This is a genomic window from Hafnia sp. CBA7124 (genome assembly GCF_002355555.1).
Lineage (GTDB): Bacteria > Pseudomonadota > Gammaproteobacteria > Enterobacterales > Enterobacteriaceae > Hafnia > Hafnia alvei.
On sequence record NZ_AP017469.1, the window covers coordinates 804440 to 862110 of the forward strand.

The 57671-nt window shown below is 48.8% G+C and carries 50 protein-coding genes, 5 tRNA genes and 1 other annotated feature (2 of these 56 running past the window's edge); of the genes, 36 read left to right on the forward strand and 19 right to left on the reverse strand.

Going from position 1 to position 57671, the window contains the following annotated elements:
• From CPY98_RS03765 to galR, 4 genes are all read right to left on the reverse strand, one after another.
• Window positions 1-77 carry the beginning of a proton-conducting transporter membrane subunit gene (locus tag CPY98_RS03765; protein ID WP_096386413.1) on the reverse strand. 1831 nt of this gene lie to the left of the window's left edge, so only the first 77 of its 1908 coding nucleotides appear in the window; it begins with the start codon at window positions 75-77; its stop codon lies off the left edge, out of view.
• Window positions 74-688, reverse strand: coding sequence for a 4Fe-4S dicluster domain-containing protein (locus CPY98_RS03770; RefSeq protein ID WP_025801574.1), 615 nt, complete (start codon window positions 686-688; stop codon window positions 74-76). Before CPY98_RS03770 ends, CPY98_RS03765 begins: the two co-directional genes overlap by 4 nt.
• Window positions 689-1122: 434 nt before the next feature.
• Window positions 1123-2121 (reverse strand): LacI family DNA-binding transcriptional regulator, encoded by a 999-nt coding sequence (locus CPY98_RS03775; protein WP_096386415.1) that lies wholly within the window; start codon window positions 2119-2121, stop codon window positions 1123-1125.
• Window positions 2122-2160: 39 nt separating this feature from the next.
• The gene (galR, locus tag CPY98_RS03780) at window positions 2161-3168 is read right to left on the reverse strand and encodes an HTH-type transcriptional regulator GalR (protein ID WP_096386417.1); all 1008 of its coding nucleotides are present in this window, start codon (window positions 3166-3168) and stop codon (window positions 2161-2163) included.
• A gap of 830 nt (window positions 3169-3998) precedes the next feature.
• Between galR and aas the strand changes: the two genes are divergently transcribed.
• Window positions 3999-6167, forward strand: a complete 2169-nt coding sequence (gene aas / locus CPY98_RS03790) for a bifunctional acyl-ACP--phospholipid O-acyltransferase/long-chain-fatty-acid--ACP ligase (protein ID WP_096386422.1) — start codon at window positions 3999-4001, stop codon at window positions 6165-6167.
• Window positions 6164-7372 (forward strand): lysophospholipid transporter LplT, encoded by a 1209-nt coding sequence (gene lplT, locus CPY98_RS03795; RefSeq protein WP_096386425.1) that lies wholly within the window; start codon window positions 6164-6166, stop codon window positions 7370-7372. Before aas ends, lplT begins: the two co-directional genes overlap by 4 nt.
• Before the next feature lie 45 nt (window positions 7373-7417).
• On the opposite strand, the gene CPY98_RS03800 is transcribed toward lplT, so the two are convergent.
• A complete protein-coding gene (locus CPY98_RS03800) occupies window positions 7418-8458 on the reverse strand; it encodes an NADP(H)-dependent aldo-keto reductase (RefSeq protein WP_025801569.1) in 1041 nt (346 codons plus the stop codon).
• 328 nt (window positions 8459-8786) lie between these two features.
• Between CPY98_RS03800 and phoA the strand changes: the two genes are divergently transcribed.
• Window positions 8787-10178 carry an alkaline phosphatase gene (gene phoA / locus CPY98_RS03805; RefSeq protein ID WP_038502664.1) on the forward strand — a complete coding sequence of 464 codons (1392 nt, stop codon included), beginning with the start codon at window positions 8787-8789 and terminating at the stop codon, window positions 10176-10178.
• Window positions 10179-10383: 205 nt separating this feature from the next.
• Window positions 10384-11217, forward strand: coding sequence for a polysaccharide biosynthesis protein (locus tag CPY98_RS03810; protein WP_096386427.1), 834 nt, complete (start codon window positions 10384-10386; stop codon window positions 11215-11217).
• A gap of 54 nt (window positions 11218-11271) precedes the next feature.
• Here the strand turns inward: CPY98_RS03810 and CPY98_RS03815 are convergent, their stop codons facing one another.
• A complete protein-coding gene (locus CPY98_RS03815) occupies window positions 11272-11988 on the reverse strand; it encodes a TerC family protein (protein WP_025801566.1) in 717 nt (238 codons plus the stop codon).
• A 100-nt stretch (window positions 11989-12088) separates the two neighbouring features.
• A complete protein-coding gene (gene mutH, locus CPY98_RS03820; protein WP_040045198.1) occupies window positions 12089-12775 on the reverse strand; it encodes a DNA mismatch repair endonuclease MutH in 687 nt (228 codons plus the stop codon).
• A 711-nt stretch (window positions 12776-13486) separates the two neighbouring features.
• Here mutH and rppH point away from each other — a divergent pair.
• From rppH to rpoS, 10 genes are all read left to right on the forward strand, one after another.
• Entirely contained in the window at window positions 13487-14023 is a 537-nt protein-coding gene (rppH, locus tag CPY98_RS03825) for an RNA pyrophosphohydrolase (RefSeq protein ID WP_025801564.1), read from the forward strand.
• A gap of 12 nt (window positions 14024-14035) precedes the next feature.
• Entirely contained in the window at window positions 14036-16282 is a 2247-nt protein-coding gene (gene ptsP, locus CPY98_RS03830; protein ID WP_043491103.1) for a phosphoenolpyruvate--protein phosphotransferase, read from the forward strand.
• A gap of 176 nt (window positions 16283-16458) precedes the next feature.
• Complete coding sequence (ftsB, locus tag CPY98_RS03835) at window positions 16459-16803, forward strand: cell division protein FtsB (RefSeq protein ID WP_025801562.1); 345 nt, start codon at window positions 16459-16461, stop codon at window positions 16801-16803.
• A 117-nt stretch (window positions 16804-16920) separates the two neighbouring features.
• The gene (gene ispD / locus CPY98_RS03840; RefSeq protein WP_046449070.1) at window positions 16921-17631 is read left to right on the forward strand and encodes a 2-C-methyl-D-erythritol 4-phosphate cytidylyltransferase; all 711 of its coding nucleotides are present in this window, start codon (window positions 16921-16923) and stop codon (window positions 17629-17631) included.
• Between the two features lie 86 nt (window positions 17632-17717).
• Window positions 17718-18191 carry a 2-C-methyl-D-erythritol 2,4-cyclodiphosphate synthase gene (ispF, locus tag CPY98_RS03845; RefSeq protein WP_025801560.1) on the forward strand — a complete coding sequence of 158 codons (474 nt, stop codon included), beginning with the start codon at window positions 17718-17720 and terminating at the stop codon, window positions 18189-18191.
• A 3-nt stretch (window positions 18192-18194) separates the two neighbouring features.
• On the forward strand, window positions 18195-19241 hold the full coding sequence (gene truD / locus CPY98_RS03850) for a tRNA pseudouridine(13) synthase TruD (protein ID WP_025801559.1): 1047 nt from the start codon (window positions 18195-18197) through the stop codon (window positions 19239-19241).
• On the forward strand, window positions 19222-19983 hold the full coding sequence (gene surE / locus CPY98_RS03855; protein WP_025801558.1) for a 5'/3'-nucleotidase SurE: 762 nt from the start codon (window positions 19222-19224) through the stop codon (window positions 19981-19983). Before truD ends, surE begins: the two co-directional genes overlap by 20 nt.
• On the forward strand, window positions 19977-20609 hold the full coding sequence (locus tag CPY98_RS03860) for a protein-L-isoaspartate(D-aspartate) O-methyltransferase (RefSeq protein WP_025801557.1): 633 nt from the start codon (window positions 19977-19979) through the stop codon (window positions 20607-20609). The genes surE and CPY98_RS03860 overlap by 7 nt, the downstream gene beginning before the upstream one ends.
• A 407-nt stretch (window positions 20610-21016) precedes the next feature.
• Window positions 21017-21994 carry a murein hydrolase activator NlpD gene (gene nlpD, locus CPY98_RS03865; protein WP_025801556.1) on the forward strand — a complete coding sequence of 326 codons (978 nt, stop codon included), beginning with the start codon at window positions 21017-21019 and terminating at the stop codon, window positions 21992-21994.
• 52 nt (window positions 21995-22046) lie between these two features.
• A complete protein-coding gene (rpoS, locus tag CPY98_RS03870; protein ID WP_025801555.1) occupies window positions 22047-23033 on the forward strand; it encodes an RNA polymerase sigma factor RpoS in 987 nt (328 codons plus the stop codon).
• A 74-nt stretch (window positions 23034-23107) separates the two neighbouring features.
• On the opposite strand, the gene mutS is transcribed toward rpoS, so the two are convergent.
• From mutS to CPY98_RS03885, 3 genes are all read right to left on the reverse strand, one after another.
• On the reverse strand, window positions 23108-25666 hold the full coding sequence (mutS, locus tag CPY98_RS03875; protein ID WP_096386430.1) for a DNA mismatch repair protein MutS: 2559 nt from the start codon (window positions 25664-25666) through the stop codon (window positions 23108-23110).
• A 264-nt stretch (window positions 25667-25930) separates the two neighbouring features.
• Window positions 25931-29431: an autotransporter outer membrane beta-barrel domain-containing protein gene (locus CPY98_RS03880; RefSeq protein ID WP_157743835.1), complete on the reverse strand. Its 3501-nt coding sequence runs from the start codon at window positions 29429-29431 to the stop codon at window positions 25931-25933.
• 350 nt (window positions 29432-29781) lie between these two features.
• Window positions 29782-30708, reverse strand: coding sequence for a winged helix-turn-helix domain-containing protein (locus tag CPY98_RS03885; protein ID WP_096386435.1), 927 nt, complete (start codon window positions 30706-30708; stop codon window positions 29782-29784).
• Window positions 30709-31143: 435 nt separating this feature from the next.
• Between CPY98_RS03885 and mltB the strand changes: the two genes are divergently transcribed.
• From mltB to luxS, 15 genes are all read left to right on the forward strand, one after another.
• Window positions 31144-32244: a lytic murein transglycosylase B gene (gene mltB / locus CPY98_RS03890; protein ID WP_025801552.1), complete on the forward strand. Its 1101-nt coding sequence runs from the start codon at window positions 31144-31146 to the stop codon at window positions 32242-32244.
• A 291-nt stretch (window positions 32245-32535) separates the two neighbouring features.
• Window positions 32536-33024 carry a nicotinamide-nucleotide amidase gene (gene pncC / locus CPY98_RS03895; RefSeq protein ID WP_043491073.1) on the forward strand — a complete coding sequence of 163 codons (489 nt, stop codon included), beginning with the start codon at window positions 32536-32538 and terminating at the stop codon, window positions 33022-33024.
• A gap of 72 nt (window positions 33025-33096) precedes the next feature.
• On the forward strand, window positions 33097-34149 hold the full coding sequence (gene recA, locus CPY98_RS03900; protein WP_025801550.1) for a recombinase RecA: 1053 nt from the start codon (window positions 33097-33099) through the stop codon (window positions 34147-34149).
• Window positions 34150-34215: 66 nt separating this feature from the next.
• Window positions 34216-34656: a recombination regulator RecX gene (gene recX / locus CPY98_RS03905; protein WP_025801549.1), complete on the forward strand. Its 441-nt coding sequence runs from the start codon at window positions 34216-34218 to the stop codon at window positions 34654-34656.
• 134 nt (window positions 34657-34790) lie between these two features.
• On the forward strand, window positions 34791-37418 hold the full coding sequence (alaS, locus tag CPY98_RS03910; protein WP_043491077.1) for an alanine--tRNA ligase: 2628 nt from the start codon (window positions 34791-34793) through the stop codon (window positions 37416-37418).
• Between the two features lie 254 nt (window positions 37419-37672).
• The gene (csrA, locus tag CPY98_RS03915; protein WP_004091602.1) at window positions 37673-37858 is read left to right on the forward strand and encodes a carbon storage regulator CsrA; all 186 of its coding nucleotides are present in this window, start codon (window positions 37673-37675) and stop codon (window positions 37856-37858) included.
• A 360-nt stretch (window positions 37859-38218) separates the two neighbouring features.
• Window positions 38219-38311: transfer RNA gene (locus CPY98_RS03920), tRNA-Ser, on the forward strand.
• A 4-nt stretch (window positions 38312-38315) separates the two neighbouring features.
• Window positions 38316-38392, forward strand: a tRNA-Arg gene (locus tag CPY98_RS03925).
• 54 nt (window positions 38393-38446) lie between these two features.
• Window positions 38447-38523: transfer RNA gene (locus tag CPY98_RS03930), tRNA-Arg, on the forward strand.
• Between the two features lie 53 nt (window positions 38524-38576).
• Window positions 38577-38653 (forward strand) — tRNA-Arg (locus CPY98_RS03935).
• A gap of 192 nt (window positions 38654-38845) precedes the next feature.
• A tRNA-Arg gene (locus tag CPY98_RS03940) sits at window positions 38846-38922 on the forward strand.
• A 434-nt stretch (window positions 38923-39356) separates the two neighbouring features.
• A complete protein-coding gene (gene yqaB, locus CPY98_RS03945; RefSeq protein WP_025801547.1) occupies window positions 39357-39923 on the forward strand; it encodes a fructose-1-phosphate/6-phosphogluconate phosphatase in 567 nt (188 codons plus the stop codon).
• Complete coding sequence (locus CPY98_RS03950; protein WP_043491080.1) at window positions 39923-40351, forward strand: YqaA family protein; 429 nt, start codon at window positions 39923-39925, stop codon at window positions 40349-40351. The genes yqaB and CPY98_RS03950 overlap by 1 nt, the downstream gene beginning before the upstream one ends.
• A 70-nt stretch (window positions 40352-40421) precedes the next feature.
• Window positions 40422-41993, forward strand: a complete 1572-nt coding sequence (gshA, locus tag CPY98_RS03955; protein WP_040047203.1) for a glutamate--cysteine ligase — start codon at window positions 40422-40424, stop codon at window positions 41991-41993.
• A 157-nt stretch (window positions 41994-42150) separates the two neighbouring features.
• Complete coding sequence (luxS, locus tag CPY98_RS03960; protein WP_096386437.1) at window positions 42151-42666, forward strand: S-ribosylhomocysteine lyase; 516 nt, start codon at window positions 42151-42153, stop codon at window positions 42664-42666.
• A gap of 68 nt (window positions 42667-42734) precedes the next feature.
• On the opposite strand, the gene CPY98_RS03965 is transcribed toward luxS, so the two are convergent.
• Both CPY98_RS03965 and CPY98_RS03970 read right to left on the reverse strand, forming a co-directional pair.
• A complete protein-coding gene (locus CPY98_RS03965; RefSeq protein ID WP_025801543.1) occupies window positions 42735-44036 on the reverse strand; it encodes an HlyC/CorC family transporter in 1302 nt (433 codons plus the stop codon).
• Between the two features lie 71 nt (window positions 44037-44107).
• Window positions 44108-44899 carry an inner membrane protein YpjD gene (locus CPY98_RS03970; RefSeq protein WP_025801542.1) on the reverse strand — a complete coding sequence of 264 codons (792 nt, stop codon included), beginning with the start codon at window positions 44897-44899 and terminating at the stop codon, window positions 44108-44110.
• 167 nt (window positions 44900-45066) lie between these two features.
• Here CPY98_RS03970 and ffh point away from each other — a divergent pair, with 167 nt between their 5' ends.
• The 5 genes from ffh (at window position 45067) to rplS (ending at window position 48653) form a co-directional block, all read left to right on the forward strand.
• Window positions 45067-46428 carry a signal recognition particle protein gene (gene ffh / locus CPY98_RS03975; protein ID WP_025801541.1) on the forward strand — a complete coding sequence of 454 codons (1362 nt, stop codon included), beginning with the start codon at window positions 45067-45069 and terminating at the stop codon, window positions 46426-46428.
• A 170-nt stretch (window positions 46429-46598) separates the two neighbouring features.
• A complete protein-coding gene (gene rpsP / locus CPY98_RS03980) occupies window positions 46599-46847 on the forward strand; it encodes a 30S ribosomal protein S16 (RefSeq protein WP_025801540.1) in 249 nt (82 codons plus the stop codon).
• Between the two features lie 18 nt (window positions 46848-46865).
• Window positions 46866-47399 (forward strand): ribosome maturation factor RimM, encoded by a 534-nt coding sequence (rimM, locus tag CPY98_RS03985; protein WP_025801539.1) that lies wholly within the window; start codon window positions 46866-46868, stop codon window positions 47397-47399.
• 66 nt (window positions 47400-47465) lie between these two features.
• Complete coding sequence (trmD, locus tag CPY98_RS03990) at window positions 47466-48233, forward strand: tRNA (guanosine(37)-N1)-methyltransferase TrmD (protein ID WP_004090614.1); 768 nt, start codon at window positions 47466-47468, stop codon at window positions 48231-48233.
• Between the two features lie 63 nt (window positions 48234-48296).
• Window positions 48297-48653, forward strand: coding sequence for a 50S ribosomal protein L19 (gene rplS, locus CPY98_RS03995; protein ID WP_004090612.1), 357 nt, complete (start codon window positions 48297-48299; stop codon window positions 48651-48653).
• A gap of 138 nt (window positions 48654-48791) precedes the next feature.
• Here the strand turns inward: rplS and CPY98_RS04000 are convergent, their stop codons facing one another.
• The 4 genes from CPY98_RS04000 to btsR form a co-directional block, all read right to left on the reverse strand.
• Window positions 48792-49556, reverse strand: coding sequence for a YdiY family protein (locus CPY98_RS04000; RefSeq protein ID WP_040047198.1), 765 nt, complete (start codon window positions 49554-49556; stop codon window positions 48792-48794).
• 192 nt (window positions 49557-49748) lie between these two features.
• Window positions 49749-51092: an anaerobic C4-dicarboxylate transporter gene (locus CPY98_RS04005; RefSeq protein WP_025801536.1), complete on the reverse strand. Its 1344-nt coding sequence runs from the start codon at window positions 51090-51092 to the stop codon at window positions 49749-49751.
• A 179-nt stretch (window positions 51093-51271) separates the two neighbouring features.
• Window positions 51272-51625, reverse strand: a complete 354-nt coding sequence (locus CPY98_RS04010) for a DUF2799 domain-containing protein (RefSeq protein ID WP_096386440.1) — start codon at window positions 51623-51625, stop codon at window positions 51272-51274.
• Window positions 51626-51694: 69 nt separating this feature from the next.
• A complete protein-coding gene (btsR, locus tag CPY98_RS04015; protein ID WP_043491088.1) occupies window positions 51695-52411 on the reverse strand; it encodes a two-component system response regulator BtsR in 717 nt (238 codons plus the stop codon).
• A 248-nt stretch (window positions 52412-52659) separates the two neighbouring features.
• On the opposite strand from btsR, the gene CPY98_RS04020 reads away from it, so the two are divergent.
• Entirely contained in the window at window positions 52660-53742 is a 1083-nt protein-coding gene (locus tag CPY98_RS04020; RefSeq protein ID WP_269472261.1) for a 3-deoxy-7-phosphoheptulonate synthase, read from the forward strand.
• A gap of 5 nt (window positions 53743-53747) precedes the next feature.
• Window positions 53748-54869, forward strand: a complete 1122-nt coding sequence (tyrA, locus tag CPY98_RS04025) for a bifunctional chorismate mutase/prephenate dehydrogenase (protein WP_025801532.1) — start codon at window positions 53748-53750, stop codon at window positions 54867-54869.
• A 62-nt stretch (window positions 54870-54931) separates the two neighbouring features.
• On the opposite strand, the gene pheA is transcribed toward tyrA, so the two are convergent.
• The 3 genes from pheA to bamD form a co-directional block, all read right to left on the reverse strand.
• Entirely contained in the window at window positions 54932-56083 is a 1152-nt protein-coding gene (gene pheA, locus CPY98_RS04030) for a bifunctional chorismate mutase/prephenate dehydratase (protein ID WP_046449059.1), read from the reverse strand.
• Window positions 56084-56131: 48 nt separating this feature from the next.
• Window positions 56132-56257 (reverse strand) — a sequence feature (Phe leader region).
• A 129-nt stretch (window positions 56258-56386) separates the two neighbouring features.
• Window positions 56387-56740 carry a ribosome-associated translation inhibitor RaiA gene (raiA, locus tag CPY98_RS04035; protein ID WP_025801530.1) on the reverse strand — a complete coding sequence of 118 codons (354 nt, stop codon included), beginning with the start codon at window positions 56738-56740 and terminating at the stop codon, window positions 56387-56389.
• A gap of 324 nt (window positions 56741-57064) precedes the next feature.
• Window positions 57065-57671: the 3' portion of an outer membrane protein assembly factor BamD gene (gene bamD / locus CPY98_RS04040; RefSeq protein ID WP_043491093.1), read on the reverse strand. The gene runs 131 nt beyond the window's last position; the window shows 607 of its 738 coding nt (coding positions 132-738); its start codon lies off the right edge, out of view; its stop codon occupies window positions 57065-57067.

The following is a 57671-nucleotide window of genomic DNA, read 5'->3' on the forward strand; positions in this document are numbered from 1 at the left end:
GCACCTAATAGCAACGCCAGAATGGCTGAAATGAGATAAATGCTGAGCGCGAAACTCAATAATTCAACGGTATTCATTGTGCGTCGGACCCCTCTGAGAATGAGCTAAACATCATCAAATCGGCATCCATTGCGTCCATCGCGTTTTGGCGTTTGGCCGCGCTCGCCTGAGACAGTTGGTTATCATCAACTAGCATGATGGCGTGAGTAGGGCAGGCACGAACGCAGGCAGGCCCTTGTTCGCTGAACTGACATAAATCGCATTTCACTGCGATGCTACGAATACCGGGATACCAATCTAAGAATGGGCTGATGCCGCGCTTGTTTGGCGGTGCGGGCAAGGCTTTTGGCGTATTGCTGTTGGCTGGAATGTGCAAAGGCTTGCTGCCGTTCATGGTGATAGCACCGAATGGGCAGGCAATACCGCACAGCTTGCAGCTCACGCATAGGCTTTCATTCAGCTGAATGGCGTCGTCGGTATGGGTAATCGCATTGACCGGGCAAACCTGTGCGCATGGCGCGTCTTCACAGTGATGGCACATAACAGGCACAGAATCGTGATTGTCTTTAACCACCACCAGACGCGGCTCAGTCTGCAGGCCATAAGTCTTATGCTCTTCAGAGCACGCGGCCATACAGGTGTTGCACCCGATACATAATCGGGGATCCGCAATAACAAAGCGGTTCATGTTCAGTCCTCTGGTTCAGACTACAAAAAGTAAAATTCCTCCTTGTTAAGCACAAAACGTGCCAGTAGGCTTTATTTCAAATTTAATTGTTATTTTTCAATTTGATGTGAAGTGTTCTATTGCGATTTTTGTGTGTCGGAAGTGTGTCGCTGTCGACACTTGGAGGAGGGTTCGACATTAGTGTCGAAGGGCTTACTCTACTATCGATTCGGTATCTTTGGGTAATGACCCCACCCTAACCCTCCCCTTGGCAGGGGAGGGAACTGTTCAGTGGTGTCTGTAAGAATCTCGATCGACCCCTTCCCCTGTGAAGGGGGAGGTTGGGTTGGGATATTTTCCCCTTGGCAGGGGAGGGAACTGTTCAGTGGTGTCTGTAAGAATCTCGATCGACCCCTCCCCCTGCGAAGGGGGAGGTTGGGAGGGGGTAGTACACGTTATTTGCGGTTAATGACCGACTCCCTCACCTTCAACTCTCCCACAAACGGTTCTACCGGCTCAACGATTTCGCCATTGCTCAAGCGCAGCGCTTGCTCAATCGCGGTGGAAATCATTTTATCGATAGGTAAATACACCGTGGAAAGCGATGGCTGTAAATATTCCGCACTAGGTTCGTCATCAAACCCAAACAGAGAAACATCATCAGGAACGCGTTTCCCCGCCTGATGGAGTGCACGCAGAGCACCGATCGCCATATCATCATTGCAGGCGAAAAGGGCGGTAAAGGATGGGTTCTTTTCGAGAAGCTCGCGGCAGGCGTGGTATCCGCCTGCGATGCTGCTATCGCTAAAGGCAACAAAATTATCACGATAGGCGATGTGGTTTTGCTCTAAAGCTTCTCGATAGCCTGCTAAGCGTGACTGCCCCGTTGGGGTATTGATGGGGGCCGTGATACAGGCGATATCGTGATGGCCGCCAGCAATCAGATAGTTAACGACTTCGCTGGCGGCTTGCTGTTGTTCGAAAACCACACAACGCTCGCGAGCCTGAGGAAGGTTGCGGTTAATCACCATCAGCGCGGGGTGCTGACTGATTAACTGCATAAGCGCAGGCTCTTCCATAAAACGCGTATAGAGAATGATGGCATCGCAACGACGATCAATCAGTAGACGAACGGCTTCAAGTTCGCCTTCAGGTGTGTCGTGACCATCGGTAACAATCATGTGTTTACCGCTGGCTTCAATAAGCTGGGCAGCTTGGCGCAGCAGTCGGCCAAAGTAGGGGCCATCAAAGTTAGAGATGACTAAACCAATGGTATTGGAGGTCTGATTCGCCAATGCTTGCGCCAGTAGATTGGGGCGATAGCCCAACTCTTCGACCGCTTTAAATACCGCAATACGGGTGCTCTCTTTAACCTGACCGGTATTATTTAATACTCGGGAAACAGTGGCCTTGGAGACGCCAGCCTGTCGCGATACATCCAGCATGGTAATCATGAATACGTTCTCTGCATTATTCGCAAAACCTTGAGTCTATCATACCGAACGCGGTGTAGAGACCGAGTGACGACATACTAGCGTGGGGCTGAACATATTCGTGGTTTCTGGCAGCGGCGATGATGTTGATAATGCCAGCGCCAGTTCTGCTGCCTGCGTCGCCATGGCGACCACGGGATAACGGATCGTGGTTAAACGTGGACGTAGATAGCGTGATATCAGCACGTCATCAAACCCTATTAACGAAATTTGCCCTGGAACGTCGATGCTGTTGTCGCTTAGCACGGATAGCGCGCCAGCCGCCATAGGATCGTTATAGCAGGTCACTGCAGTCACGGCTTTTCCGTGGCCAAGCAGCTCAGTCATCGCCTGTTCGCCACCGATTTCATCCGGTGAACCGTAGGCGATCAGCCTGTCGTCAACCGGAATATGATGTTCGTGCAATGCGTCTAAATATCCCTGTAGGCGATCGTGCGCATCGGAGATAGGGTGGTTTGAACAGATGCAGGCGATGTTTTTGTGCCCTTGCTGGATCAAGTGACGCGTAGCGAGCCAAGCACCGTAACGGTCATCCAGAGCCACACAGCGCGTTTCGAATCCCGGTAATGTACGGTTGATCAATACCATTCCCGGAATTTGCTTCATGAGATGCGCCAGCTCTTCGTCTGGGATCATCTTGGCGTGAACCACCAGCGCCGCACAGCGATGTCGGATCAATTGCTCAATCGCCTGACGTTCTTTATCGGCGTTGTGGTAACCGTTACCAATCAATAAAAAGTTACCGGTGGCATAGGCGACCTGCTCAACCGCTTTGACCATCGCGCCAAAAAAGGGGTCAGAAACGTCAGATACAATTAAGCCAATCGTTTCAGTCGATTGCTGAGCCAGCGCGCGGGCATTGGCATTGGGATGATATTGCAACTGTTCCATGGCAGATATCACGGCATTGCGTGAGCTGTCGCTGGCTTTAGGTGAATTATTGATAACGCGAGAAACCGTGGCTACGGAAACACCCGCGAGTTTGGCAACATCCTTTATGGTAGCCATGGGATTATCCAAAAATACAGTGTGGGGAAGCGGTTACACGCCAGTGTTGCGGAAAACCCCCGCCGCCGCAAGTCCCGTGCGATATCGGTTTCTAGGGATATGTCTCAGAACGACAGAAATAACACCGCTAGTTACATTTTGCTCACGAATGTTGCGATTCCCAGCTGGTAGCGAATGGAACGACGTTTTAACCTAAATGTCCCAGAGGTATTGATTGGTGCGATTTCAGTACATTTGTGACTGAAGCCAATGTTTACACCGACCTACGCGGATGCGTAGGTTTTTTTTTGTTTCCCCTGCGTATTTGGAGCTGCTGCTGTGTTGGCAGCGTTCGTTCACCCGAATCACTTACTTATGTAAGCTCATCGGGCTTCACTCTCTTGCCGCCTTGCCGCAACTCCAAATTCTTTGGGGAAGTTTGGCGTATTTGGATCTGCTGCTGTGTTGGCAGCGTTCTCCACTTTTCCCTGTATTTCCCTGAGGTGTTTCGGGTTTGAAAGGTATTTTACATATCGTTGCATTTTGAATGGTTATCTTGCGATAAATGCATAGTGATGCAGCCGAATGTCTTCTACATTAGCCGTCCCAGAGGTATTGATTGGTGGGTTTTTCAGTGCATTTGCTACTGAGCCAATAAATTACACCGACCTACGCGGATGCGTAGGTTTTTTTTTGCCTCAATCCTGCCGTAACTTCTTATCGTGCGTTACATACTCTTAAAATATGATTATTTCTTATCTGTTTCCTGAAAAAATATCAGGGCTTTAGTATGCTCAACGAAAATATGCGTGATATTTATTGCGTATAACCTTTGAACATAGGGAGATGTCATGATTTTCCGTTTTTTCCACGCTTTGTTTCGCTTGATATTCCGCATAAAAATTACCGGTCTTGAGCACTCTTTCAAGCATGAAAAATTGCTCATAACGCCCAATCATGTCTCATTTTTAGACGGCGTTTTAATGGCGCTTTATTTGCCCATTAGGCCTGTATTTGCCGTTTATAGCTCGATTGCTGATAGCCGGTACATGCGTTTTATCAGCAAGTATGTGGATATTGTGGCGCTCGATCCTACTAAGCCGATGGCGATTAAACATCTGATCCGTTTGGTTGAGCAGGGACGTCCGGTGGTGATTTTCCCTGAGGGACGTATCACCGTGACCGGCTCGATGATGAAGATTTATGATGGTGCCGCGTTTGTGGCGGCGCGATCAGGTGCGGCGATTATTCCCGTTCGAATTGAAGGCGCAGAGTTTACGCCGTTTGGTCGCCTACGCGGGCTGTTTAAAATCCGCTGGTTCCCTCAGATCAGTATTCATATTTTGCCGCCAACGCATTTGGCCATGCCCGAAGCACCGCGTGCGCGCGACCGTCGTTTGTTAGCCGGTGAGCATCTGCATGATATCATGATGAAGGCGCGGATGGATTCTCAGCCGCAGCATACTTTATATCAGGGGCTGCTGGCGGCAATGACCCGTTACGGCGCTTCCAAACCGATTATCGAAGACATCTCTTTTAAAGAAGATAGCTACCGTACGCTATTAAAAAAATCACTAGGGGTAAGCCGTATTCTCGAGCGATTCACCACGGAAGGTGAGCACGTGGGGATGTTGTTGCCGAACGCAACGATTACCGCCGCCGCGATTATTGGTGCCACCATGCGTAACCGCGTTCCCGCATTGTTGAACTACACCGCGGGCGTTAACGGCGTGAAGAATGCCATGTTGGCTGCTAACATCAAAACCATCGTGACGTCGCGCCAGTTTTTAGAAAAAGGCAAGCTGACGCATTTGCCCGAGCAGGTGACCGAGGCTAACTGGGTCTATCTGGAAGATCTGAAAGATACCGTAACGCGCGATGATAAAATTTGGATTATCAAACATTTGCTGCGGCCTGAACGCGCGATGCTTCCCCAAAAGCCGGATGATGCCGCGCTGATCCTGTTTACCTCAGGCTCTGAAGGTTATCCAAAAGGCGTGGTGCATTCCCACGCTAGCCTGATGGCTAACGTTGAGCAAATTCGTACCGTGGCTGATTTTACGCCTGCGGACCGTTTTATGTCGGCCTTACCGCTGTTCCATGCCTTTGGTTTGACCGTTGGCTTGTTCACGCCGTTGATGACCGGCAGCCGCGTTTTCCTCTATCCAAGTCCTTTGCATTATCGCGTAGTGCCGGAACTGGTCTACGATCGTAACTGTACCGTGCTGTTTGGTACCTCAACCTTCTTGGGGAACTACGCGCGTTTTGCTCATCCTTATGATTTTGCTCGCTTGCGTTACGTGGTGGCTGGCGCTGAGAAACTATCGCCACATACGGCGCAGGTTTGGCAGGACAAATTTGGCATTCGTATTCTGGAAGGCTATGGCGTGACCGAATGTGCGCCAGTGGTGGCGATTAACGTACCAATGTCGACGAAGGTCGGCAGCGTTGGCCGAATTTTGCCATCGATGGAAGCGCGCTTAATGAAGATTACTGGCATAGAGCAAGGCGGGCGTTTACAGCTACGCGGGCCAAATATCATGAAAGGCTATCTGCGAGTCGAGAATCCTGGCGTGCTGGAAGTTCCACAGGCGGAAAATGCTGACGGCGTGATGGAAGCGGGCTGGTATGACACCGGTGATGTGGTCACGTTAGACGATAGAGGCTATTGCGTTATCCGCGGGCGCGTTAAGCGTTTTGCGAAGTTAGCGGGCGAAATGGTATCGCTGGAAAGCGTGGAGCAGCTGGCCTTAAAAGTGTCTCCCGATCATGAACATGCAGCGTCGTCGCGTAGTGACAGCAGTAAAGGCGAAGCGCTGGTGTTGTTTACGACCGATGCTGAATTAAGCCGTGATCGCTTGTTAAAACAGGCGCGTGAAAGCGGTGTACCAGAGCTTGCCGTGCCACGCGATATTCGTTTCCTTAAACCATTGCCGGTGTTAGGGAGCGGGAAAATTGATTTCGTTACCCTACGCCAAATGGCCGAAAACAAAGAGACCGCAACCGGAGAAACAGCATGAGTGATGCAGTAAGTCCGACAGCGCCGCTGTTAAACCGCAGCATGAAGGCGGTGATCCTGGCGCAGTTTTTCTCGGCGTTTGGTGATAATGCGTTGTTGTTTGCCACGCTTGCGGTGATCAAACAGCAGCTCTATCCCGATTGGAGCCAGCCGGTTTTACAGATGGCGTTTGTGGCGACCTATATCATTCTTGCCCCGTTCGTGGGGCAGTTTGCCGACAGTTTCTCCAAAGGCCGAGTCATGATGGTCGCCAATGCGCTGAAACTGCTGGGGGCGCTGGTTATCTGTTTTGGTTTTAATCCGTTCTTGGGATATACCCTCGTGGGCATTGGCGCAGCGGCTTACTCTCCGGCGAAATACGGTATTCTCGGCGAGATCACCAGCGGCGATCAGTTGGTGAAAGCCAACGGATTGATGGAGGCCTCCACGATCGCGGCGATCCTGATTGGATCGGTGGCGGGCGGTATGATGGCGGATCTCAATGTGATCGCGGCATTGGCACTATGCGTATTGGTTTATGGCGCAGCGGTGGCGGCTAATTGGTTCATACCGAAACTAAAAGCGGCGCATCCCGCGCAGTCATGGAATCCTGCCCGTATGGTGTCGATTTTCGGCAATGCGTGTCGGGTGTTATGGAATAATCAGGAAGCACGTTTTTCGCTGATTGGCACCAGCCTATTTTGGGGAGCCGGTGTTACGCTGCGTTTCCTGCTCGTGCTGTGGGTGCCAGTGGTGCTGAATATCACGGATAACACCACACCAACCTTGCTGAACGCGATGGTGGCGGTCGGGATTGTGATTGGCGCAGCGGCTGCGGCGAAACTTGTTACGCTTAGCACGGTGAAACGCTGTCTGCCTGTGGGCGTTTTGATTGGCGTTGTGGTGGCGTGGTTTGCAATGCAAAGCAGCCCATCGGTTTCTTATGCCCTGTTAGTGCTGGTGGGGATTTGCGGCGGCTTCTTTGTGGTGCCGCTAAATGCGTTGCTGCAAGAGCGTGGAAGGCACAGCGTAGGCGCGGGTAATGCTATCGCGGTACAGAATCTAGGTGAAAACACCGCCATGCTGCTGATGCTAGGGTTGTATTCGCTGGTGGTGAAAATCGGTGTCCCTGTGGTGGGGATCGGTGTGGGCTTCGGCGTGGTCTTTGCCTTGGCAATCGCGGGCGTCTGGGGATGGGACGTGGTGCGTAGAAAACGCAAAATTTAAATGGTTTTAAGTGCCCTCCCGGTAAAGGGAGGGCCGTTTTAGCACTTATGGTGCCGGATAAGTAAAGCGGCTATGAATCTCATCAATAGCCTTCAGCACATCTTCGTTGAGCACCAAATTTCTGCTTTCAATATTACTCTTCAACTGTTCCAGCGTGGTTGCGCCCAGCAAAGTGCTGGACACAAATGGCTGCTGACGCACAAACGCCAATGCCATCTGCGCGGGATCTAACCCATGTTTTTTCGCTAGTGCCACATATTCAGCAACGGCACCTTCGGTTTGCTTGCTGGTGTAGCGAGTGAAACGGCTAAACAGGGTGTTACGCGCCGTGGCGGGTTTTGCCCCGTTGAGGTATTTTCCGCTTAAGGTGCCGAAGCCTAAGCAAGAATAGGCCAGCAGCTCAACGCCTTCATATTGGCTGATTTCCGCTAATCCCACTTCAAAGCTGCGATTGAGCAAACTGTAGGGGTTTTGGATGGAAACGATACGCGGCAGATCGTGTTTTTCTGCCAGCTGTAGGTAACGCATGACGCCCCAAGGCGTTTCATTAGAAACCCCGATATAGCGAATTTTACCTGCACGAACTTGCTCAGACAGTGCTTCTAAGGTTTCTAAGATCGTGACTGCGGGCTTCTGTTCGGTATAGCGGTAACCCAGCTGACCGAAACAGTTGGTTGGCCGCTGAGGCCAATGCAGTTGGTAAAGATCGACATAATCGGTATTGAGCCGCTTTAAGCTGGCATCCAGCGCGGCGCGTATATTTTTACGATCGAGAGCTTGTTCAGGACGAATACCGCTGTCGTTGTTGCGCACAGGCCCGGTGATTTTCGTCGCCAGCACAATTTTCTCACGGTTGCCTCGTTTGGCTAGCCAACTGCCAATATAGGACTCGGTCAGACCTTGAGTTTCTGGGCGAGGCGGCACCGGATACATTTCTGCGGTATCAATCAGGTTAATTCCGCTGGCAATCGCCAGATCGAGTTGTGCGTGGGCATCAGCTTCGCTGTTTTGTTCCCCGAACGTCATGGTTCCTAAGCCCAGTTCGCTAACTTCCAGCGAGCTGTGTGGAATGCGGTGATATTGCATAGCTGAGCATCCTTCATGTATGGAACGTGTTCTTAGAGGATGGAACGTCATCCTCATTTTATTTCTGCTACTACTTTAGCAAGATTATATGGGCCTATACCCTTCATACTTGAAGCAACTCCAACTCCAACTCCAATTATTTTGGGTATATATTTACCTCGATATTTCGAGATTACGCCACATTGTCATATTTCTAGAACAACTCCGTCACAAAACCTTCACTAAGCCTTCTTATACTGCCTGCATCTTGAAGCGCGACGCGTATATGCAGAGTATTTATTTACAAGGAGATAGTGAAGTGGCCTCTAATAAAATTTTTTCGTTGTCGATGTTAAGCCTGATGATGTTAATGCCACCGGTGCAGGCCGCTAATCCGGCTGTCGCTGATTTAACGGCGCGAGCAGCCCAAGGGGATATCACCCAGTTTGGTGGTGCACGACGCATGACGCAGGATCAAACGACCGCACTCATTGCTTCTTTAAGTAATAAAACGGCTAAAAATGTCATTTTGCTGATTGGCGACGGTATGGGGGATTCTGAAATTACCTCTGCGCGTAACTATGCCGAAGGCGCTGGCGGCCAATTTAAAGGAATTGATGCCTTGCCGCTGACGGGGCAATACACGCATTACTCTTTGGATAAGAAAAGCCATAAACCAGACTATGTCACAGACTCTGCGGCTTCTGCGACCGCGTGGAGCACCGGAGTGAAAACCTACAATGGGGCTCTGGGCGTAGACGTGAACGGTAAGTCTCATCGCACCCTATTAGAGATGGCGAAAGCAGCGGGAAAAGCCACGGGCAACGTCTCAACGGCAGAGTTGCAGGATGCCACGCCTGCGGCACAGGCATCTCATGTAACCTCACGGAAATGCTATGGCCCAAGCAAAACGCTAGAACTGTGCCCAGGGAATGCGTTGGAAAATGGCGGTGAAGGCTCTATTACCGAGCAGCTTTTAAAGACCCGCGCCGACGTGACGCTGGGCGGTGGGGCCAAAACTTTCTCTGAAACGGCAAATTCAGGCGATTGGAAAGGCAAAACGCTGATGCAGCAGGCCGAAGGGCTTGGCTACCAGGTGGTCACGAATCTGGATGAGTTAAACAAACTGAGCATTGCTGACCAGCAAAAGCCGGTTCTGGGGCTCTTTTCTGAAGGCAACATGCCGGTACGCTGGCAGGGGCCAAAAGCGACCTATCACGGGAATCTGGATGGCGCGCCGGTAACCTGTAGCGTTAATCCTGAACGCAGCGCTTCTACGCCGACGCTGGCGCAGATGACAGAAAAAGCGATTTCGTTGTTAGATAAAAATCCAAAAGGTTTCTTCTTGCAGGTAGAAGGGGCGTCGATCGATAAACAAGATCATGCTGCTAATCCCTGTGGGCAATTCGGTGAGACCGTTGACTTAGATGAAGCGGTACAAAAAGCATTAGAATTTGCGCGCAAAGAGGGCAATACCTTGGTGATTGTGACCGCAGACCATGCCCATTCCAGCCAGATTATTGCACCCGATAGTAAAGCGCCGGGGCTGACTCAGGCGTTAACGACCAAAGATGGTGCGGTGATGGCGATTAGCTACGGCAATTCTGAAGGTGACTCACAGGAACATACGGGAACTCAGCTTCGTGTCGCAGCCTATGGGCCACATGCGGGTAACGTGGTTGGCTTGACCGATCAAACCGATCTGTTCTTTACCATGCGTAATGCGATGGGAATTAAGTAGCTGTTTATACTTATTATATAAGGAATAGCATTGGTCATTGGGTGGGGTTCCGCCCATATTTAACGGTGGGGAGGTGGGTGCTTCTTGGCACGCCTCCTAAAAAATAGATGGCGTTTAGATAAAGTAACTCTGCGGTAATACCTTATTGCATGTTATGTTTTGGCTATAAGTATTTTCATAGGCAGTATGTATTGCGCGTTATCTTATGAAAGAAAATAGTCCAGCAGATAAACAATCCCTTATTGAAAATGAAGTTGGAGAGCATCTCCGTTTTTATCGACTTTGCGGGATAATGGCTGCAGCAAGTGTCGTATTTATTACCTTACTAACGGTATTGGTGTATCCGGAAAGCATGCATGAAAATGCCTACCGCGTCGCTTGTCTGGTGTATGGCCCTGCAACACTTCTTTTACTCCTCGGCATGTTTAAATATCCAACGGTCTGCAGTTGGATATTATTCGCTGCTTTTCACGCCATGCTGCTGTATTTATTTATTGATGGCACGACGTTTAATCTCGTTATATCGACATTGTTTTCGTTATTCTTTTTATTCGGTGTTGTTGCGAATACCCAATTCTATCGTGGTATCGAACGACCGCTGTGGCTGGCGCAGCGTAGATGCAAACCAGTTGGGTTACTGTGTTTTATTGCATTACTGGCGGCTTTACTGAGCAGCGGGTATGCGTTTCGTTGGATTGAAAAGAAAAAAGAAGATCCGCTGCAGTGGATTGAATATCGCCGTGAAATGCTGAAACGCTATGTGGATACGACTCCGCAAGCTGATACTTCAGACAGCATGTTTAAGCTGCGTCGGGTCAGGTTGGAAGGGAAAACGCTGGTGTTTGTTTTCCGTGTTATTCCGCCATCGGATGAGCCGATTGAAAGCACTTTAGCCAAACATGCCAAAGATGATTTTATTGCACACTGCAAAGAGAAAGGAATTCGCCATTACAATATGAAAATCATGTACGTATATCACGTTGAGCAGCTCGAACATATCTTTGTGATGGATAAGAAAGACTGTGCTCAGATAGGTTAATAAAAAAGGAGAACGAGAGTTCTCCTTTTTTATTTGTGTATGAATAATCTGATGTTAATCGGTGCTTTTTTCTTTTTTGCTACGCAGCAAATTCAGCGCTTCAACCGTCATCGAGAAGAACATCGCAAAGTAAATGTAGCCTTTTGGTACATGTATGCCGAAGCTTTCCAGAATCAGGGTAAAGCCAACCAGTATTAGGAAGGATAGTGCCAGCATTTTTACCGATGGGTGGCGGGCGACAAATTCGCCGATTGGCCGAGCGGCAAACATCATCACGCCTACTGCAATCACCACCGCAGCCATCATAATAAAGAGATGATCTGAAAGGCCGACGGCGGTAATTACCGAATCCAAGCTGAAGATAATATCCAGCAGCATGATTTGCACGATGGCACCTAAAAACGAATGGACGTTGGTGGTAATGTCTTCGCCACCGCCCTCAATGGTTTCGTGGATCTCTTTTATCGCTTTATAAATCAGGAACAAACCACCCAACAGCAAAATGAGATCGCGCGTGGAAACGGCATGGCCGAATGCGCTAAAGAGTGGGTGCGTTAAGCGAACAACCCACGCAATGGAAGCTAACAAGCATAAACGCATCCCCATGGCCGCCAGCAGGCCGATGCGGCGGGCTTTGTTTTGCTGTGCTTTAGGAAGTTTGGCGACAACCAGAGATAAGAAAATAATGTTATCAATGCCAAGGACGATTTCTAGAATAGTCAGCGTGCCGAGCGCTAACCAGGCATTGGGATCCACAATCCATTCAAACATGACTCAGTACTACCTAAATAAACGATAAACGAAGATTATACGCTTTCTTGACCGTTCAGGGATCCTATGAACGTACTGAAATGCTTAAGCGAGTTTGGCGTTATAGCAGAAAGTGGCGTGCGAGCAGGGCTGCGGTGAAGTTTTTCTTGAGGTAAAAACCTCGAGGGAGCGTGAGTATGGGTTCCCCATGTTCACCAGTGGCTTCGGTCAACGCACGGCTGTTGGCCGCTTTAGGTCTGATTTGTAGCACTTCACCGTGGCGGGCGGTAATGCGCTCCACTTTACCCAACACAATCATATCCATCAGTTCTTCCCAATCGCGCTTAAGCTGTTCGTTTTCCTCTTCGTTGGGTGTCCACAACAGCGGGCTGCCTACCCGTCGCTGTTCCAGTGGAATTTGCCGTTCGCCTTCAACGGGGACCCACAGAACGCGCTGCAGTTTGTGACGAACATGGCTTGATTCCCACGTTACGCCGCTGTTTCCCGTTAAGGGCGCTACGCAAACGAAGGTGGTTTCTAATGGTTTTCCGCGGCTGTCGATGGGGATGGTTTTGAGCTCAACGCCTATCTCGGGAAAGTCTTGCTCAGGCTTACTACCCGCGCTGGCACCGAGATATAACTCTAACAGCATGCCAACCCAACCCTTATCTCGCTTCAAATCGCGTGGAATAGCGATATTCGCTCTAGCCGCGAGTTCACCCAATGTATAACCGGCCAGTGACTGGGCGCGATTTAACAGTTGTTGCACATTTTCAGGCGTGGTGGTGGGGAGTTGAGGTGTCGTCATCGTTGAAATTTCACTAATTTTAATAGAACTCACGATTTGGTTAAAAAATGAACTGCACGCTGTGAGTAAAATTTGATGCCGAGTTATTTGCACCGAGCAGGGAATAATACCATGATTCATAAAAGAAATTATCGAAATTTTCTTTTATGCCGCAATTTCAAAAATTTGTTGTGCAAGACTAGACACCGACAATGAACAGGATCTTACACCTATTTATCCACAGATTTTTGGGATAACCCATTTATTTACCGATCACTGGTTTGATTTACAGGCTTGACGTAGGGGGTTTTTTGGGAAATTGCCGTCTCAGTGTGCAAGTTTGGCGAATAAGCTGTGGATAAAATCGCCATTGGACGATCTTTGAACAAGCTAAGATCCAAACCGTGCATAGGTCACATTTTTGCTTATTGGTGATATGATTGTTTCTACCTATTTAACTGATATATAAGATTAATGTCAGGATATGTAAAACGAGTTGTTTTGAGCTATCCAAAGGTTTACACCCTTTCCCCTGAAGTTCTACACAAATATATCCACAGAAAAAGTGAATAAAAACGGTGTTGGGGAGCAAACAATGTTTATAACTATGGATGAATCTGTGAGTTATCCCAATGTTATCCGTTTTTTACCCGATTTAATGCGGTGGTTTACCACCACAGGGGAGTGTGAAACAATCAGCCTATCTTGCGAATTTGCTATTGAGGTAGTCCAGTGATCGATGATGATGGCTACCGCCCGAACGTGGGTATCGTAATCTGTAATCGGCAGGGGCAAGTACTTTGGGCCCGTCGCTTTGGTCAGAACTCTTGGCAGTTTCCTCAAGGGGGAATTAATCCTGGAGAAACCGCCGAACAGGCGATGTACCGCGAACTGTTTGAGGAAGTGGGGCTGGGGCGAAAGGACGTTAAAATTCTTGCATCAACCCGTAACTGGTTACGCTATAAATTACCTAAACGTTTGGTGCGTTGGGATACAAAGCCGGTTTGTATCGGCCAGAAGCAGCGTTGGTTCTTATTGCAACTGATGTGCAATGAGTCAGAAATCAACATGCAGAGAAGTAGTACGCCTGAATTTGATGGCTGGCGCTGGGTCAGTTTTTGGTATCCAGTGCGTCAGGTTGTCTCATTTAAACGCGATGTATATCGTCGGGTGATGAAAGAATTTTCGCCCGTGGTCATGCCATTACAGGAAGTGTTGCCGCCAACGACGCGCCCATCATCTCCTGCTTATCGCCGTAAAAGAGGTTAAGTGGCTTTAATCATGCTCACGCGTTTGCGGGAAATCGTTGAGAAGGTGGCTGCGGCCACCAGTCTGACTGATGCATTGGAAGTGCTGGTTGATGAGACGTGTCAGGCAATGGATACGGAAGTTTGTTCGATCTATTTGGCTGATAACGATCGTCAATGTTATTACCTGATGGCGACGCGTGGTTTGAAAAAGCCACGCGGACGTGTGGTGACGCTCGCTTTTGACGAAGGCATCGTTGGGTTAGTGGGGCGTTTAGCCGAGCCAATTAACTTGGCTGACGCACCGAGCCATCCCAGCTTCAAATATGTTCCTAAGGTAAAAGAGGAGCGCTACCGCGCTTTTCTCGGCGTGCCGATGATTTATCGCCGTCAGCTGCTCGGCGTTCTGGCCGTACAGCAGCGTGAATCCCGCCAATTTAATGAAACCGAAGAGTCGTTTTTGGTAACATTGGCGACTCAGTTAGCCGGGATCCTTTCTCAGACTCAGCTCAACGGTTTGTTTGGCAAGCTGCGACAGAGCAGGATCCGTGCGATCGCAGCCTCTCCCGGAATTGCCGTGGGTGAAGGCTGGATGGATGTCAGCCAACCTTCGCTTGAACATGTCTATCAAGCTTCAACCCTAGACAGCGTTAGTGAACGCGAGCGTTTGACGCAGGCCTTGGAAGAGGCGGCGGCAGAATTTCGTCGCTTCAGCAAACGTTTTACGGCTAACTCGCAGAAAGATAGCGCGGCCATCTTCGATCTCTATTCGCATCTGATCAATGACGCGCGGCTTAAACGCGAGCTCATGAATGAGATCGACGCAGGATCCGTCGCTGAATGGGCAGTCAAACAGGTGATTGAGCGTTTCGCCGAACAGTTTGCCAGCTTGCAAGATCCTTATATGCGCGAGCGCGCCAGTGATTTGCGTGCGCTTGGGCAACGTTTGCTTTTCCATCTCGATGATAACGCGACCGGCATTAACCAATGGCCAGAGCGTTTTATTCTGGTTGCCGATGAACTCACCGCGACGCTTTTAGCTGAGGTTCCGCAGGAGCGGATGCTTGGCGTGGTGGTACGTGACGGCGCGGCAAACTCACATGCCGCCATTCTGGTACGCGCCATGGGCGTGCCGACGGTGATGGGGGCTGATATACAGCCTGCGTTATTGCATGAGCGTCAGCTGATTGTTGATGGCTATCGCGGTGAGGTGTTGGTGGCACCGGATCCTGTGTTGGTGCATGAATATCAGCGCTTGGTGAGTGAAGAGATCGCGCTCAGCAAAATGGCGGAAGACGACGCCGAAAAACCCGCGCAGCTCAAAAGCGGTGAACGCGTGCAGGTTATGCTCAACGCCGGTTTGAGCGCGGAGCATGAGCAACGCCAAGATAGCCGTGTTGATGGGGTTGGCTTATACCGCACTGAAATACCGTTCATGTTGCAAAGCGGTTTCCCATCGGAAGAAGAGCAGGTTGCGCAATATCAAGGGATGCTGCAAATCAATCCCAATAAGCCCGTAACGCTACGCACGCTGGATATTGGTGCGGATAAACAGCTGCCCTATATGCCGATCAGCGAAGAGAATCCAAGCCTTGGATGGCGCGGGATTAGGATCACGCTCGATCAGCCAGAGATCTTCTTGGTTCAGGTCCGTGCGATGCTGCGTGCTAACGCGGCCAGCGGCAATTTAAATATTTTGCTGCCGATGGTCACCAGTCTGAGCGAAGTGGATGAGGCAAAACGCCTGATTGAGCGAGCAGGTCGCGAAGTGGAAGAGATGATTGGCTATGCGCTGCCGAAGCCGCGTATTGGCGTCATGCTTGAAGTTCCCTCACTGATTTTCTTGCTGCCGTTTTTGGCCGAGCGCGTAGATTTCATCTCTGTGGGCACCAACGATTTAACCCAATATTTGCTGGCGGTTGACCGTAATAATACGCGGGTAGCATCGCTCTATGACAGCCTGCATCCGGCTATGTTGCGCGTACTCAACCAAGTGGTTAATGAGTGTGATCGTCTGAATTTACCGATTAGCGTATGTGGTGAAATGGCGGGTGATCCTATGGGCGCGCTGTTATTGATCGGTATGGGCTATCGAAACCTCAGCATGAATGGTCACAGCGTTCCTCGCATAAAATATCTGCTGCGAACGATTGAGCTGGAAGATGCGCGCTTTTTAGTTCAGCGAGTTCTGGAAAATCAAATGTCGACTGAAGTTCGTCATCTCACCGCTGCTTTTATGGAAAGGCGTGGGCTGGGTGGCTTAATTCGCGGTGGCTTGTAATTATTTTGTTTTATTTTCCAACTATTGCTTATGAATAATCCTAAACTATTCACGGTGATGAGTTCTTCTTATACGGATCTGATAAAGAGAAATCTGTATAACGCAGTAATTTTCCCTTGAGTGTGGAGTCTCACTAAAAGTTGTGGGATGATTGTGCGGTTTTTCAGGGGGCGTGAATGGGTAAACTAACGCTATTATTATTGATACTGTTGGGCTGGCTGCAATATTCATTGTGGATCGGCAAGAATGGTATCCATGATTATGTGCGCGTAAAAGAAGATGTTGCGAGTCAGCAGGCTAATAATGGCAAGCTGAAATCTCGTAACGATCAACTCTTTGCAGAAATCGACGATCTAAATGGCGGGCAAGAAGCCATTGAGGAACGCGCACGCAACGAACTTGGTATGATAAAGCCTGGCGAAACGTTTTATCGTCTGGTTCCAGAACAGGCAAAGCATAATGGTGGAGCAACTCAGTCTTCTCCAACGCCTTCGTTCTCATCGTCTACGGCACGAAACTAGCCTCGAACATCGTTTTTCGTTCACTCATCATGTCCGTTAGTTTAGTTATGTCATTGGACCTAACGTCATATCCATGATCTTCATTACAATAATCTTGATAAGAACAAACTGATAAGTATGAGTGATCCTGACGTGTCTACACTCCTCCCCATTGTTGCCGTTGTACCGGCGGCAGGCGTTGGCAGCCGAATGCGTTCGGCCTTCCCTAAGCAGTATTTGACCATTGCGGGAAAAACGATCCTTGAGCATTCGATCGCGGCGTTACTATGTCATGCCGAGGTTGAGCGGGTGATTGTTTCTATCAGCCCCGACGATGGCTATTTTAACGATCTGCCGTTAGCCAACGATCCCCGCATTCAGGTTGTCTTTGGCGGCGCCCAACGCGCAGATTCGGTTTTTGCCGGTTTGAAAGCGGCGACGGATGCCGCATGGGTATTGGTACATGACGCTGCTCGCCCATGTTTACACCAAGAAGATCTCAGCCAGCTGTTGGCATTGCGCCATACCTCTAAAGTCGGCGGTATTCTTGCCGCGCCGGTGCGTGACACCATGAAGCGCGCAGAAGCGGGCGCTGGTTGCGCGATTGCGCACACGGTCGATCGTGAGGCGCTGTGGCATGCGCTGACCCCTCAGTTTTTCCCCCGCGAATTGCTCATGATGTGTCTGGAACGTGCGCTCAATGAAGGCGCTAACGTGACAGATGAGGCATCGGCGTTGGAATATTGTGGTTATCATCCACTGTTGGTGTCTGGCCGTTCTGATAATATCAAAGTCACAAGGCCAGAGGATTTTGCTTTGGCTGAGTTTTATTTATCCCAGCGTACTTAATTGTTTGGTACGTGGGTTTTTTGCACTTGCGATAACTCTACGATGTTTTATTTCATTACCACACTGCCTCCAAAGGAGAATGCTTGATGAGAATTGGCCACGGTTTTGATGTTCATAAATTTGGTGGCGAAGGCCCTCTGATCATTGGCGGCGTGCGTATCCCTTACGAATTTGGTTTGCTGGCGCATTCAGACGGTGACGTTGCCTTGCATGCGGCTACTGACGCGCTGCTTGGCGCCGCTGCGCTGGGCGACATTGGTAAACTTTTCCCCGATACCGATCCTGCGTTTAAAGGTGCGGATAGCCGTGAGCTTCTGCGTGAGGCGTATCGCCGTATTCGCGCGAAAGGATACCGTTTGGGTAATCTTGATATTACGATTATTGCTCAGGCTCCAAAGATGGCGCCGCATATCCCGCAGATGCGTGTGAATTTGGCGGAAGATTTAGAGTGCCATATGGATGACGTCAACGTTAAAGCGACGACCACAGAGAAATTGGGTTTTACCGGCCGCGGTGAAGGCATTGCCTGTGAAGCTGTTGCACTGTTGATTAAGGAGTAACGCGTGGATTTTGATGCACTTCATTATTTGCACGGGCGCCCACGTGGAACGGGGGTTTTAAAAGCGTTCCCAGAAGACTTCTTTGTTTCGGAAGATTTGGGGTTTGAGCCCGACGGCGAAGGTGAGCATCTGCTGGTGCGCATTCGTAAGGAAGGTTGTAACACGCAGTTTGTTGCGGACAATTTGGCTCGCTTTGCCAAAATTCCACAGCGTTCAGTGAGTTATGCTGGCCTAAAAGACCGTCATGCTGTTACCGAGCAGTGGTTCTGCCTACATCTGCCGGGTAAAGAATCACCGGATTTGAGTCAGTTCATCTTGGAAGGCTGCCAAGTGGTGCGCAGTGCGCGCCATTTACGTAAGTTGCGCATTGGAACGTTGAAAGGCAATACGTTCCGCTTGGTGCTGCGCCATATTACCGATCGCGATGATGTCGAGCAGCGTTTGCAGGCCATTGCATCGGAAGGTGCTCCAAACTATTTTGGCGCGCAGCGCTTTGGCCGCGGTGGTAACAATCTGGTTCAGGCCGCAAAATGGTCGCGTAATGAAATTCAGGTTAGAGAGCGACCTAAACGTAGCTTTTATCTGTCTGCAGCCCGTAGTGCGATGTTTAACCAGATCGCTAATAAGCGTTTGGAACAGGGCTCTCAGCGTCAGGTGATGCTGGGCGATGCCATGCAGTTAACAGGTCGTGGTAGTTGGTTTGTGGCGAATGCCGAAGAGCTAGATAGTCTACAGCAGCGAACAGACAGCGGTGAGCTACAGATTACGGCAGCGTTGCCGGGCGATAACGATTTGGGTACGCGTGATTTAGCCGCAGAGTTTGAGCAACAGGCGATTGCCGAATATGGCGATTTACTGGCGCTGGTTAAGCGTGAGCGCGTGGAATCTGCGCGTCGAGCTATGCTGGTCAAACCGCAGGAGATGAGCTGGTCTTGGTGGGACGATGCTACGGTAGAAGTTGAGTTTGCGCTTCCAGCAGGCAGCTTTGCTACCAGCATCGTGCGTGAGTTATTTAATCAGGAAAACCCTAATGCGGATCTTGCTGAGTAACGATGACGGCGTGATGGCTCCGGGCCTGCAAACGTTGGCGGCAGCGCTGCGTGAGTTTGCTCAGGTGCAGGTCGTTGCCCCCAATCGTAATCGCAGCGCTTCTTCAAATTCATTAACGCTCGAGTCGCCGCTTCGTATTGATACTTTGGCGAACGGTGATATTAGCGTGATCGACGGTACGCCGACCGACTGCGTTTATCTGGGCGTGAATGCTTTAATGCGGCCTCATCCAGAAATTGTCGTATCGGGTATCAATGCGGGGCCTAATCTGGGTGACGATGTGATTTACTCGGGAACCGTGGCTGCAGCAATGGAAGGGAGACACTTAGGTTTTCCTGCGCTGGCGGTTTCACTTGATGGTTTCCAGCATTATGATACGGCGGCTCAGGTGACATGTCGCCTGCTAAAGGCATTGGCCGCGCACCCTTTACGCACGGGGCGCATTCTCAATGTGAACGTACCTGATTTGCCTTTGTCACAGATTAAAGGCATTAAAGTGACGCGCTGTGGTAGCCGGCATCCGGCTGATAAGGTGATTCATCAGCATGATCCACGTGGCCGCGATCTGTACTGGATTGGGCCTCCGGGCGCGAAACACGATGCAGGGCCTGATACTGATTTTGCCGCCGTCGAGCAAGGTTACGTATCTATTACGCCGTTGCAGGTGGACTTAACGGCGTATCACGCGCAGGATTTGCTTTCTTCGTGGCTTGAACAGACTAAGGTCGGTGAGGAATGGTAGATAGACGTGTGCTGACCTTATTGCAGCAGTTGATGCAGCAAGGGATCGGTGATGAGCGGGTGCTGAAAGCCATGGCTGAAGTTCCGCGTGAAAAATTCATTGATGAGGCCATGTCTCACAAGGCCTACGACAATACGGCCTTACCGATAGGCTTAGGCCAAACTATCTCTCAACCCTATATGGTTGCGCGTATGACGGAGTTGCTCCGCGTTGGGCCAGAGTCTAAGGTGCTAGAAATTGGCACCGGTTCTGGCTACCAAACCGCGGTACTGGCACATCTCGTACATCACGTATTCTCGGTTGAACGGATTAAAAGCCTTCAGTGGCAGGCTAAAAGACGCCTTAAGCAGCTGGATTTACACAATGTGTCCACCCGCCACGGTGACGGTTGGCAAGGATGGGCATCGCGCGGGCCATTTGACGCAATTATTGTTACCGCTGCGCCGCCGGAAATCCCTGAGGCATTGCTAACACAGTTAGCCGATGGTGGACGCTTGGTCCTGCCAGTAGGTGAATTTGATAAAACTCAGCAGCTACGCTGTGTTCAGCGGCGTGGAAATGATTTCTCCGTTGAGTCGATTGAACCCGTGAGATTTGTGCCACTCGTTCAGGGTGAGTTAGCCTGATTTTTTCAGCCATGCCCCCTATTTTTTATCGTCGGGCATCGGCTATGTTTTGTGCATCAAGGCGAGTAATCGAGAACATATCTGCTATGTTAAATCTACATAACGATTTTTCTTATTGATTCGCATTTGACCCGCACTCTGTTTTTAGTGTCCAATTCATTACTTATTGCCGTATATGATTGGAAACTAAATGCAGCAGGTGAGGCTTTTGATCGTGACCTTGCCTGATTTTTTGTCTTGTTTTGTATTTCTTCGCTAACCCAATGGTTGGGCTAGCGGGTTCAGAGCGCGTAAAGTTCTGGTTACTTGAGGCTGTGGCTATCGGTAATTCAGACGGATAAGAGACTGAATATGTTGGATATCGCTGATTTTGCTGTCATGGGGGAAGCATGAGCATGGGAAGCCCGATGATGAAGTGGCGCCAGGTAGCGGCGTGTACTTTGATTACGTTATGGTTAGCTGGTTGTTCGTCAGATAATAGTTCTGCGCCGATAAGTTCGGTAAATGGCGGCGGCAATGGCCGTATGCTGTCAAATGGTGGAAATACCAGCATGGCCCAGTCCGGTGACGGCGGACGCATTGTATACAATCGTAGCTATCAGAATATTCCGAAGGGAAGCTATAACGGCGGCACTTATACCGTAAAACGCGGCGATACACTTTTTTATATCGCTTGGATCTCAGGAAATGACTTCCGCGATCTTGCAGAGAAAAACAACATTCCTGCGCCGTACAGCCTCAATGTTGGCCAAACAATCAAATTAGACGCCAACAGCAACAGCGGTGGAATGCTTGCTGCTAATGATGGAACCAGCGGAGTCCCTACGCAACCATCAAGTGGTCAAATTAAGAGCACAGGTGTTGATTCTCAATCAACCACAGCGTATTCTGATAATTCGGGTAAACAGAATGTTGGCAAAATGTTGCCTGCATCTACGGCTACAGCGGCGACAACGACTGCTGCAGCAACAGTTCCGAGCTCGTCAGCCAGTAGCGTAAGCAGCAGTGCTCCAGTTGGAACCTGGCGCTGGCCTACTGACGGTAAAATTATCGATAACTTCTCTTCTGCCGAAGGTGGAAATAAAGGCGTCGATATTGCGGGTTCACGCGGCCAGTCGGTGGTCGCCACGGCTGATGGTCGTGTGGTATACGCCGGCAACGCGCTGCGTGGTTACGGAAATCTGATCATCATTAAACATAATGATGACTACCTGAGCGCCTATGCCCATAACGACACGATGCTGGTCCGGGAACAACAAGAGGTTAAGGCGGGTCAAAAAATTGCAACCATGGGGAGCACCGGAACCAGCTCAGTAAGATTGCACTTTGAAATTCGTTACAAGGGGAAATCCGTAAACCCGCTGCGCTACTTGCCGCAGCGATAGTCGGGGCAGAATCGCTGTATTCTGCCCGCAATATCACGGGTAGGGTACAGCTATGAGCCAGAATACGCTGAAAGTTAACGAGTTAAATGAAGAAGTAGACTTCGATGAGAACGGGGAAGAAGCGTTTGACGAGAAGGTGCTCGTTGAAGAACCCACCGAGGTTGATTCATCCGATGAACTGATGGCACAAGCCGTTTCACAACGCGTACTTGATGCTACTCAGCTTTACTTGGGCGAAATCGGTTACTCTCCGCTGCTAACCGCAGAAGAAGAAGTCTTTTTTGCACGACGAGCGTTACGCGGAGACGAAGCGTCTCGTCGTAGAATGATTGAAAGTAACCTGCGTCTGGTGGTTAAAATCGCCCGTCGCTATAGCAATCGCGGCCTTGCGCTGTTAGATCTGATCGAAGAAGGCAATTTAGGTTTAATCCGTGCCGTCGAGAAGTTCGACCCAGAGCGTGGCTTCCGTTTCTCTACCTATGCAACGTGGTGGATCCGCCAAACGATTGAGCGGGCTATCATGAATCAGACGCGTACGATCCGTTTGCCGATTCATATTGTCAAAGAGTTGAACGTTTATCTGCGAACCGCACGTGAGCTTTCACACAAACTGGATCATGAACCGAGCGCGGAAGAGATTGCTGAGCAGTTAGATCGTCCGGTCACTGACGTTAGCCGTATGCTGCGCTTAAACGAGCGTATTACTTCAGTGGACACTCCGCTGGGGGGCGATTCAGAGAAGGCCTTACTGGATATTCTCACCGATGAGAATGAAAGTGGCCCGGAAGATACCACGCAAAGCGATGACATGAAGCAGAGTATTGTTAAGTGGCTGTTTGAGCTTAACGCGAAACAACGTGAAGTTTTGGCGCGTCGTTTTGGTCTGCTGGGTTATGAAGCCGCTACCTTGGAAGATGTGGGGCGCGAGATCGGTTTAACCCGTGAGCGTGTGCGTCAAATCCAAGTTGAAGGCTTGCGTCGTCTGCGTGAAATTCTGCAAGGACAGGGATTGAGCATTGAGGCTCTATTCCGCGAATAAGACTTTCGATAATGCATAAAATAAAAAGGTGAAGCTTTGCGGCTTCACCTTTTTTTATGCTTCAAGTTTAGAGTTTAAACCATGCCTTTTAGGCGATAGAGCCAATCCAATGCCTGCCGCGGCGTAAGTGTATCGGGATCGAGCGTTTCCAGAGCTTCTACGGCAGGAGAGGCTTCAGGTTCAGCCAGAAGCTGAAGCTGTGATCCGTCAATTTGGCTATTGCCGGTTTGCGATGACAAGGTTTCCAGCTCTTTGAGTTTTTGTCTTGCACGCTTAATGACATCCCGAGGAACGCCCGCCAGTGCGGCAACCGCAAGGCCATAGCTTTTACTGGCCGCGCCATCTTGTACGCTGTGCATAAAGGCAATGGTGTCACCATGCTCAAGGGCATCGAGATGGACGTTGTACACGCCTTCCAGTTTTTCGGGCAGCGTGGTTAATTCGAAGTAATGCGTGGCGAATAACGTCATGGCCTTGATGCGGCTGGCAAGATTCTCGGCACAGGCCCATGCCAGCGATAAGCCGTCATAGGTTGATGTCCCGCGACCAATTTCATCCATCAGCACCAGACTGTTTTCCGTGGCGTTATGCAAGATATTGGCGGTTTCGGTCATCTCAACCATGAAGGTGGAACGGCCAGAGGCCAAATCGTCGGCTGCGCCCACGCGGGTGAATATACGGTCGACAGGCCCAATCACGGCTTTTTCTGCGGGAACAAAACTACCAATGTGCGCCATCAGCACAATGAGCGCGGCTTGACGCATATAGGTGCTTTTACCGCCCATATTCGGGCCAGTGATCACTAGCATGCGGCGCTGTGGGGAAAGTGACAGCGGGTTAGCAATGAAAGGTTCTTTGAGCACTTGCTCAACGACGGGATGGCGTCCGCCAACAATTTTAATTCCGGGCTTATCGCTGAGCTCTGGACGGACATAGTTTAGCGTTTCAGCGCGTTCGGCCAAATTGCTCAACACATCCAGTTCGGCCAGCGCGTTGGCGCTTTGCTGTAGATCGGCCAGATGCGGTAACAGCATGTCGAACAGTTCTTCATAGAGACGCTTTTCTAGCGCCAATGCTTTGCTTTTTGATGTCAGAACTTTGTCTTCATACTCTTTTAATTCAGGGATGATATAGCGTTCTGCATTTTTTAAGGTCTGGCGACGGACATAGTGAATCGGGACTAAATGGCTTTGGCCACGGCTGACCTGAATGTAATAGCCATGCACGCCGTTGAAACCAACTTTCAAGGTGTCTAAACCGAGTTTTTCGCGTTCGCGAATTTCTAAACGATCGAGATAGTCGGTAGCTCCATCGGCTAGCGCGCGCCATTCGTCTAGCTCTTCATTGTAGCCCGGCGCGATGACCCCACCGTCGCGAACCAGAACGGGAGGCGTTTCTACCACCGCTCTTTCCAGCAATTCTTTCAGCTCATCAAACTGACCGGAATTTTTCGCCAGCGTCGCAATGTGAGGCGTAGCATGGTCGCCGATGAGTGCCTGAATTTCAGGTAGCTGCTGGAATGCATAGCGCATGCGCGCAAGGTCACGTGGGCGAGCGGTACGCAGAGCTAAACGCGCAAGAATTCGCTCAAGATCGCCGACCTGACGCAGTAGCGGTTGAAGATCTTCAACCAGAGGCTGAAGGGCTTCGATAGCCTGTTGACGATTATTGAGCGCTTTGTGATCGCGGCTCGGCATATGCACCCAGCGTTTGAGCATACGGCTGCCCATTGGTGTGACGGTGCAATCCAAAATAGCGGCCAGCGTATTTTCAACCCCGCCCGATAGGTTCTGTGTGAGCTCTAAATTTCGGCGGGTAGCGGCATCCATAATAATGCCGTCTTGCTGGCGCTCGATGGTAATACCACGAATGTGAGGCAGCGTGGTTCGCTGCGTATCCTTCACATATTGCAGCAAACAGCCAGCCGCACGCAGCGCCTGTGTAGATTGCTCTACGCCGAAGCCATTGAGATCGCGGGTACCAAACTGGAGGTTCAGCTGTTGCCGAGCGGTGTCTAACTCAAATTCCCAAAGCGGACGGCGACGCAGGCCACGGCGGTTTTCAATCAACGGCATAGAGCCAAAATCTTCGGGGTAAAGCAGCTCTGCCGGATTAGTACGCTGGAGTTCTGCGGCCATGGTTTCGAGATCGGCTGGTTCGGCAACGCGAAAACGGCCAGAGCTAATATCGAGAGTCGCAAAGCCAAAGCCGCGCGCATCCTGCCAGATTGCGGCTAGTAGGTTATCCTGACGCTCTTTAAGCAGCGCTTCATCGCTGATGGTACCCGGCGTGACGATACGAACCACTTTGCGTTCGACAGGCCCTTTGGTGGTTGCCGGATCGCCAATTTGTTCACAAATAGCGACGGATTCACCTAGCTGTACCAGCTTTGCGAGATAGTTTTCAACGGCATGATGCGGAATACCGGCCATGGGAATCGGCTCTCCGGCAGAGGCACCGCGCTTAGTTAGCGAAATATCCATGAGCTGAGAGGCGCGTTTGGCATCATCATAAAATAGCTCGTAGAAGTCACCCATGCGATAGAACAGCAGGATATCAGGATGCTGTGCTTTCAGTTTTAAGTACTGCTGCATCATGGGGGTGTGTGAGTCTAGGTTTGTCATGTCGCTCATAGAATTTCTATATCTAATATATTGAATTTTAAGATTGTCGTGATTTTTTAGATTCTGTTTAAGCATCACGAAATCGTTTGGAGAAGCAGTCATCCAGAACGATTTTTTAGGGCACTATACTAACGTAGGGATCTGCAAACTGACATAGTTAATATCTGGAAGTGCTTCGCAAGTTTGGTATGCAATAGGTGTGCTGGTTTACAGATAAAAAAAGCCCACCATACAGGTGGGCTGTGTCTTCAACTAGGGACTTAGGAACAAGGCTTAGAAGCTATATTTAATCCCTAACATCCCAGACGTATCGTTATAGCCGGCATCGCCAATTTGCTGGGCAATATTTATCCAGCCGCTGGTGCGTTGACTGAATTGCCCTTCAATACCGACTTTGACCTCACCAATGTTGCGTGCACCGTCTTGGGACAGTTTGACATTATTCATCTCTACGCCGAACCGCTGGGTATTATGGATCCAGTTAACCTCAGCGAAGGGTTCGAAAGTACGATCTTTATTGTCATCCTGCGTTGCATTGCCCTGCATATAGGCCCGAACGCCAAGTCGGGTTTGCAGATTGTTGTTGCCCGTGCTGTCTACTCGGGTGCCGTTTCTTTCAATGTGACGATCCGCTTTGACACCCATCCACGTTAGCAGTGCTTTAGGCTGAATAAACACTTTGCGGCGTTCGCTTTCACGCACTTTGAAGGTATATCCACTTTCCACAGATCCGGTGAAACCGCTAGAATCATAGGATTCTGATGGTAAATCATCACCGTTTACCGAGTTTTTAAACCAGTTGTACAGCAACCAGGTATCAACATAGAGTCCTGTCTTATCTGCATCGTTGTTATACCAAGTACCGTAAGCGCCGACGGAATAGCCATCAATGCTTGAACGCGAGTCATGGCGTGATTTATTCGAGTGGGTATGACTTTTCGCGTTGGCATAGCCAGCCATCAGGCCAAGGTGCCAACGATCCAAACCATCCGTACTCCACTGCGCGATATCACCGCCTAATTGCATAACGTAGCGGTTGGTGCTGGTTTTCAATTGCCCACTGCTGTCTTTAAAGTTATTACGCCCACCGATCTGGCGTAGCCACATGCTGGTCACTTTTTCTTCACCGGTTAATACGTCGGTATATTGGGTTTCCCCTAAGCGATCGTGCAATCGGGTCGTGAATAAAGTATTTCCTGCTGCATGGTTAGCAATGTAGCTACCCGCCTCAGGGCGTACGACCAGATCTTTCGGCTTGTTGGGGACTACCGGTGGTTCAGGTTCTTTAGGGTCAACAACCGGAGGCTCGGGCTCTTCAGGCGGTTCAACAACCGGAGGCTCGGGCTCTTCAGGCGGTTCAACAACCGGAGGCTCGGGCTCTTCAGGCGGTTCAACAACCGGAGGCTCGGGCTCTTCAGGTGGTTCAACAACCGGAGGCTCGGGCTCTTCAGGTGGTTCAACAACCGGAGGCTCGGGCTCTTCAGGTGGTTCAACAACCGGAGGCTCAGGCTCTTCAGGCGGTTCAACAACCGGAGGCTCAGGCTCTTCAGGCGGTTCAACGACCGGAGGCTCAGGCTCTTCAGGTGGTTCAACAACCGGAGGCTCAGGCTCTTCAGGCGGTTCAACAACCGGAGGCTCAGGCTCTTCAGGTGGTTCAACGACCGGAGGCTCAGGCTCTTCAGGTGGTTCAACAACCGGAGGCTCAGGCTCTTCAGGCGGTTCAACAACCGGAGGCTCAGGCTCTTCAGGCGGTTCAACGACCGGAGGCTCAGGCTCTTCAGGTGGTTCAACGACCGGAGGCTCAGGCTCTTCAGGCGGAAGTTTGGAAATCAAATACCAGTCATTTAGCGCTGACTGCGTTGGATCATAAGCGGTTGGCGGCGTGTAAGACGAATCACCACGCTGTAAATAATAGTCATACAGGCCTGCGACAATACGCCCTTGCTGAACGAATTGGCCGCTAGAATCACCTTGAACTTCAATGAGTTTAATCCCGTTGGTGGTCAGTGCGCCTATGCCGCCCGCGTTATTCACCGCAACATAAGTGGAGCCAGTGGTATCACCGGTAACAATGAGTTTGTCGGTCGGGGAGTTATCATCGCCTAACTGGGTATTCATAACCAATAGGCCGCCATCGCCGTGGTAGTTGCCCGTGACGGTTAAAGTTTTGAATGTTGGATCTGCATCGCTGTGGGCAAAGTTGATTTGGCTGCCTGTATTTAGCGTGAGCGCACTCACCGAGGAGTCGCCGTCCATATTCCATGAGGCATTGGTCAGTGCTACGCGGCTTTCACCGAGGCTGCTTTGATAGGCTGCACCGTTCCAAACTGAACCGTCGGTTAGGTTCAAATCGATAAGGCTGCCCGTGCCTTCTGCGTTGATGTCACCGTCAATATTATATTTACCGCCGGTGGAGCCATCGATGGTGCCTCCGGCTGCATAGAGTGCGTAGCTACCGTCAGTTTGACGACCTGCGGTGGCCACATTGAGCCCGCCCTCTAAAGTGACGAGGCCAGCTGTCGTGCTGTAAATTCCGTGAGTTGCATTGGCGCTATTCACCTGAATAGACGAGCCATCGCCCAGCGTCACCTCTGGTGATGTATATCGAGCATTATATAAACGTGCATATACACCGTGTGCGCCATCACCGTTTGTAATGATAGATGACGCACCACCTATAGCGGCTTTACCTGAATATGCATAGATACCATAGGCCGCATTGCCTGAGGTTATGATGTTGGTCTGGCCTAACGCTACGTTGCCATCGTAATAGCTATAGATACCGTAGGCATCAGTATTGCTTGTTGTAATTGTATTATTGCTGCCACCTGTCACTTCGCCCTTATTGAAACTATAAATGCCAGATGCTTTACTCCCTATAGTCGTAATGGTCATGCCGTCATCAACCAGAATTTTTGCTGAGCTGGTAGCATAAAGTGCGTGAGCCGAGGTGCCTTCGGTACTGAGTAGGGCATTTTTACCTAATTCTATTTGGCTGGATGATGTCGCATAAGCAGAGTAAGCGCTGCTGCCGAAGGTGCTAAGTTGAGCATCATTGCCGATTTTAATGCTGGATCCTGATTGAGCGGTACGGATAGCGTTGGAACTATCGCCATGGCTGATGATTGTTGCACCATCGCCAACGGTTACGTTGTTTGCGGCAAGCGTTCCGTCTCTAAAGGCTGATACGGATATTCCGTGCCCAGAGCGACCCCATGTTTCAATATGCGCATTTTTGCCCACATAAACATTCGCTGAACCAAGCCCGCCAGTGCCGTTTGTAAAACTATAGGATGTATAGCCAGTGTTGATAGCGTCGCCAGATGACCCTTTGGCATAAATTTTGGCGTTATCGCCAATAATGACGAACATAGGGTTATCAGGTGTGCTCGCATTACCGTGAGTACGGATGGTGTCGTAGTCGGTACCGTCAGAAGTTGCCGTGAAATTATCGCCAAAAATAACCCCGATGCTGGCACCTGTCTGAGTATTATTGTTGATCATGACAGTGTGTTTGAAAGCTTCGCCTCCGGGGCCATTTAGCGTCACGTCATCGCCATAGACTCTCACGGGTTCATTAGCCCAGATATAGACGTAGTTAGGGCTGCCCGCGACGGCATTATATTCTGTGTTTGCTGCGTTGGGGATTTTTGCTCGAATGTCGTCTGGTAACGATGAGACCGGCAGCGAATAGGCTGGAATAGAAAAGGCAATCAGCGCAGCTGAAATACAGCTGGCAAGCATTGATATTTTTAACGGGCGTACTTGCTTCATAATTATTCTCCCTTCTTCTTCCATTCAGGAATGCCTCTAACCAGAGAAACCATCCGTGTAAGTAGAATCATCAATAACCCTTAGTTTTATGTCTTCATCCTAACTCAATAAAAATTAATTGGAATTTTAAACTGTCAATATGTGTTATTACAGTTTTTTATTCTTGTTGTTTATTTATATTAATCTTTATTAAGTTTTAAGTTTTGTTTTGTTGTGGGGGTTAATTGACGGGAACTTGATGTGATAAGCCTTTTAATGTGAATTTAGCTTTTTAAGTGGTGACGGTCGTAGGAATAAAAATGCCCGAAGGAATTACGGGCATTGGAAAAGTTAAAGATAACTTAATTTATCTAAAGGGACCTTTCATTAGTGATGCTTTCACATATTTCTATTTTGTTTTCACGCAAAATTTTGCATTTAACAACAAAGATTCTCGATATGTCAGAAATATAGCTGCTTACTCTATTGCTTCGATTGACCAAAATATAGTCGTCAGGTTTGCAACTAACATCTTTTGCCTTTAGGAATTCCAATATGTTATTGCGAGCATCCTCGGTGATAGGGCTATAGAGGGAGTTATCCGCAATAAACGTTTTGCACTCACCGACTTTACCAATGTAAATTTCTTTACTTATGGATAGATAGTAAATGGATAACGTCGCAATAAGAATTACAACGACTAGCGCGATGCCTACCAATAACAGCCATTTTTTGCGCCTGCCGCTGATTTTTTTTTGTAAACTGGATGTTTCTATTGGTTGAACTGGAGGACTATGCGTTCTCTCAGCAATTGACGGTTCTTGCTGAGAATTATTTTCATCTTGCTCACACTTCTCTGCTTCAATTTGTATTTCGCTACGCAGCATAAAACCCATTTTAGGCGCGGTTGTGATGAACTCTTCATCTAGCCCCATGCTTTTTATTAAACGACGTAACTTGCTAACGCATTGATTTAAATTACTATCGCTGGATATTAAACCATAATTATCCCATACCTTCTGAAATAGTAGATTTCTACTAACGACTTCACCTTGGTGAGTAAGTAGCAGTAATAATAGTCGCTTAGTGATATTGGATATAAGAATGGGCTCAATATCCGGTTGTTTCACAAAAGATAAAGCGCTGGTGGCTGGTGTAAATAAAATTAGGTCATTAATTTTATAACTTATGTCATCTAACATATTCACCTCGTTAACACCGACTAATGGCATCCCCCGATTGCCAGTGAACAGCTTCATAGTGGTGGTAATTAGTGTGTAAAAAATCGTACCGCGCATGAGCACAGCAGGAAATTGGCTATATTCTTATGAATAAATTGATTTTACTGGCGTAGCCAACCGTTAAGTAAATAATTAGATGTTTTCATAGTGGCTATAAGTCCTCCGTTCCATGGATGAGCGTAGGTCATTTATAGCTTATATCTATTATCAATGGAAATAATATATAACTGAAGGATTTAATGGTATAGCATTTCGTAAATAAGCGTTAAATCAGTTTATTGTTCTGTACTGTTTTGAAAAATAAGATTTTTCTCAATGTTAATTATATTTTGTGAGGTCTTATGTTCAGGCGTGAGAGGGTATAAAAAACATTAATTATGGTGGTCTATGTTTTACGTCTGTTTAGTATCGCTGGATGAGATTCCAGTTTTCACTCCCTAGACAACGCGCTAACATATCGGTCACTTTTTCTTGCATTGCGATGGATATTCGATGCGTTATCTAGCTGCGCTCCTGCCTATTGTTGTCTTGCTATCTGCCTGTAGCAGCAAGCCAAAACCCTCTAACGACGTGACTGAAACTACGCCACAAACGGCCAAGGGCGGTTTTTTACTGGATCCTTCCCACTCGGGCCAAGTGCAGATGGGGGATTTTGCCTACGATCCCGCGATGAATCGTTTTGTAGACAAAATGGTCAGCGAGCATGGCTTTGATCGTCAGCAGTTGCACGATGTGTTGGCGCAGACCAAACGTTTGGATTACGTGCTCAAATTGATGGATAGACAAGCACCGACTACGCGCCCGCCTGCGGGGCCTAACGGTGCTTGGCTGCGCTATCGCGGCAAGTTTATTACTCCTGATAACGTACAAAATGGGGTTGTGTTCTGGAATCAATATCAGAATGCCTTGCAGCGTGCTCAGCAGGTATACGGTGTGCCACCAGAAATTATAGTGGGCATTATTGGCGTTGAAACCCGCTGGGGACGCGTCATGGGGAAAACCCGCATTATTGACGCCTTGGCAACTCTGTCGTTCGCCTATCCGCGCCGTGCTGAATATTTCTCTGGTGAGTTAGAAACCTTTTTATTAATGGCGCGTGAAGAGGGCGACGATCCGTTGAACCTGAAGGGGTCATTTGCAGGGGCGATGGGGTATGGTCAATTTATGCCGTCCTCATTTAAGAGCTATGCGGTTGATTTCAACGGCGACGGTCATATCAACTTGTGGGATCCTGAAGATGCCATCGGCAGCGTGGCTAATTACTTTAAGGCGCACGGTTGGCAATCAGGTAAAAAAGTGGCGGTACCGGCCAATGGGCAAGCTCCAACGCTTGAAAATGGCTTTAAAACTAACTACTCCATTACTGCGCTGGCAGAAGCTGGTCTAAGCCCTCAAAGTTCGCTAGATGGATACCAACAGGCGAGCCTGTTGCGTCTTGATATGGGCACTGGCTACCAATATTGGTACGGTCTACCGAATTTCTACACGATTACCCGCTACAACCATAGTACCCACTATGCGATGGCGGTGTGGCAGCTAGGTGAAGCCGTTGGTCAGGCTGCTCGCCAAGGCAGCGTGTTCCAGAATAACTAGCTTTCATCTTATCGCCTCCCTGCAATAGGGAGGCGTTACTATGCTATATAGCAGTCGTCATCCTCTCTCCCTCGATTTATCTAATAAACGTCTATTTTCTAAATCTATCCCAGAGATCTACCAGCACCACCACAACGTTGCAGCCCAATGTTGCTCATAGTGATGAGCATTTTTTATTATCTTGGAATCCATTTCGCATTTCTGATTTTCGACGGCGACATATCAGAGCACATCATCTAAAAGAAAGTGCTAACATCAAAAGCCGATTCTCACCGTACATAGGAAGAATACATGACGGATGATGTGTTACTTGAATTGAGCGCGACGTTGGGAGCTCGCCTAAAGGAAAAAGGCGCCACGTTAACCTGTGCGGAATCTTGCACGGGGGGATTAATCGCCAAAGTGATTACTGATATCAGTGGGAGCTCCGCTTATTTTGAACGCGGTTATGTGACATACAGTAATCAGGCCAAGCATGAAATGCTGGGGGTTACTCTGGAATCGTTGCGATTATATGGCGCCGTCAGTGAAGCCGTTGTGAATGAAATGGCACAGGGCGCACTCCGGGCTGCAAGCGCAGATTTTGCGGTTTCAGTTAGCGGCATTGCGGGGCCAGACGGCGGTTCGGCAGCTAAACCTGCTGGTACCGTGTGGTTTGGTTTTGCGGCTAAAGATGGACGTACATATTCTATTCGTCAATATTTCCCTGGCGGGCGTCTTCAGGTACGCCAACTGGCGGCAGAATTTGCTCTGTGTGTTCTAATTGAAAAATTTCTCTGAACATACTTGATACTGTATGACTATACAGTATAATCAACACCAATTTCAGGTTCGCTATGCATGGAGTAACAGATGGACGAGAACAAACAAAGGGCTCTAGCCGCTGCGTTAGGCCAGATTGAAAAGCAGTTCGGTAAAGGTTCCATTATGCGTCTTGGTGATACCCAGACGTTGGATATTGATTCTGTATCTACAGGTTCTCTGAGTCTGGACGTTGCTCTGGGCATTGGTGGTTTGCCGATGGGCCGTGTGGTTGAAATCTTCGGGCCAGAATCTTCCGGTAAAACTACGCTGACGCTGTCGGTTATTGCCAGTGCACAGGCTGCGGGCAAAACTTGTGCGTTCATCGATGCTGAGCATGCGCTGGACCCAATCTACGCCGGTAAGTTAGGTGTGCAGGTTGATGATTTGCTGATCTCTCAGCCAGATACCGGCGAACAGGCATTAGAAATTTGTGATGCTCTGGTGCGTTCAGGCGCGGTTGACGTTATCGTTGTGGACTCCGTTGCTGCACTGACGCCAAAAGCAGAAATTGAAGGCGAGATGGGCGATTCCCATGTCGGCTTGCAAGCGCGTCTGATGTCTCAGGCGCTGCGTAAACTGACCGCTAATATCAAGAACGCGAACTGCTTGGTTATCTTTATCAACCAGATCCGTATGAAAATCGGCGTCATGTTTGGTAACCCAGAAACCACCACCGGTGGGAATGCGCTGAAGTTCTACTCTTCTGTTCGCTTAGATATCCGTCGTATCGGCGCGATTAAAGATGGCGATGAAGTTGTCGGTAACGAAACACGCGTGAAAGTGGTTAAAAACAAAGTTGCACCTCCATTCCGTCAGGCTGAATTCCAGATCCTTTACGGCGCGGGTATTTCTAAAGAAAGCGAACTGATCGATCTGGGTGTTAAGCATAAGCTGGTTGATAAATCCGGTGCTTGGTATGCCTATAACGGCGACAAGATTGGTCAGGGTAAATCAAACTCCATGAAATACTTGCAGGAAAACCCGGCTATTCGTGCCGAGTTAGATACCAAACTGCGTGAAATGTTGTTGAGCCACGCAGCCGCAGAGAACGCAAACCATAAGCCTTCAGCTGATGAAGAGCTGTTGGAAGACGACGCGTAATCACGCGCCGTGCTGGAGAATATACCCGCAATGCGGGTATAGAGTACCGCCTCGAGGAACGACTGAGTGACTGAAACACTGAATCGGGCGATGCGGTTACTTGCTCAACGCGATCACAGCGAAACTGAATTGCGCCGCAAACTTGCGGCGCAAGACGTTTCTGAAGAGGACGTTGAACAAGCCATCGCTTATTGCCATGAGCATAACTGGCTAGACGATCGTCGGTTTGCTGAGCGATATCTCGTGATGCGCAGCCAAAAAGGCTATGGCGTACAGCGAATTCAGCAAGAATTAGGCATGAAAGGTATTGCTCGCGATCTTATCCATGACGCTTTTGCGTCGTCAGATATTGATTGGAGTGCATTAGCAAAACAAACTGCGCATCGTAAGTTTGGTCAAACTCTCCCCCAAGAATGGAAAGAAAAAGCGAAGGTGCAGCGATTTTTATTGTACCGAGGCTTCTTTCAGGAAGAAATTTACGCTGTTTTCTCCAATTTGTCGGATTGAATGCACGCGGGATTTTACTTCCCAGTGAAGAAAATTTATCTTATTCCCACTTTATGTTTGTGCGCGGCCGACTTGCAGTCAATTGCGAGAGGGTCTGTTCACTACAGTTCTTTTAGCCTGACTCCGGGACAATTATGAGCAAGAGTACCGCTGAGATCCGTCAAGCGTTTCTCGATTTCTACCATAGCAAAGGACACCAGATCGTAGAGAGTAGTTCTCTGGTTCCGAATAACGACCCTACGTTGTTATTCACCAATGCGGGTATGAACCAATTCAAGGATGTTTTCCTCGGCATCGATAAACGCAACTACAGCCGTGCAACAACGTCTCAACGTTGTGTGCGTGCAGGTGGTAAACATAACGATTTAGAAAACGTCGGTTATACCGCACGTCACCATACATTTTTCGAAATGCTGGGTAACTTCAGCTTCGGTGACTATTTCAAGCACGACGCTATCCAGTTTGCATGGGAGCTGTTGACCGGTGAAAACTGGTTCAACCTGCCAAAAGAAAAACTGTGGGTGACCGTGTACGAAACCGACGATGAAGCCTTCAATATTTGGGCTGACGAAGTTGGCGTGCCACGCGAACGTATTATTCGCATTGGCGACAACAAGGGCGCTCCTTTTGCTTCAGATAACTTCTGGCAAATGGGGGATACCGGTCCTTGTGGTCCATGCACCGAGATTTTCTACGATCACGGTGACCACATCTGGGGTGGCCCTCCAGGAAGCGCTGAAGAAGATGGCGATCGCTATATTGAGATCTGGAACATCGTCTTCATGCAGTTCAACCGTCAGTCTGATGGCACCATGCTGCCGTTGCCAAAACCATCTGTTGATACCGGTATGGGATTGGAGCGTATTGCGGCCGTTCTGCAACACGTGAATTCCAACTATGACATCGACCTGTTCCGCACGCTGATTGCCGAAACGGCAAAAGTAACCGGTGCAACCGATCTGTCTAGCAAGTCACTGCGTGTTATTGCCGACCATATTCGTTCTTGTGCGTTCTTGGTTTCTGACGGCGTACTGCCTTCTAACGAAGGCCGTGGCTATGTTCTGCGTCGTATTATCCGTCGTGCTGTGCGCCACGGAAATATGGTGGGGGCAAAAGAGACCTTCTTCTATAAGCTGGTTGCCCCACTGATTGATGTGATGGGCTCCGCCGCTGATGAGCTGAAACGCCAACAGTCGATGGTTGAACAGGTTTTGAAAACTGAAGAAGAACAGTTTGCTCGTACGCTAGAACGCGGTTTAGCGTTGTTGGATGATGAGCTATCAAAACTGACCGGCGATACGCTGGATGGTGATACGGCTTTCCGTCTGTACGATACCTACGGTTTCCCACTGGATTTGACCGCTGACGTTTGCCGTGAGCGTAATTTGAAAGTCGATGAGATTGGCTTTGAACGTGCAATGGAAGAGCAGCGCCGTCGTGCGCGTGAATCTAGCGGCTTCGGTGCAGACTATAACAGCATGATCCGTGTTGATGGTGCCTCTAAGTTCTCTGGTTATGATCATAACCAGCAGCGTTCAAGCGTGACGGCATTGTTCCGTGACGGTCAGGCGGTTGACGTTCTGAACGCTGGCGAAGAAGGTGTGGTTATTCTAAACGAAACCCCATTCTATGCTGAATCCGGCGGTCAGGTCGGCGATAAAGGCGAGCTGACAGCGCAAGGCGTGAGCTTTGTTGTAACCGATACTCAGAAGTATGGCCAAGCGATTGGACATCAGGGGAAAGTAGCACAGGGTTCATTGAAGGTGGGTGGCAGCGTTGAGGCGACGATTGATGAAGCTCGTCGTAGCCGTATTCGTTTGAACCACTCTGCAACGCACTTACTGCATGCTGCTTTGCGTCAGGTGCTGGGCGATCATGTTTCCCAGAAAGGCTCATTGGTGAGCGATCGTAACCTGCGTTTCGATTTCTCTCATTTTGAAGCTATGAAACCTGAACAGATTCGTCAGGTTGAAGATATCGTCAACGCTCAGGTTCGCCGCAATCTGCCAATCGAGACCAACATCATGGATCTCGATGAAGCAAAAGCGAAAGGCGCGATGGCATTGTTTGGTGAGAAATACGATGAAAGCGTTCGTGTATTAAGCATGGGTGATTTCTCCACCGAGCTGTGTGGCGGTACGCATGCGCGTCAGACTGGGGATATCGGTTTGTTCCGTATCACTTCTGAAGCGGGCACCGCGGCTGGCGTGCGTCGTATCGAAGCCGTAACAGGCGAAGGTGCGATTGCGGTTATGCATCAGGACGCTGACGCTTTACGTGAAGCTGCATCGTTAGTGAAGAGTGATGCTCATAGCGTTGCGGATAAAATCCGTGCCGTTATGGATAAAACTCGCCAGTTGGAAAAAGAGCTGCAACAGCTTAAAGATCAGCAGGCTGCTCAGGAGAGTGCATCACTTTCCAGCAAAGCCGTTGATGTGAAAGGCGTGAAGCTTCTGGTAAGCCATCTGGATAACGTAGAAGCCAAAATGCTGCGCACGATGGTTGATGAGCTGAAGAATCAGCTTGGCTCTGGCGTCGTGGTTCTGGCAACGACCGCTGAGGGTAAAGTCAGCTTAGTTGCTGGTGTCACCAAAGACCTCACTGGCAAAGTGAAAGCGGGCGAGCTGATTGGTATGGTTGCTCAGCAGGTTGGCGGTAAAGGCGGTGGACGTCCTGACATGGCGATGGCGGGTGGTAGCGATGCCGCGGCATTACCTCAGGCGCTGGCTGGTGTTGAAGCTTGGGTTGCAGATAAGCTGTAATTTAAGATAGTTCAAAAAACAAACGTCATATCTTATTGTCAGGTATGGCGTTTTTTGTTTTTTAGTTAACGTACTTGTTATAAAAATTACTACGGTGTATACCTTTTGGACTAAACTTGTACATACAGTGTGGACCAGCCTAATCTGCTTACACATTATGAACTTGTTATAGGTTACGTTTTCACAATAGATGATGGATAATGGCGGGGGAAGCTGAGAGACCCGACTCTAATTAATCTTTCAAGGAGCAAAGAATGCTAATTTTGACTCGTCGAGTGGGTGAAACCCTCATGATTGGTGATGAGGTAACGGTCACTGTATTAGGTGTTAAAGGAAACCAAGTTCGCATCGGTGTAAATGCTCCGAAAGAGGTTTCTGTCCATCGTGAAGAGATTTACCAACGTATTCAGGCCGAAAAGTCTCAACAGACGACTTACTAATCCTAGTGTAGCGCCTCGTATTATTGCGGGGCGCTAACGCTAAACGGATCATTCGCACTCTAAACTCCCTTCGCTATACCCTCATTTTTCGACTTTCTTTCGTTTTATCTCTTTCCTAGCTGCTTCTTTCCGTTTTTTCTGCTTATCTATTTTTAGATTTTAGCCACACTACATGCCGATTTCGTGATTATTAAATCAACAGCTTGCCTTAAAATCGCGCTTTTTGTCTGTGTTTTACACAAACGAATCAGAGTCTCGAAAAAATGTTTGACTTATAAACCCCAGAAAGTAATATGTGCGCCACGCAGTGCCGATGAGCTTAAACAAAGTTAGTCAGCACGCATCGAAAGATATGCGTAAGGTGAGGTGGCCGAGAGGCTGAAGGCGCTCCCCTGCTAAGGGAGTATGCGGTCAAAAGCTGCATCCGGGGTTCGAATCCCCGCCTCACCGCCATTTTGCACCCATAGCTCAGCTGGATAGAGTACTCGGCTACGAACCGAGCGGTCGGAAGTTCGAATCTTCCTGGGTGCACCATATTTTGTTGTGATGCAGTGATTTACCAGCGTCACGATATCAGTAGTATCCTGTGCACCCATAGCTCAGCTGGATAGAGTACTCGGCTACGAACCGAGCGGTCGGAAGTTCGAATCTTCCTGGGTGCACCATTATTGATTGTGATGCTAGGTTTATCAGCATTACGATATCAGCAGTATCCTGTGCACCCATAGCTCAGCTGGATAGAGTACTCGGCTACGAACCGAGCGGTCGGAAGTTCGAATCTTCCTGGGTGCACCATATTTCACAATGTTTACGGCGAATGCAGAATTGCATAGTGACTAAGTATTGCCGGTAGCACAAAGGAAGATAACGTTGCTTTAGCAACGGCCCGTAGGGCGAAACGCTTGCGTTGAGTCATCTTCCTGGGTGCACCATTATTGATTGTGGTGCTAGAAATTTATCAGCGTCGCAATATCAGCAGTATCCTGTGCACCCATAGCTCAGCTGGATAGAGTACTCGGCTACGAACCGAGCGGTCGGAAGTTCGAATCTTCCTGGGTGCACCATATTTCACAATACTTACCGCGAATGCTGAATTGCATAGTGATTAAGTGTTGCCGGTAGCACAAACGATGATAACGTTGCTTTAGCAACGGCCCGTAGGGCGAAACGTTCGCGTTGAGTCATCTTCCTGGGTGCACCATATTTGGTTTCTCTGAGGTAACATACCTTGTCGTATGATAGTCAGAGAGACTGATGACACTAAGAGAGTGAGGCGCTTGCGCCGAATAACCTCCCAGATATGTCATCTTAAGACCTCGTCATTGACGGGGTTTTTTTTTATCTAAAATCCACCGTGCATAGTATTTTTCGGCAGAATTTTTCCTCATATCCATTGTCTTTTCAATTAATTCCCCCTGAAACTCTCAGAGCGACAACGTAATAGCTTTGCGTTAAAGTAACCTTCCATATATTCACCATCGTTACGGAGCTGCAATCAATGTACGATCGCTTTCAAGGACTGATTTTTGATATGGACGGCACTTTACTCGATACCGAGCCTACGCATCGTCTGGCTTGGCGGCAGGTGCTTTCCCAATATGGAATGACTTACGACGAACATGCGATGGTGGCACTGAATGGCTCCCCAACTTGGCGTATTGCCCAAGTTATTATAGAAAATAACCAAGCGGATATGGATCCACATCATCTTGCTGCATTGAAAACGGCTGCGGTAGAAGCCATGTTACTGGATAGCGTAACGCCGCTTCCGTTGATCGATGTGGTACGAGCCTATAAAGGCAAAAGGCCGATGGCAGTGGGAACCGGAAGTGAACACCGGATGGCAGATGCATTGTTGCGCCATTTGGGATTGCGTGATTGTTTTCAAGCGATTGTCGGTGCCGATGATGTTAAGCGGCATAAGCCAGAACCAGATACATTCTTACGCTGCGCGGAGCTTATCGGCGTAGCGCCTAAAGATTGTGTTGTGTTTGAAGATGCTGATTTTGGCATTCAAGCTGCTCAGAGCGCCAATATGGCGTGGGTTGACGTGCGTAAGTTGTAATGAGTTCTCTCCTGACATTAGGCGCTATGTTTGCCAGTAGTTTCACTAGCGCGACGTTATTGCCGGGAAATTCAGAAATTGTTTTAACTGCCTTGCTGTTAGCGGGGCAGGTTTCTCCGTGGTGGTTAGTGCTGACAGCGATTGTTGGCAATATTCTGGGCGGATTAACAAATGTCATCATTGGTCGTCTGCTGTCGGACATGAAACCGCAGCGGGGGTTACAGCTGTCGTTACGCTGGTTACAACGCTATGGCGCGGTAACATTGTTGCTCAGTTGGGTGCCCATCATTGGTGATTTACTCTGTGTGTTAGCAGGTTGGCTGCGAATGCCGTGGGTACCCGTAGCGCTTTATCTCAGTATCGGGAAAGCGGTGCGTTATGTGGTGTTAGCATGGCTGACGCTGCAGGGTATGTCATGGTGGTCATAAGCGAGAGTGGAAACGCTCAGCGGCAGAACATGAATGCTGGCAGTTATTATTTGATTAGCGGGAGGTCGACTTGATCCCGGACGTATCTAAAGCACTGACTTGGCTGGAGTCGCATCCAGATGCCCTTAACGGAATTCGACGCGGAATTGAGCGTGAAACGCTTCGTGTAACGCCTGAAGGCCAATTGGCCGCTTCTGGTCACCCAGAAATATTGGGTAAAGCGTTGACTCATCCTTGGATAACCACTGACTTTGCCGAGTCTTTGCTGGAGTTTATTACTCCAGTCGATCCCAGCATCGATCATATGCTTTCCTTCTTAACGGATATTCATCGCTATGTAGCGCGTAATTTAGGCTCAGAGCGTATGTGGCCAATGAGTATGCCGTGCTTTATCAATAAAGAAGAAGATATTGTACTGGCACAGTATGGGTCATCAAACGTTGGTCGATTTAAAACGTTGTACCGCGAAGGTTTGAAGAATCGCTACGGTGCGCTGATGCAAACCATTTCTGGCGTGCACTATAACTTCTCGCTGCCCATTGATTTTTGGCGCGCATGGGCTGGCGTTGAAGATGCAGAAAGTGGTAAAGAGCAGATCTCCGCGGGCTATTTCCGCCTGATCCGTAACTATTATCGCTTTGGCTGGGTGATCCCGTATCTGTTTGGTGCCTCACCGGCAATTTGTTCATCGTTCTTGAACGGTCGTGAAACCAATATTCCATTCGAGCGTGATGGGCATATGCTATATCTGCCTTATGCAACCTCGCTGCGTTTGAGTGATTTAGGTTATACCAACAAATCGCAGAACGATTTAGGTATCACGTTCAACAACCTGCCTGATTATGTCACCGCGTTGAAAAAAGCGATTCATACGCCATCACCTGAGTTTGCTAAGCTTGGTGTGAAGGTGGATGGTCATTATCGCCAGCTCAATGCCAATGTTTTGCAGATCGAAAATGAACTCTACGCGCCGATTCGTCCAAAACGAGTGACTAAAGGCGATGAGTCACCGTCCGATGCGCTGTTGCGTGGCGGAATTGAATATATAGAAGTGCGCTCTCTGGATATCAATCCATTTACGGCTATCGGCGTGAATGCTGAGCAGTCACGCTTCTTGGATCTTTTCTTGATTTGGTGTGTACTGGCTGATGCGCCTGAAATGAGCAGTGATGAACTGCTGTGTACGCGTAAAAACTGGAATCGCGTGATCCTTGAAGGGCGTAAGCCTGGCCAAACTATTGGTATTGGCTGTGATACCGAGCGCCAGCCGCTTGCGAAAGTCGGTAAAGAGTTGTTTGCTGATTTGCAGCGCGTTGCTGAAGTATTAGATAGTATCAATGGGAATAAGCAATATCAGCAGGTTTGCACTAAGCTGGTAGCCTGTTTCGAAGATGCTTCATTGACCTATTCTGCTCAGGTACTGGAGCAGATGAAAGAAAAAGGTGTGGGTGGATTTGGTCGTGAATTGTCAGAACGTTATCGCGAACAGTTGAGCTCAGAGCCATTGGAAGTATTAACCGAAGAACAGTTGCAGCAGCAGGTGGAAGCGTCGATTAAACGTCAGGCCGCTATGGAAACTCAGGATTCAATGCCGGGTGCTATGGGGTTTGAGGAGTATCTGCACTTACACGCTGGGCGCTAGAAAAGAAAAAGGCCACAATACCTGTGGCCAAAATAGCATCTCTGTAGCAGGGATGATGATAACAAATGCGCGTCTTTCATATATTCAGACTCGCTGAGTTAGAAAAGGTTTCATAAAACCGAAAAAAAATTCATTTTTTTTATGAGGAGGTGACGAAATGCCACTACTGGATAGCTTCACTGTAGACCATACGCGTATGGCGGCGCCTGCGGTGCGTGTAGCAAAAAATATGAAAACCCCGCATGGCGACAACATCACGGTCTTCGATTTGCGTTTTTGTCACCCGAACCAAGAGATCTTGCCCGAGCGCGGTATCCATACTCTTGAACATCTATTTGCCGGTTTCATGCGCGATCATCTAAACGGTAACGGCGTGGAGATTATCGATATTTCTCCAATGGGCTGCCGTACCGGGTTCTACATGAGCTTGATTGGTACGCCTGAAGAGTCTCGCGTGGCTAATGCGTGGAAAGCGGCTATGGAAGATGTGCTGAAGGTGACTGACCAGCGTAAAATTCCTGAACTTAATGAATACCAGTGCGGAACCTATTCCATGCACTCATTGCAGGAAGCGCATGAGATTGCTCGCCATATCCTAAAGAAAGGTGTTGGGGTTAACCACAACGACGATCTCGCCCTGCCTAAAGAAAAACTGGCCGAGCTGCATATCTAGTCTCGTTTTCTCTAAACGCAAGACACAAAAAAGGCGCTGAATGCGCCTTTTTTAATGGGGGAATTGGGCTACGAGCTATAGCGCTCGCTGTCCTCATTGGTTTTCTTACGCGCCACTGACGAAACGCGAACCTGTTTAATCATATTGTCTTGCACATCAAGGATTTGGATATGATATTGGCCAATGTTGACGTGAGCGCCTGGTAGTGGAATATCTTCTAATTCTTCAAGCAGCATGCCGTTCATGGTGCGAGGACCATCTGCTGGAAGCGTCCAGTTGAATGCCTTATTGAGCTCACGAATATTGGCGGTTCCATCGACAAGCACAGAGCCATCACTTTGCGGCATAACCTCTTCAGCCAAAGAGGGGGACATCGACGTAGTGAAGTCGCCGACAATTTCCTCGAGGATATCTTCAACGGAAACTAATCCTTTGATATCACCGTATTCATCCACCACGATGCCCATTTTTTCTTTGTTACGCTGGAATTTGAGCAGTTGAACGCTGAGATGAGTACTTTCTGGAATGTAATAAATTTCGTCAGCGGCACGCAGTAAGTTCTCTTTATTGAACTCTTTCTTTTCAATCATCAGGCGGTAGGCTTCGCGCACACGCAGCATGCCAATCGAATCATCAAGTGAGCCGCGGTATAAGACGATGCGTCCGTGTGGTGAATGCGTCAGCTGGCGCAGGATTGATTTCCAGTCATCATTGATATCAATACCGACGATTTCATTGCGCGGCACCATAATGTCGTCGACGGTCACTTTTTCAAGATCCAAAACTGAAATCAGCATGTCCTGATTACGACGTGAAATCTGTGAATTGGATTCGTTCACGATAGACCGAAGTTCATCTTTACTCACTGCATCGCTTGGATGCGCTGTGGCTCGGATCCCAAACATGCGCAGCAGAATGCGTGTAATGCCGTTTAGAAACCAAACTAACGGCATCATGATTTTTTGCAGCGGCAGCAATAACACACTGCTTGGGAAAGCGACTCTTTCGGGATTGAGCGCGGCAAACGTTTTTGGCAGCACTTCGGCAAACACTAACACCACGAAGGTCAGAACGCCGGTTGCAATAGCTACGCCTGCGTTTCCATACAAACGGATACCGACAATAGTTGCTAAGGCTGAGGCCAAAATATTGACGAGGTTGTTGCCGATGAGCACCAAACTGATGAGGCGATCGGGATGTTTAAGTAGTTTTTCAACACGACGAGCGGAACGTGATCCCTGCTTGGAGAGATGGCGGAGGCGGTAGCGGTTGAGTGTCATCATCCCTGTTTCTGAAGCAGAAAAATAGGCTGAGACAATGACCATAATTACCAGAATGGTAATCAGTGTACCCGTAGAGACGTGCTCCAAGGAGGTGTTCCTTATAACGATTGAACGGTTCACCCCGTGGTATCACGGGGTGAGCGAAAAAGGGAGGGGAGTTAGTTTACCATGACTTCCTGAAGAAGACGGCTGCCAAAATAAGCCATCGTCAGTAAAAATGCGCCCAGCAAGCTGAACCATACGACGCGGCGTCCACGCCAGCCTTCGCGGAAGTGCCCCCACAGTAATAAAACATAGACAAACCATGCCAAAATCGACAGTACGGCTTTATGCACGTTTTCTTTGCTGAATAAGTTATCCATGTACAACATGCCAGTGCACAGGGTGAGTGTGAGTAGCACAACACCGACCTGCGTAATATGAAACATTTTGCGTTCGATGCTCATCAACGGTGGCATATCGGCGGTAAAGGTGAGTTTTTTGTTTTTCAGCAGATAGTCGAGCAGCGCAAGCTGTAGGGCATAGAGCGCAGCAATGATCAGCGTTGCGTAAGAGAACAGCGCCAGACCAATGTGAATCATCAGAGACGGCGTCGTTTCTAGATGGGTGATGAACTCCCCTGGAACGAAGCTGGCGAGCCCAAGATTAATCAAGGCAAAACTGTATACAATCGGCAGTAAAAACCAGCCACGGTCACGTGAGGCGACAACAGTCATCACAAAACAGATCATCAGGCTTACGATCGAACCAATGTTCAGTAAGCTAAGATTTTGTCCGGTGGTGACATCAAAAACGCGAGCCTGTAGTGCAACGGCGTGGCTGATGAGCGCAATAGCGGCGAACAAAAGCGCCAAGCGGCGATAGGCTCGGTTGTTTTGTACCAGACTCGGAATGATTAAGCCGAGGCTGAGTAAGTAGGAAATCATGGCCAATATGGCAAATGCAGGCATGGTGAATTTGGCATTATCAGAGTGAATTATGAGGCCAGTATAGCGTTAGCCGCGTCACGCTCCAACCAATCCGCGCAGCAAGGAGGAGAAAGGTGCCATCTTCGTGTTATACTCGCCGCCATCTACGTCGTCGCCTTGACGGCCAGTCTTAACGTTGAGCAGAAACAATGTTTGAAAATTTAAGCGATCGATTGTCGCGCTCATTGCGCAACATCAGCGGCCGCGGGCGGCTGACCGAAGAAAATATCAAAGACACATTGCGTGAAGTACGCATGGCATTACTGGAAGCGGACGTTGCGCTGCCGGTAGTCCGTGACTTCATCAATCGTGTTAAAGAAAGTGCCGTAGGGCACGAAGTGAACAAAAGTCTGACCCCAGGGCAAGAGTTCGTCAAAATCGTTAAAAACGAACTGACGAACGCCATGGGCGAAGTGAACACCGAGCTGAATCTCGCCGCACAGCCGCCTGCTGTTGTGTTGATGGCAGGTTTGCAAGGCGCGGGTAAAACAACCAGCGTGGGTAAACTCGGTAAGTTTCTTAAAGAGAAACATAAGAAGAAAGTGTTGGTGGTTTCTGCCGACGTTTATCGCCCAGCGGCGATTAAACAGCTAGAAACCTTGGCTCAGCAAGTGAGCATCGATTTCTTCCCGTCCGATGTTAAAGAGAAGCCAATCGAGATTGTTAGCCGTGCTTTACAGCATGCTAAGCAGAAATTTTATGATGTTCTGATCGTCGATACCGCGGGTCGTTTACACGTTGACGAAGCGATGATGGACGAGATCAAACAGGTTCATGCCGCGATTAATCCGGTTGAAACGCTGTTTGTTGTTGATGCCATGACCGGTCAGGATGCGGCGAACACCGCCAAAGCCTTTAATGAAGCGCTGCCGTTAACCGGCGTGGTGCTGACAAAGGTCGATGGTGATGCGCGCGGTGGTGCGGCTTTATCTATTCGCCATATCACGGGTAAACCGATCAAGTTCTTGGGCGTGGGTGAAAAGACCGAAGCGCTGGAACCGTTCTACCCAGACCGTGTGGCTTCTCGTATTCTTGGTATGGGTGACGTTCTGTCGCTTATCGAAGATATTGAGAGCAAAGTTGACCGTGCGCAGGCCGAGAAGCTGGCACAGAAACTGAAGAAAGGTGATGGCTTCGATCTCACCGACTTTATGGATCAGCTTAAGCAAATGCGTAACATGGGTGGGATGACCTCAATGCTGGCAAAAATGCCAGGCATGGGGCAACTACCAGAAAACGTTAAATCTCAGATGGATGACAAACTCTTGGTGCGTATGGAAGCGATTATTAGCTCCATGACGCTGAAAGAGCGTGCCAACCCAGAAATTATCAAGGGCTCGCGTAAACGTCGTATCGCGCAGGGTTCTGGTATGCAAGTGCAGGACGTCAACCGTTTACTTAAACAATTTGATGAAATGCAGCGTATGATGAAGAAGATGAAGAAAGGCGGCTTGTCGAAAATGATGCGTGGCATGAAAGGTATGATGCCACCCGGATTCCCTGGTCGTTAATCCCTCCTTTTGCCTATTTTAGCAACTGCAACCGGGGCGTAAGTACGCTTTCGGTTGCTTTTCGCGCCAAAGTGAGTAAAATTTTCGGGCTTTTATGTTCGTTAAGAACAACAGACACCGGACTCCGTTCCTCGATGGGGTCTGGTGTTCTATTAACTAATGAGGATGTTATGGTAACAATTCGTTTAGCTCGTGGCGGCGCTAAAAAGCGTCCGTTCTATCAAGTAGTAGTAACTGACAGCCGTAATGCACGTGACGGCCGTTTCATCGAGCGTGTTGGTTTCTTCAACCCGCTGGCAGCAGGTCAGGCAGAATCTCTGCGTCTGGATCTGGATCGCGTAAACCACTGGGTTGGTTTGGGCGCTACTGTTTCTGATCGCGTTTCTGCGCTGATCAAAGAAGCTAAGAAAGCTGCTTAATCCGTTGCGGTGGTCACAATGAGCAAACAACTTACTAATCCCGTGGTACTCGGGAAACTGGGTTCTTCATATGGTATTCGCGGTTGGCTCAGAGTGTTTTCATCCACCGAAGACGCCGAAAGCATTTTTGAATATCAGCCATGGTTTATCCAGCAGGCTGGTCAGTGGCAGCATGTCGAGCTAGAAAGCTGGAAGCGCCACAATCAGGATTTGGTTATCAAAATCAAAGGTGTTGATGACCGAGATGCGGCGAATGCGCTAACGAATCGTGAGATCGTAGTGGAAGAGTCGCAATTGCCAGAGCTAGAAGATGGCGATTATTACTGGAAAGACCTTATGGGCTGCCAGGTAGTCACCATCGCTGGATACGAGCTGGGTAAAATCATCGATATGATGGAAACCGGTTCTAATGACGTTATGGTCGTTAAGGCAAACCTGAAAGATGCATTCGGTATCAAGGAGCGGTTGATTCCGTTCCTCGACGGGCAGGTAATCAAGAAAGTCGATCTCACTACTCGCATTGTTGAAGTAGATTGGGATCCTGGTTTTTAACCTCCAATTATTGGAAGGCGTGTAGCATCCGTTGTTGAAAGGGTATGGCGCTATGTGGATTGAGTTATGTGGATCGGTATAGTTAGCTTATTTCCTGAGATGTTCCGCGCAATCACTGATTACGGGGTAACTAGCCGGGCTGTTAAGAATGGCCTGCTAAGCGTGCAGTGCTGGAGTCCACGAGACTTCACGCACGATCGGCATCGCACCGTTGATGACCGTCCTTATGGCGGTGGTCCGGGGATGTTGATGATGGTGCAACCTTTACGGGAAGCTATCCACGCTGCAAAAGCAGCGGCAGGCGAAGGGGCGAAAGTGATTTATCTCTCGCCGCAGGGTCGCAAACTTGACCAGCAAGGTGTTTGCGAGCTGGCCACAAACGAGAAGTTAATTCTGGTTTGTGGTCGGTATGAAGGTATAGATGAGCGTGTAATCCAAACCGAAATTGATGAAGAATGGTCAATCGGAGATTACGTACTTAGCGGCGGTGAGCTTCCTGCTATGACGCTGATTGATTCTGTCTCACGGTTTATTCCGGGAGTTTTGGGTCATCAAGCTTCAGCAGAAGAAGATTCATTTGCCGACGGACTGCTGGATTGTCCGCACTTTACACGCCCTGAAGTGTTAGAAGGCATGGAGGTACCGCCGGTTTTACTGTCGGGAAATCATGCAGAGATTCGTCGCTGGCGCTTGAAGCAGTCGCTGGGCCGTACCTGGCTTAGAAGACCTGAACTTCTAGAAAGCCTAGCTCTGACTGACGAGCAAGCGAAGCTGTTAGCCGAGTTCCGCAAGGAATATCGTCTAGAACAGCAAGACCATGAAGGGAACGTTTAAGCGACTTGTTTATCAAGGCTGAACGACCCGATATATCAGTTTACCTAGGGTAAGAGACATATTATGAGCAACATTATTAAACAGATCGAACAAGAGCAGATGAAGCAAGACGTACCTGCATTCCGTCCAGGTGATTCTCTGGAAGTTAAGGTATGGGTCGTTGAAGGTTCTAAAAAACGTCTGCAGGCATTCGAGGGCGTGGTTATTGCAATCCGTAACCGCGGTCTGCACTCTGCATTCACTGTTCGTAAGATTTCTAACGGCGAAGGTGTTGAGCGTGTATTCCAGACTCATTCACCAGTAATCGACAGCATTACTGTTAAACGTCGTGGTGCCGTTCGTAAAGCTAAACTGTACTACCTGCGTGAGCGTACCGGTAAATCAGCTCGTATCAAAGAGCGTCTGGGCGCTAAAGCGTAAGCAACATCCAAACGTTATTAGTTTTAAAGGGGTTAGCATTGCGCTAGCCCCTTTTTTTATGGCTGTTATCGCATGATTAAATGGCACAAAAAAGCCCGCTGCTAAGCGGGCTTTTTCTATTGAGTCACACAGTTATTTTTACAGATTGTATCGCAGGGTAATCGCTGTCGACGTGTCGGTTTTCTTTGGCGCACTGGCCGGAGGCTCGGTGTTGTACACCACGTTGTATGAAAGACGCAGAGAGAAGTCGTCATTGATCCCAACGTTTAGTGCGGTTTCCGAGTTGACCGTGGTGTCATCGTTGGCCATAACAGAAACACCCTGCGTGAACTGCGTATTTTTGGTGAGCTGGTAAGCGTAGTTGCCTGCCGCATAGGCTAATGCCTGAGTCTCACGCCCACCGCCATGATATTCGTCGTGACGAACACCCGGACCAAACTCTACGCGCAGGTTTTGCGCTGGCGTTGCCAGCACTTGACGGCCGTAACCTAAGGTTCCCGTTGAGCGGGAATCATAGCCAGCATAGCGGTCGTTAATCCAACTACCTTGACCAAAAATATAGTTGTCAGGGCTAAGGTTATAACGTGAACGAGCACCTGCCTGATATTTCTCTGAAGAACGAGTGTCGCCTGATTTAGTGTTATTTGCTGTTCCCCACAGGCTATAGGCTGTTTCGGGATTAAACCAAGTCATTGTGGTGTTAGCCAGCAGGTTCGAGCTCTCAGAGTTTCCTGATTGAGAGTTATAACCCGCTTGAACATTACCGTCGAAACTCTTCTTCGCCGTTGTTGGATCATCCATCGCGGTGAATAGCGAGGTATCAGCAAAAGCAGCGGAGCTAGTTAAAGCAGACAAGATAGACAGGCACAGGGGCATTGCGCGGTATGCGCGTGTAGAAAGCATGATGGTTCCAGTAACGAGATAATGCCAAAGTTGACAAGCGTCACATTATAGCGGGTCGTCTGCTGGCTCAGAATGGGTTCATTTAGCTTATTTTTTGTATTTTCGCCAGCAGGTTATGCTCTTTATTTATATGCGAGCAATAGCCTGTGGAGGAACCGGTATTTACTGTGGCAAATACCGGTTAGCCGAAAACTACATGAAGGATGTGACGAGCACATAGCCAACGATACAGGAGGTGATTACGCCAATAAAGCCAGGCAGGATAAAGCTATGGTTGATGATGAATTTACCGATTTTGGTGGTGCCGGAACGGTCGAATCCAATACAGGCTAAGTCGCTTGGGTAGGTCGGTAAAACAAAGTAGCCATAAGCCGCTGGAAAGAAGGCAATGAGCATCTTCGGATCGACACCAAGTTGCAGACCCATTGGTGCAATGGCGGTTAACGCCGCTGCTTGGCTGTTGACGAGCTTAGAAACTAAGAACAGCACCAGGGCATAAGTCCATGGTTGGGACTTCACCACATCCTCGAGAACAAGCTTAAGGTCCTGCATGTGTGCTTGGAAGAACGTATCGCTCATCCATGCCACACCGAATACTGAGAAGATGGCAACCATACCGGCTTTAAATACGGCACCGCTTGAGATATCGGCAGGTTTCACCTTGCAAGCCATTAAGATGATGGCCCCAGCGATGAGCATCATCATCTGGATAACCAGATTCATCGACAATGGCTTCATTACGCCTTTAATTTCATAGGATGGACGTAATTCAGAGAATGCCCCCAGTAGAACCACCACTAAGATTGCGGCGAAAAAGATCCATGTAGACCAGTAGGCGCGTTTGTCGAATTTCTGGTTCAGCAAGGTTTCGCTGTTGCCATAGATAAACTCACGCTGTTTGGGATCGCTGATTTTTGCCTGAAATTCAGGATCTTTATCCAAATCTTTACCACGACGTAGACTCCACAGGGCAGCCACAATAACGCCACACAGCGAGGCAGGAACGGAAATTGCCAAGATTTCTAGAATGCTATAGGCGTGGCCAATTCCGTGAGCAGCACCCAAAATGGAGACGAGGGAGACAACGGCGACAGAGACCGGTGATGCGGTGATTGCCATTTGTGATGCGACCGAGGCCACGGCCATCGGGCGTTCTGGGCGAATACCTTTCTTTAAGGCGATATCGGAGATGATCGGGAACATGGTGTAAACCACGTGGCCGGTACCGCAGAGGAAAGTCAGCGTCCATGTTGTTAATGGCGCTAAAATCGTGATGTGCTGTGGATGTTTGCGCAGCAACCGTTCTGCAAACTGCATCATCACGTTCAGGCCACCTGCGGTTTGTAGTACAGAAGCGCAACCGATGACGGCAAGGATGGTTAGAATAACTTCAACCGGTGGTTTACCGGGTTCAAGGCCGAAAATAAAGGTTAAACAGAAGAGTCCAATCCCACTGATGAGACCGAGTCCCATCCCGCCGTAGCGCGTCCCCAGTAATAAACAAAGAATAATTATCGCAAATTGTAGCGTTATCATAAGTTCCCTTTTAAAAATTAACCCAAAAGTACTAGGGTTAATATCTATGAGCTTTATGTGCTAATCTGCGAATGAGATCTCTGTTTATAAAAACCAGTGAAGCAATTTCAAATAAAATTGATCTAAATAAACATACTGATATATATCTATTCTAGCGTGTTGCTTTTTATTGTTTCCTACTATCGTGGCAGCGTTTTATTTATCCCTTGCTGCCATCTAAGACGTAATTCCGCAATATTTACGGCGCTATCACAGCTGGCAGGGAAAGGCTTTCCTTGTGCTCCCCACTGTTCAATAGCGAAAGATTGGCACAGCTGATGTGCACCATGGTTGTAACCGTCTAAATAGGCGGCCCGCTCAACGTCAGGGTTTCCATACCATTCCGTCAACGCGTCATTATCGCGCACGACTTTCCCCGTGCTAGCATCTTCAAAACCGGCGTTAAACCACATTGAGCCTTTATCCACGCCACCCGGATACTGCGTACAGGCTGAAAGGGCAAGACACAAAATAAAGATATGATTTCTTAACATCACGCACCTTCATTGGGAGAATGATTTGGGGAAAATGAAATAGACCGTCTTTATAGTAAAGTGTATTTATTACGTAATTCCCAAGCGTTCTTTTAAGTTTTTCAGATAGCGGCGGCTGACTGGAATTCTTTTTCCCGTGTGGGTTATCACTTCGGCGGAGCCATTATCCAAAAGCTGAATTTCGCTGAGGCGATCCGCATTGACCATGTATTGACGATGGCAGCGAACAAAGGGCGTTTTTTCTTCCAGCGTTTTGAGCGTGAGTTGCGTATATCCGCTTTGGTGGATCCCTACAACGTGGATACCACTAAGCTCGGATGAGAGGTATTCAACTTCATCGAGCTTGAGCAGGAAGATGCGGTTTAATCCGTGGCAGGGAATGTGCTTAAGTTGGGGTTCACTAAATGGCTGTAAATTTTGTTTTACATTAATGCCTTTTTGCAAGCGTTCCAGCGTCTTGCTCAAACGGCTGTTATCAATTGGCTTAAGCAGATAATCGAAGGCGTGTTTTTCAAATGCCTGAATAGCGTACTCATCAAACGCGGTAACAAAAACGATGTACGGCATGGTATCGGGATCGAGCATAGAGACCAATTCCAAGCCGCTAATGCGTGGCATTTGGATATCAAGAAAGATCACATCCGGCTGGAGTTTATGAATAGCCGGAATCGCTTCCAGCGCGTTGCTGCACTGGGCTATCACCTCAATACTGGCGTGTTTGGTTAATAGCTCATTAAGCTCGTCGCGCGCGGGTTGTTCGTCGTCAACAATGATGACTTTAAGCATGTGTCCTCCATGATGTAACCGCCATTTTATCATGCTTAAACCATCGGCCTTCAGGGCAATAGCAAAACTGGGCGTTGCCTCAAATTTTGTTGAGAAGTGTAGTGTAAAGTTTACGGTAATTATTTCTTTACACTAATGGGTTGAAAACTTTACATGGCATGATATGGTGTTTCTCAGACGCACTCACGCAAGCAGTAAAGATTCAAATCATCACGAGCGTCATCACTCAATTAAGGGCAGGTACTATCATGATTATGCAAAAAGACGCATTAAATAACGTGCACATTAGCGACGAACAAATACTGATCACGCCAGAAGAATTAAAAAATCGCTTTCCACTGAGTTCACTGCTGCAAGAACAGATCGCGGCTTCTCGTCAGGACATTGCGAATATTTTGGAAGGTAAAGATCATCGTCTGTTGGTTGTTTGTGGCCCTTGTTCTATTCATGATACTGATGCTGCTCTTGATTATGCCCGTCGTTTGCAGTCCATCTCAGCTGAGTTGCGTGACCAGCTGTACATCGTGATGCGCGTGTACTTTGAAAAACCAAGAACGACTGTGGGCTGGAAAGGCTTGATTAACGATCCTCACATGGACGGCTCGTTTGACGTTGAAGCTGGTTTTATCAAAGCACGCGAACTGCTCTTGAACTTGGTTGAAATGGGGCTGCCATTGGCAACTGAAGCATTAGACCCTAACTCACCACAGTTTTTAGGCGACCTATTTAGCTGGTCGGCGATTGGTGCCCGCACCACGGAATCACAAACACACCGCGAAATGGCCTCTGGGCTGTCGATGCCGGTTGGCTTTAAAAATGGTACCGACGGTAGCTTGGGAACCGCTATCAATGCAATGAAAGCGGCTTCTATGGCGCACCGTTTTGTTGGGATCAACCAATCAGGACAGGTTTGTTTACTGCAAACTCAGGGTAACCCACATGGCCATGTCATTTTGCGCGGTGGTAAAACGCCAAACTACTCTGCGGAGCATGTGGCAGAGTGCGAGATCCAAATGCAAAAAGCAGGATTACGCCCTGCGCTGATGATCGACTGTAGCCATGGCAATTCAAATAAAGACTTCCGCCGCCAATCGGCGGTAGCTGAATCAGTTATTGAGCAAATTAGTGCCGGAAATCAGTCTATTATTGGTGTTATGCTAGAAAGTAATATCTTTGAAGGTAACCAAAGTTCAGAGCAGCCACGCAGTGAAATGAAATACGGTGTTTCGGTAACAGATGCCTGCATTGATTGGGGAACAACGGATACGCTGCTGCGTGGTATGCATCAAAAACTAGGCGCAACGCTACGCAACCGTAGCGCAGGAGAATAAGCATCATGGTGGCGGAACTAACCGCATTGCGGGATCAAATCGATGAAGTTGATAAGGCATTGCTGGATTTATTAGCGCGCCGTCTACAACTGGTAGCCGAAGTGGGAGAAGTAAAAAGCCGCTATGGTTTACCGATTTATGTTCCTGAACGTGAAGCATCAATGCTGGCATCTCGCCGTAAAGAAGCTGAGCTGTTAGGTGTGCCACCCGATCTGATTGAAGATGTCCTACGGCGCGTAATGCGTGAGTCTTACTCCAGTGAAAACGACAAAGGCTTTAAAAGTTTAAAGCCAGATTTACGTCCCGTAGTCATTGTTGGAGGCCGAGGCCAGATGGGGCGTCTCTTCGAGAAAATGCTGCAACTCTCTGGCTATGAAGTACGCATTCTGGAACAAGATGACTGGCCGAAAGCTGAAGTGCTATGCGCAGATGCAGGCATGGTTATCGTGAGTGTGCCAATCCATCTTACCGAGCAGGCGATTGCGCGCTTACCAAAGCTTCCTGCCGACTGCTTATTAGTGGATCTGGCATCGGTTAAAAATAAACCGTTGCAGGCCATGCTCGCTGCACATCGTGGCCCTGTATTAGGTTTGCACCCGATGTTTGGGCCTGACGTGGGCAGTTTGGCAAAGCAGGTGGTGGTTTATTGTGATGGCCGCCAGCCGGAAGCTTACCAATGGCTGTTAGAGCAGCTGCAGGTTTGGGGGGCGAGACTCCATCGTATCAGTGCCGTTGAGCACGATCAGAATATGGCGTTCATCCAGGCGTTGCGTCACTTTGCGACTTTTGCTTATGGCTTACATTTGGCAGAAGAGAATGTTCAGCTTGAACAGCTGTTGGCGCTTTCGTCTCCGATTTATCGTTTAGAACTGGTGATGGTTGGGCGGCTGTTTGCGCAGGATCCGCAACTCTATGCAGACATCATCATGTCATCAGAGAACAATTTGGCGCTGATTAAACGTTACTACCAGCGATTTGGTGAGGCTATCGCCTTGCTTGAGAGCCACGACAAAGCGGCGTTTATTGATAGCTTCAAGAAAGTGGAGCACTGGTTTGGCGATCATGCTCAGCATTTCCAAGCGGAAAGCCGAGCGTTATTACGTCAGGCCAACGATAGCCGGAAATAGTCACGTAGCCATTTAGATATCAAAAGCCTGCTTATGCAGGCTTTTGTGTTTTATACAGGGGATCAAACGGGAACGATATTTTCACTTGGGTAGCACCCGAGTGTTTTCAGTGAACGAGTGATTGCTTGCAAATCTTTCAGCGCGGCTTTCATTGCCGCATCATTGGCATTGGCCTGTACATCCAGATAGAACATCTCTTCCCAAGGGTTACCGTTGATCGGGCGAGACTCCAATTTCGTGATAACAATATTGTGCTCACGAAAGACTAACAGCGCTTCTACCAACGCACCTGATTGCTGCCCCGTCGCCATAATCAGCGTGGTTTTTGCTGGAACCTGAGAGGTGACATCAATGGCCTTACGCGCGAGAACGATAAAACGCGTGATATTTTGTTGCTGGTTTGCCAGATTTTGTTCCAGTGGTTGCAGGCCATAAAGCGAGCCACCAGCTTCACTGCCAAGTGCAGCTGCATGCGGTGAGTTGAGCGCAGCAACTTTCTCCATTGCCGCAGCGGTGCTTTCACAGTATTCAATTTTCCACTGAGGATAGGCATTAAGGAACTGGCTGCATTGCTGGAATGGCTGAGGATGGCTGTAAACCGTTTGAATATCACTGAGGCGTGTCTCACCGCTGACTAGCACGCAATGATCGATAGGAATGGTGAGCTCACCAACGATAGACAGACTGGTGTGTTGCAGCAGGTCGTAAACGTCGTTGATTGAGCCTGAGCTGGTATTTTCAATCGGCAACACGGCAAAGTCGGCTTGACCAGTTTCAACATGATTGAAGATATCCTGAAAACGATGGCATCCACACTCAATCAGCTGTTCGAAATGACGCGCGGCATATTGGCGAGCGGCGAGGTGGGAGTAAGAACCCTTTGGCCCGAGGAAAGCGATACGAGCAGACTTTTGGGTGGTGTGATTGTATTGATGTTGGAGCAGTGCCTGCTGGGTTAAGACGGAGTCTTCGATGATGAGCTGGAATAAACGAGTGATATAGTGACCATCAAGATTAAGTGCTTTTCCTTGTTCGGTCAGAGAGTTCAAGAGCTCTCGCTCGCGCTCTTTATCTCGAATCGGACGATGGCTTTTTTGTTTAGCTCGAGCGACGGCTTCGGCGAGCTCACGGCGTTCGCTCAATAGCGCCAGTAATTTGCTATCGACGGCGCTGATCCGCTCACGTAATGCCAGTAATGGGTTATCTGTTGTCATATCGAGCCTTTCTTATCGTGTATTGAAGTTGAGTTTGTAAGCGTGGAAATGAAAAAAGCCCCCCGATTGGGAGGCTTTTTTGTTTTTCTTCGCATGCTTTCTTTATACGGAAAAACGCCTCCCAATCAGGGGAAGGTAAAAAAGAATGCGAAGAGAAACAAAGATTGAGTCATGTAAAACGCCTGTCGTAGTGGTTAGCGATGAGAGTAAAATCAGAACTTAACTTACCTGTGTTACTTTTGGCCTGTCAACAAAAAACGCGCCTCCTGGCGCGTTTAGTCGATGAGTAACTGGGGGAGGGATTTATTCTACGTCTTCCTCTGCTAAGTCGGCCTCTTCTAGGTTAGCTTCTTTGACACTGGTACTTGCGCGACGCGCTTCACCTTTATGTTGTACTTTATTGAGTTGACGTTCGAGTTTAGCAATCAGTTCGTTGATGGCGGCATACATGTCTTCATGTTTTGCGCTGGCAATCAACTGTCCGTTAGGCGTATTAATCGTGGCATCGGCAACATACAATTTTGGCTCTTTAGACAAAATGATATGCGGATTGATCAGATGCGTTTGCCATTTTTCCAGTTTACTTAGACGGTCCTCGACATGTTGACGAATGGCAGTGGTGATTTCCATTTGCTTACTGGTGATACTAATTGTCATATACATACCTCTCAGTCTTTTCCGTCTTGGTAATTTTAGAATAACGCCGTTTTCAAGAAAGTGTGAGACTAAAATCACGAATTTTTGTCACTTTTTGCAAAGATAAGTCGATTTGTGATTTTTAATAAGACATGGCGATTTAGGGCTTGAGTCAGACCGGAAGAACAAGCATAGTGGGGAAATCGGGACAGAAAAAACGGCTAAGCTCCGGCTTTGCTACGGCCTAAAAATTACATTATTGAGCGCCGACGTTTTCACCCCTGCAGACCAAATACAAAAAAGGCAGCCAATGGCTGCCTTTTTGCTGTTTAACAGGATGAGCTGTTACGCTTTTGCTGAGTTATCAGCAATAATTTTGGCGACTTTGTCGGCCTGTGCGGTCAGGTTCATCTGTTTGTACGCATTTTCCATCAACGGTAATGCATCACGCGTTGCCTGAGTATCAGGATAGTTACGCAGCATCATCTCTACACGGTTAACAACAGCGACGTAAGCACCGCGTTTGGTGTAGTATTGTGCAACGGACAGCTCATATTTTGCCAAACGGTCTTTCAGGTAGACAAGGCGTTTGGTGGCATCTGCGCTGTACTGACTATTTGGATAGCGCTGTACCAGCTGGCTAAAATCACGGAATGCCTGACGGGCATGCTCCGGATCGCGGTCAGAACGGTCAACACCGAAGAATCCCTGAAGTGCACTGTCATCCAAAGCCATATCAGTTAGGCCGCGCATGTACAGGACATAATCAATATTAGGATGTGTTGGATTCAAACGCATGAAGCGGTCGATAGACGCCTGAGCCATTGGCAAATCAGCTGATTTGTAATAGGCGTAGATCAGATCCAACTGAACCTGCTGAGAATAAGGCCCGAACGGATAGCGGTTGTCTAACGCTTCCAGTTGCGTAATAGCGGCTTTAAAGTTACCGTCC

Bases quoted from the DNA above. Each gene is read 5' to 3' on its own strand.
- ptsP (WP_043491103.1), top strand. From the start codon at position 14,036: ATGCTCACGCGTTTGCGGGAAATCGTTGAGAAGGTGGCTGCGGCCACC.
- CPY98_RS03860 (WP_025801557.1), top strand. From the start codon at position 19,977: ATGGTAGATAGACGTGTGCTGACCTTATTGCAGCAGTTGATGCAGCAA.
- pncC (WP_043491073.1), top strand. From the start codon at position 32,536: ATGACGGATGATGTGTTACTTGAATTGAGCGCGACGTTGGGAGCTCGC.
- CPY98_RS03950 (WP_043491080.1), top strand. From the start codon at position 39,923: ATGAGTTCTCTCCTGACATTAGGCGCTATGTTTGCCAGTAGTTTCACT.
- CPY98_RS03770 (WP_025801574.1), bottom strand. From the start codon at position 688: ATGAACCGCTTTGTTATTGCGGATCCCCGATTATGTATCGGGTGCAAC.
- luxS (WP_096386437.1), top strand. From the start codon at position 42,151: ATGCCACTACTGGATAGCTTCACTGTAGACCATACGCGTATGGCGGCG.
- CPY98_RS03885 (WP_096386435.1), bottom strand. From the start codon at position 30,708: ATGCGCGGTACGATTTTTTACACACTAATTACCACCACTATGAAGCTG.
- CPY98_RS04005 (WP_025801536.1), bottom strand. From the start codon at position 51,092: ATGATAACGCTACAATTTGCGATAATTATTCTTTGTTTATTACTGGGG.
- CPY98_RS03800 (WP_025801569.1), bottom strand. From the start codon at position 8,458: ATGCAATATCACCGCATTCCACACAGCTCGCTGGAAGTTAGCGAACTG.
- pheA (WP_046449059.1), bottom strand. From the start codon at position 56,083: ATGACAACAGATAACCCATTACTGGCATTACGTGAGCGGATCAGCGCC.
- ispF (WP_025801560.1), top strand. From the start codon at position 17,718: ATGAGAATTGGCCACGGTTTTGATGTTCATAAATTTGGTGGCGAAGGC.
- rpoS (WP_025801555.1), top strand. From the start codon at position 22,047: ATGAGCCAGAATACGCTGAAAGTTAACGAGTTAAATGAAGAAGTAGAC.
- yqaB (WP_025801547.1), top strand. From the start codon at position 39,357: ATGTACGATCGCTTTCAAGGACTGATTTTTGATATGGACGGCACTTTA.
- lplT (WP_096386425.1), top strand. From the start codon at position 6,164: ATGAGTGATGCAGTAAGTCCGACAGCGCCGCTGTTAAACCGCAGCATG.
- rpsP (WP_025801540.1), top strand. From the start codon at position 46,599: ATGGTAACAATTCGTTTAGCTCGTGGCGGCGCTAAAAAGCGTCCGTTC.
- ispD (WP_046449070.1), top strand. From the start codon at position 16,921: ATGAGTGATCCTGACGTGTCTACACTCCTCCCCATTGTTGCCGTTGTA.
- recA (WP_025801550.1), top strand. From the start codon at position 33,097: ATGGACGAGAACAAACAAAGGGCTCTAGCCGCTGCGTTAGGCCAGATT.
- btsR (WP_043491088.1), bottom strand. From the start codon at position 52,411: ATGCTTAAAGTCATCATTGTTGACGACGAACAACCCGCGCGCGACGAG.
- ffh (WP_025801541.1), top strand. From the start codon at position 45,067: ATGTTTGAAAATTTAAGCGATCGATTGTCGCGCTCATTGCGCAACATC.
- trmD (WP_004090614.1), top strand. From the start codon at position 47,466: ATGTGGATCGGTATAGTTAGCTTATTTCCTGAGATGTTCCGCGCAATC.
- rplS (WP_004090612.1), top strand. From the start codon at position 48,297: ATGAGCAACATTATTAAACAGATCGAACAAGAGCAGATGAAGCAAGAC.
- csrA (WP_004091602.1), top strand. From the start codon at position 37,673: ATGCTAATTTTGACTCGTCGAGTGGGTGAAACCCTCATGATTGGTGAT.
- mutH (WP_040045198.1), bottom strand. From the start codon at position 12,775: ATGACGACACCTCAACTCCCCACCACCACGCCTGAAAATGTGCAACAA.
- CPY98_RS04010 (WP_096386440.1), bottom strand. From the start codon at position 51,625: ATGTTAAGAAATCATATCTTTATTTTGTGTCTTGCCCTTTCAGCCTGT.
- nlpD (WP_025801556.1), top strand. From the start codon at position 21,017: ATGATGAAGTGGCGCCAGGTAGCGGCGTGTACTTTGATTACGTTATGG.
- CPY98_RS03970 (WP_025801542.1), bottom strand. From the start codon at position 44,899: ATGCCTGCATTTGCCATATTGGCCATGATTTCCTACTTACTCAGCCTC.
- CPY98_RS04020 (WP_269472261.1), top strand. From the start codon at position 52,660: ATGATTATGCAAAAAGACGCATTAAATAACGTGCACATTAGCGACGAA.
- tyrA (WP_025801532.1), top strand. From the start codon at position 53,748: ATGGTGGCGGAACTAACCGCATTGCGGGATCAAATCGATGAAGTTGAT.
- alaS (WP_043491077.1), top strand. From the start codon at position 34,791: ATGAGCAAGAGTACCGCTGAGATCCGTCAAGCGTTTCTCGATTTCTAC.
- rimM (WP_025801539.1), top strand. From the start codon at position 46,866: ATGAGCAAACAACTTACTAATCCCGTGGTACTCGGGAAACTGGGTTCT.
- CPY98_RS03775 (WP_096386415.1), bottom strand. From the start codon at position 2,121: ATGATTACCATGCTGGATGTATCGCGACAGGCTGGCGTCTCCAAGGCC.
- mutS (WP_096386430.1), bottom strand. From the start codon at position 25,666: ATGAGCGACATGACAAACCTAGACTCACACACCCCCATGATGCAGCAG.
- CPY98_RS03810 (WP_096386427.1), top strand. From the start codon at position 10,384: ATGAAAGAAAATAGTCCAGCAGATAAACAATCCCTTATTGAAAATGAA.
- CPY98_RS04000 (WP_040047198.1), bottom strand. From the start codon at position 49,556: ATGCTTTCTACACGCGCATACCGCGCAATGCCCCTGTGCCTGTCTATC.
- phoA (WP_038502664.1), top strand. From the start codon at position 8,787: ATGTTAAGCCTGATGATGTTAATGCCACCGGTGCAGGCCGCTAATCCG.
- CPY98_RS03880 (WP_157743835.1), bottom strand. From the start codon at position 29,431: ATGAAGCAAGTACGCCCGTTAAAAATATCAATGCTTGCCAGCTGTATT.
- surE (WP_025801558.1), top strand. From the start codon at position 19,222: ATGCGGATCTTGCTGAGTAACGATGACGGCGTGATGGCTCCGGGCCTG.
- mltB (WP_025801552.1), top strand. From the start codon at position 31,144: ATGCGTTATCTAGCTGCGCTCCTGCCTATTGTTGTCTTGCTATCTGCC.
- ftsB (WP_025801562.1), top strand. From the start codon at position 16,459: ATGGGTAAACTAACGCTATTATTATTGATACTGTTGGGCTGGCTGCAA.
- aas (WP_096386422.1), top strand. From the start codon at position 3,999: ATGATTTTCCGTTTTTTCCACGCTTTGTTTCGCTTGATATTCCGCATA.
- galR (WP_096386417.1), bottom strand. From the start codon at position 3,168: ATGGCTACCATAAAGGATGTTGCCAAACTCGCGGGTGTTTCCGTAGCC.
- CPY98_RS03815 (WP_025801566.1), bottom strand. From the start codon at position 11,988: ATGTTTGAATGGATTGTGGATCCCAATGCCTGGTTAGCGCTCGGCACG.
- raiA (WP_025801530.1), bottom strand. From the start codon at position 56,740: ATGACAATTAGTATCACCAGTAAGCAAATGGAAATCACCACTGCCATT.